The organism is Fulvimarina manganoxydans (assembly GCF_900176465.1).
GTDB classification, from domain to species: domain Bacteria; phylum Pseudomonadota; class Alphaproteobacteria; order Rhizobiales; family Rhizobiaceae; genus Fulvimarina; species Fulvimarina manganoxydans.
Genome location: NZ_FWXR01000004.1, coordinates 222,916 through 278,717, shown reverse-complemented (window position 1 = coordinate 278,717; position 55,802 = coordinate 222,916). Strand labels below are relative to the sequence as shown.

Sequence of the window (55,802 nt, the reverse complement as noted above, 5' to 3'; positions counted from 1 at the left end):
TCTCCTGCGGCTTGGTGCGCTCGATCAGCCGGATGGCCGATCCGAGATCGGTCAGGTCGAATTCAACCAAGTGAAAATTGGGATCGGCTTCGATGCCGAGTTCACGCACGCGCCAGAAATTCACCGAGGCCGCGCGTCGGAATGTTCCGTAGACCGTGTAGCCCTTTGAAAGAAGGAGTTCGGCGAGATAGGCGCCATCCTGGCCCGTCACTCCGGTTATGACTGCCGTCTTGGTCACTTGGCGTCCTCGTCTAATCGATTGGCGAGGGCTGGCGGCCCTGGATATCCTAACTCTTGCGTCCGTCGCTCCTTACGCGCCGGGCGTAGGCGGTGGCAACCACCGAGCCGACCCGGCATGACGGAAGCCAGGAAAGCGCTTCCTGCGAATGCGTTCAGTCGGCCGGTGCCTTGACGAGATCGAGGAGCTTTTCGCGGGACAGCGTGAAACCGCTTTCGACGAAGGCGCGGCGCAGACGGTCCAGCATCTGGCCGAGTTCGGGGCCCTTTGGAATGCCGGCGGCAATGAGATCGTCGCCGGTCACCGGCAAGGGCGGTGCTTCGAACCGCTCGGCGATTGAAAGCTGCGCACCGAGCCTCGCCGTTTCGGACAAGGTGTCTGGCTTGCCGCGTTGGGTCGCAAGCGCAAGACGAAGCCGATCTTTGATCGCCTGGCAGTCGCCGAAATAAAGCCGCGCTCGCAGCGAGCCGTCGCTCTCCTGCGCCTTGACGGGCTCCGCCTGAGCGAAGGCCACGAGCCGGTCGCGTTCGGTATTGGATAGGCGCAGACGACGGGCGAGTTCGGTGAGACGCGCCGCGTCCGGCGGAACGATCGCCATCAATCTGAGGAGGGGGTCAGGCTGCCAGCCAAGCTCCGCTTCGGCCAAGGTCAGCGGATGGATCGTGTCGATGCCCCAGCGCTCGCTCTCCGGCAGCACAGCCGTCAGGACGCCGCATTGACGCATCCATAAAAGCGCTCGGCTCGGATCTTTCGCCGAAAGAAGCTTGCGCAGCTCGTTCCAGACCCGTTCTGGCGACAGCCGCGACAGTCCTTCCTTCAACCGGGTCGAGGCGCGAAGGCCGTCTGCATCCGGCCGGCCACGGCCATACCAGGCAAAGAAGCGGAAGAAGCGCAGAATGCGCAGATAGTCTTCCCGGATCCGGTCCTCCGCCTCGCCAATAAAGCGCAGGGTCTGCGTCTCGATGTCGGCCGCCCCGCCGACGAGATCGATTACGTCCCCATCGGCGGTCGCGTAGAGAGCATTGATGGTGAAGTCGCGGCGTTTGGAGTCGGCCGTCCAGTCCTTTCCGAAGCGGACCTTGGCGTGGCGTCCGTCCGTCTCGATATCCTCGCGCAGGGTCGTCACCTCGAAGGGGCGTCCGTTGGCGACGACTGTTACCGTGCCATGCTCGACACCGGTCGGCACGGCTTTCAGCCTCGCCGCCTCGATCCGCCGGATGGTCTCCTCGGGCAGGCATGTCGTCGCGATGTCGATGTCTGTGACCGGCAGGCCGAGCAGCGCGTTGCGCACGGGTCCGCCGACGATGCGCGCTTCCTCGCCATCGGCCGACAGGATTGCCAGGATCGACTGAAGCGACGCATCGGCAAGCCAGTCCGGTTCGATCCGAAGATCGGTCATGCATAATACCTTTCATAGAGGGTGCGGATGATCCCCGCGGTCACGCCCCAGATGTAGCGATCGCCGAAGGGCATCGCATAGAAATGGCGCTCGACGCCGTCGAATGCCTTGGAATGGCGCTGGTGGTTGGCTTCGCTCATCAGGAAGGAGAGCGGCACTTCGAAGATGTCGTCGACCTCGTCCGGATTGGCCGTCAGCGAGAAGCCAGGCGCGACGGAGGCCAACACCGGCGTGATGCGAAAACCGGTGGTGGTGAGATAGCGCGGCAGCCGGCCGAGCGGTTCGACGAAGCGGTTTGCCAGCGCAATCTCCTCGCGGGCCTCGCGCAGCGCCGCCGCTTCAGGTGAAGCGTCCTCCGGGTCGATCGATCCGCCGGGAAAGGCGATCTGCCCGGAATGCTTTCTCAGCTTCTGCGTCCGGCGGGTCAGGATGACGCCCGCCCCGTCGGGTCGATCGACGAGAGGCACGAGAACGGCGGCCTCACGCACCTTGGCGCGCTCCATCAGCTGGACAATGTCAGGATTGAGAAGATGATCGCCATATTCGACCCCAACAGGATCAGCCATGGCGTCGCCGCGCGCTTCCAGGCGCAAGCGGAAATCCTCAACCGTGAAGCGGGCCGAACGCGTCTGTAGCGTTTCGGCCTCCATCACGCGGTCTCCCCGTCGGCGCCGGCCGCCGGCCCGTCGAAGACGGCACCGCCTGAGCGTAAGACGTACCGCCCGTTTTCGAACTCCAGCAAATCGGCCAGTTCCATGGCCAGACTGCGGGTCAGGCGCGCTTCGAGACGGCCGCGCACGATGAGCGAGGGACGAAACTCGGCCTCTGCTTCCTTTGGCAGAAGAATTGGATGCTCGGCATCGACCTCGACCACGTCGCCCAGATTGGTGCGAAAGACGAGGATAGGCACGCCGTCTCGTCTTGTCTGCTGCATCTCCACGGCGAGGAACGGTGTGTCCTCGATCGTGATTCGAAGCTTCTCCACCGGCGTGACGAGATAGGTCTTCCCATCCTCGTCTTTCCGCAGAACGGAGGCAAAGAGCCGCACGAGGGCTTCACGTTCGATCACCGTTCCGCGATAGAACCAGCGGCCGTCGCTGGCGATGCGCATGTCGATCACTCCGCAATCGGGCGGATTCCAGGCATCGACCGGGGCGCCGCCAGGCGCTGGTTTTGCGGCCCATTCGGCGATTCCGGCCAGATCGGGGGACGCCTCTAGCATCCCTTCGGCTGTCGTCTTTGACGTCTCTTGCTTCATCGCCTTGCCATATAGGCTCGATCGGGAACGGCTTCATCCAAGCGTGCCGTCTTATTTCGGCCAGCCTGAAGGCTCACGAAAGTGTTGCCCCGTCTTTCTTGCAAGGGCGGGGCACAAGGTTTTTCATGGTGGGCAGAGCGGTGGGCCCACGCGAGACATCGAACATATGCCCTCGCTGACTTTGCCAAGCCCCGCCAGACCGAAGGACGATTCATGACCGTTCATATCTCGACCGAAGCTCCCCTGAGTGAGGAGGAGATCATTCGTCAGGCCGAGGCCGCTCTTGCCGATATCGCGCGGGTGCGGGAAACGGTCGGGCGGGTGATCTTCGGCCAGGAGAGTGTCGTCGAGCAGAGCCTCATCGCGATTCTCGGCAGCGGCCATGGGCTCCTCGTCGGCGTGCCGGGCCTTGCCAAGACCAAGCTCGTCGAAACCCTGGGAACGGCCTTGGGGCTCGATTCGCGCCGCATCCAGTTCACGCCCGATCTCATGCCCTCGGACATCATCGGCACAGAGGTGATGGATCAGGATGAGAGCGGGCGCCGCTCCTTCCGCTATGTGCGCGGGCCGGTCTTCGCCCAGCTTCTGATGGCCGACGAGATCAACCGCGCTAGCCCGCGGACCCAGTCCGCCCTCCTCCAGTCCATGCAAGAGTATCACGTGACGGTCGCCGGTGAGCGTCACGACCTGCCGCGCCCCTTCCACGTGCTCGCGACCCAGAACCCGCTGGAGCAGGAAGGCACCTATCCCCTGCCCGAGGCCCAGCTCGACCGCTTTCTGATGCAGATCGACGTCTTTTATCCCGACATCGAGGCCGAGCGGCGCATCCTTCTGGAGACAGGTGGGCCGGCGGAAGCCAAGGCCGAAGCGGTCATCAGCGCCGAGCGGCTCATCGAAATTCAGAATCTCGTGCGCCGCATGCCGGTGGCGACCAGCGTCGTCGATGCGATCCTGCGTCTCGTGCGCTCGGCCCGGCCCGGCAACGGCCACGCGGAAGCCGATGCCCATATCGCCTGGGGTCCGGGGCCACGCGCGTCCCAGTCGCTGATGACCTGCGTGCGTGCCCGCGCGCTCTATGAGGGACGCCTTGCGCCGTCGATCGACGACGTCATGGCGCTGGCGGAGCCGATCCTGCAGCACCGCATGGCGCTGAATTTCGCTGCACGCGCCGAGGGCATGAGCGTGCGTGACGTGATCGCCGCGCTCAAGCGCGACGCGGCCTAATCAGAGAAGAACCATTTCATCGATGCCCATCGGATCGGCCGTCGACCTCACCTCATCCTCCGAAGCGCTGGTGCGCGGTCGCCAGCGCGCGGCGCTCATGCCCGACCTCCTGGTCGATGCCAAGCGCGTCGTCGCGACCGTGATCGCCGGCTGGCATGGACGCAAGCGTCGGGGCGTCGGGGAGAATTTCTGGCAATTCCGCCCCTTCGTTCAGGGCGAGCAGGTCTCCCGCATCGACTGGCGGCGCTCGGCTCGCGACGATCATGTCTATTTGCGTGACCGCGAATGGGAGGCGGCTCATACCGTATGGCTTTGGGCCGACCCCTCCCCCTCCATGCGCTTCGTGTCGAAGGCCGCGCAGGTCTCGAAGGAGTCGCGCGCGCTCGTTCTCGTCCTGGCGCTGGCCGAGATCCTCTCGCGCTCGGGCGAGCGGATCGGCTATCCCGGTGTCGTCGACCCCGTCTCGGCGCGCGATGCCTCCGAACGCATCGCCGCAGCGCTCGCAAGCCGCCGGCCCGATGATGGCTTCCCGCCGGACGACCGGCTGCGCCGCCATTCGGAGATCGTCATCCTGTCCGATTTTCTCGATCCGATCGAAGAGGTTCTTACGCGGGTCGATAAGATCGGCAAACGCGGCATTCGCGGCCATCTCGTCATGATCAACGATCCGGCCGAAGAGGTCTTCCCCTATACGGGCCGCACCGAGTTCCGCGATCCCGAAACCGGCCAGCGCCTCACCGCCGGCCGCGCCGAAGCTTTGCGCGACGATTATCGCCGCCTGATGACCGCGCGGCGCGAGGCGATGGCCGATCATTGCCGCCATCTCGGTTGGAGCTTCATTGCCCACCGCACGGACCGGCTGGCATCGGAAGTTCTCGTCGCGCTGCATGGGCAATTGTCCGGTTCGCCGCAGGGCTCGGGAGCCCGCCAATGATGGGGGGGCTCAGCCTGTCTTTCGGCGCACCACTGGTCCTGGCCGGCCTTCTGGCGCTCCCGGTCATCTGGTGGCTTTTGAAGCTCACCCCGCCGCGCCCGCAGACCGAGGCCTTTCCGCCCCTACGCATCTTGCAGCGCGTCCTGAAGAGCGAAGAGACGCCCTCGAAGTCACCCTGGTGGTTGACCCTCCTGCGTCTTCTTTTGGCGGCGCTCGTCATCTTCGCGCTCGCTGCCCCCACCCTCAATCCGCGCGAAAGCGTCGTGACGGGCTCGGGACCAGTCGCGCTTCTCGTCGACAATGGCTGGGCGAGCGCCGAAGGCTGGAATGAGCGCGTCGCGGCGGCGAGAGATCTTATTCGCCAGGCGGGCGAGGCTGGCCGACCCGTTGCTCTCGCCTTCACGGCTGAAGACACCGACAATGACGCAACGCCCGTCGAGGCGGCAACCGCACTGGAGCGTCTCGGCGCCGCGCGTCCGCGTCCGATCCCGGCCGATCGAACCGGCGCCGCCGAGCGGCTTGCGACGGGCCTTGCGGGCCGGCCGGTCGGCTCTCTCGTTTTCCTGTCCGACGGGCTCGATTCGGCTGGAACGCAAGCCGCCATCGAAAGGCTGCAGGCTCTCGCGCCCGAACAGACGCTCACCTATCGCCCGGATATCGGCGGCGTCGTCGCTCTGACCGCCGCTGATAATTCGACCGACGCACTCGTGGTCGATGCGGTTCGGCCGGCCGGCCTCACGACGGGTTTCCGCGCCGATCTCCTCGCGGTCGATCCCCAGGGACGCGAGATTGCTCGCACGGCGCTCGGCTTTGCGGCGGGCGAAGCTACGGCCAGTGCGCGCTTCGAGATCCCCGTCGAGCTGCGCAACGACATCGCCCGGCTTCAGCTCGACAATGCCGGCAACGCCGCCGAAGTCCGCCTCGTCGACGACTCCTTCCGGCGCCGGCGCGTCGCTCTCGTCTCCGGCGAGCCGGCCGATCTTGCCCAGCCGCTTCTGTCGCCACTCTATTATATCAGCCGGGCTCTCGAACCCTTCGCCGACATCGTTCGGGCCCAGAGCGCCGATCTGTCCGAGGCGATCCCCGCCCTTCTCGAACAACGCCCCTCCGTGGTCGTCCTCGCCGATATCGGCGTTCTGCCGGAAGAGGCGGAAGACGCGCTCCAGGCCTTTGTCGAAAATGGCGGCTATCTCGTGCGCTTTGCCGGTCCGCGCCTTGCCGCGACGACCGGCGAGGATCGCCTGGTTCCGGTACGCCTTCGCGGCGGCGAACGCCAGCTCGGCGGCGCCATGTCCTGGTCCGAACCACAAACTGTTGCGGCAATGGATGAAGACAGCCCGTTTGCCGGCATCGCGGTGCCGGACGACGTGACCGTGTCGCGACAGATCCTCGCCGAGCCCTCGGCCGACCTCGCCGATCGGACCTGGGCGAGCCTTGCCGACGGAACGCCCCTCGTCACCGCCGAGACGGTTGGGGCCGGCACGATCGTCCTCTTTCACGTAACCGCCGAAGCGACCTGGTCGAACCTTCCGATCTCAGGCGCTTTCGTCGAAATGCTGAGGCGGATCGTCTCTCAATCCCGCGCCGAAGCCGGCGCGCCGCAGACCGGCGAGACGGCCGCCGAGAGCCTCGCACCTTACCGGGTCCTCGACGCCGACGGACGGCTGACGGCTCCCGGCCCTGAAGTCGAACCGCTGGACCCGGCCGCAGATACAGCGATTACGCGCTCGCATCCGCCGGGGCTCTATGGCTCGGAGGACGGCTATCGAGCACTCAACCTCTTCGGTGCCGATGCCGAACTCGCCCCCTTGCCCGACATCGCCATCGGCGCAAACTCTGAATTGCGGGCCTATGAGAGCGGGGAATCGGTCGATCTTGCCCCATGGCTTTTCGCCCTTGCGCTCTTCCTCTTCGCGCTCGACGCTCTGGCGCTCCTCTTGATGAATGGTGGTCTCTCCCGCATTCGCGACACAGTCGCGACACGCAGCCGCTCGGCGATCCCAGGCCTTGTCTTCGTTCTCATTACGTCAGCCTTCGCCGTCACCTCCGCGCCGGGCAAAGCCGAGGCTCAGACCACCCTAAGCGAGCCCCCGAGGGTCGATGCCGCCACGACGATCGAAGACGTGGAACGGGCAGTGAAGGCTACCGAGACGACCCATCTCGCCTATGTAGAGACGGGTGACGAGGCGCTCGACGAGATTTCGGCCGCCGGCCTGTCCGGGCTTTCGCAATTCATTCAGGCCAAGACGGCGCTGGAGCCCGGCGAGCCCATGGGCGTCGACATCGAGAGCGACGAGCTCGCCTTCTATCCCCTTCTCTATTGGCCAATCGATGCATCGACACCGATGCCGTCGGAACAGGCGATCAGCCGCGTCGACGCCTATATGAAACAGGGTGGCACGGTGCTGTTCGACGTGGCGGGCGATGCCTTGACCGGTTTTGGGACGGGTCAGGTCTCGGCGGGCCAGCGGCGCCTTCGCGATATTCTCGGCGATCTCGACATTCCCCCTCTGGAGCCGGTGCCGAACGACCACGTCCTCACCAAAGCCTTCTACATCCTCGATAGCTTTCCCGGACGCCATTCGAACTCGGAGCTTTGGGTGGAATCCTTGGTGCCCGACGCGGAAGGAACGATGCGCCCGGCGCGCGGCGGCGACGGGGTCTCCTCGATTATGATCACCTCGAACGACTTCGCCAGCGCATGGGCGGTCGACGATGCGGGTCTTTTCCTGTTTCCGACCGACTCGAGCGATCCGATGCAGCGCGAATATGCCTACCGCGCCGGGGTCAATATCGTGATGTATGTCCTGACCGGTAACTACAAGGCCGACCAGGTCCATGTGCCGGCGCTGCTCGAAAGGCTCGGCCAATGACCTGGTCCATCGATTTCGCGCCCTTCTTCTCCTGGACTGTCATCAGCCTCATCGCGGTGCCCGCCGCGATCCTCGCGGCGGGTCTCGTCGTAGCCCGGCTTCGAGGCGCCTTCGTTCGCGTGCTTGCCCTGGCGGCGCTCATTCTCGCCCTTCTCAATCCCATCGTCTTGCGTGAAGAACGCGATCCTTTGAAAAGCGTCGTCGCGCTTGTCGTCGATCGCAGCCAAAGCCAGACCATCGGCGAGCGCGAGGCGGAGACGACTGCGGCCGTCGAAGCGCTACAGACCAGCCTGTCACGCTTTCCCGAATTCGAGGTTCGCACCGTCGAAGCCCGCTCAGGCGCATCGCCAGGCAGCGATGCGACGACGGCGCTCTTTTCAGCCATGTCCTCAGCCTTGAGCGATGTCCCGCCGGCCCGTGTCGGTGGCGCCATCATGGTGACCGACGGCGAGGTTCACGACATCCCGGCCGACGCCTCACGTCTCGGCTTCGAGGCGCCGGTTCACGGCCTGATCACGGGCCGCGAAGACGAATATGACCGGCGGATCGAGATCGTCTCGGCGCCCCGCTTCGGCCTCGTCGACGAGCCGCAGCGCATCGCCTATCGCGTTCTCGAGGATGGACCGGCGAGCGGGACGGGTGGCTTCAACGTCCAAGTGTTTCTCAATGGCGATCTCGTCACGCGCCAAAGCGCCCAGCCGGACACGGAGCAGACGGTCGATCTCGTCCTTCCACGCGCGGGCAAGAACATCGTCGAACTTCAGGTCGAGCGCGCCGACAACGAGATCACCGACGTCAACAATCGCTCGATCGCCATCGTCGATGGCATTCGGGAAAATTTGCGCGTGCTGCTCGTTTCGGGCGAGCCTCATGCGGGCGAGCGCACCTGGCGCAATCTTCTCAAATCGGACGCGGCGATCGATCTTGTCCATTTCACCATTCTGCGCCCACCCGAGAAGCAGGATGGCACGCCGATCAACGAACTCTCGCTGATCGCCTTCCCGACGCGCGAGCTTTTCGTCGAAAAGATCGACGACTTTGATCTGATCATCTTCGACCGTTATCAGGAACGCGGCGTCCTGCCGGCGCTCTATTTCGACTATATCGCGCAATATGTGCGCAATGGCGGCGCGATGCTGGTCGCGGCCGGTCCGGAATATGCGGGCCGGGAAAGCATCGCCCAGACGCCGCTCCAATCGGTCCTGCCGGCGCTCCCCACAGGAGAGGTCGATAGCGGCGCCTATTTCCCGCGCCTCTCCGAGATCGGTCAGAAACATCCGGTGACGCGCGACTTGCCCGGCTCCGCCACCGAGCCACCGGATTGGAGCCCCTGGTTCCGCGCGATCGATGTCGGACGGACCCAAGGTTCCACTGTCATGAACGGGCCAGACGACAAGCCGCTTCTGGTCCTCGACCGCGTCGGCGAAGGACGGATCGCCCTTCTTCTCTCCGATCAGGAATGGCTCTGGTCACGCGGCTTCGAAGGCGGCGGCCCCCATGTCCAGCTGTTCCGGCGCCTCGCCCATTGGCTGATGAAGGAGCCCGAACTCGAGGAAGAGGCGCTCGACGCCGAGGCTCGCGGCACCGACCTCGTCATCACCCGCCAGACGATCGGCGACGACCCTGGCCCCGCCACCATCATCACGCCCTCCGGCGAGGCGATCAATGTGGATATGCGCATGATCGAGCCAGGGCGCTGGGAAGGGCGGCTCGAGACCGAAGAACTCGGCCTTTTCCAGGCCGCCAATGGCGATTTGAGAGCGCTCGCCAATATGGGCCCGGTCAATCCCCGCGAATATCGCGAGGCGGTCTCCACGACTGAGAAGCTCGCGCCGATCGCCGAAGCGACCCGCGCTTCCGTTCGCCGCATTGCCGAGGACGGGGACGTCGAAGTGCCGCGCATCGTGCCCGTCTCTGGCCGGGCGAGCGCCGACGGGCGCGACTGGATCGGTCTTAAGACGACCGAGGAAACCGTCCTGCGCGGCGTCGACCGAACGCCGCTTTTCGGCGGGTTTCTGGGTCTCGCCGTCCTGCTCTTCGCCCTGTCGGCGACCTGGTATCGCGAGGGGCGGTAGCACTATTGGATGCGTGAATAAAAGGCGGCTACCGCCGGCAAACCGGACCGGTGAGAGTGAGCGTCGCCCTCGGCACGAGCTCCAGCGCCAGAAGCCGTGTCGGATCGACCGGACGCGGGAGTTGGATCCTGCCGGGAAGAACCGGGCGATAGCCAAGGCCCCAGTAATAGGGCTGGTCGCCGACAAGGAGGATGACGGTCTCGCCGGCCTCTGCCGCGCCTTGCGCGGCGCGGCGCATCAGGGCTTTGCCGATGCCTTTGCCTTTCAGGAACGGGCGCACGGCTAGCGGGCCGAGCATCAGGGCTGGCGCATCACCCACCCCAATCTTCGTCTGGCGGACGGAGCCGACGATCTCTCCGCCGAAATCGGCGACATAGGACAGGGCCGGATCATAGACCGCGAGCTCGCGCACGCGCTCTGCGGCCCGCGTATAGCGGCCCGGGCCGAACGCTTCGTCGGTGATGGTTTCTATGACGTCGAGGTCTGATGCCTCTTCCGGCCGATACCGGATGGCGGCGGGGTCGAACATGGCAGGTCTACTTTGGAGAGAGGGTCACGGGAGCGATCTCGGCCCCCGCGCCCATAGCGCGTCGGACCCGAGTCCGGTCGATCGGCGGCGCCTCAGGCGCTCAGCTGTCCTCGTCGTCGCAGAAGCACGAGCTTCATTCCCCATCACCATGCCGGCCGCTTCCAGCCGATCTTCCGCATGATCGTCAGCGATCAGGCTTCCCGACCTTCGCGCACGATTACGCAGCGAAGGATTAGCACTCGCCTTTTGCGGCGTCCACTGACCGGCGACACTGCGTCATGGCCATTGCGAGGAACAACCGGTCCACGCCGAGGGTTGTTTCCTCATAGGATCGAACGAAACGAATTTTCGCGGAGGACGAGCGTCATGGGCCTTCTGGTCGACGGCAAGTGGCAGGACAAATGGTATGACACGGATTCGACGGGCGGACGGTTCAAGCGCCAGGAATCCTCTTTTCGCAACTGGGTTACGGCCGATGGCTCGCCGGGGCCAGACGGCCAGCCGGCGGAGAAGGCGGAAGCGGGGCGTTACCACCTCTATGTCTCGCTCGCCTGCCCCTGGGCGCATCGTGTCCTCATCGCGCGTAAGCTGAAGCGATTGGAGGAGGTGATCTCCCTCTCGGTTGTCGACTGGCATATGGGCGAAAACGGCTGGGAGTTTTCCGATCGCGAGGGCACGATCCCGGATACGGTTCTCGGAAAGGACAAGCTCTATGAGGTCTATCTCCAAGCCGATCCGCATTTCACCGGCAGGGTAACGGTCCCCGTTCTATGGGACAAACAGCGCGGGACGATCGTCAACAACGAATCCTCGGAGCTCTTGCGCATTCTCGACAAGGGTTTTGCGGAGTTTGGCGAGCCAAGCGTCGATCTGACGCCGGACGGCCTTCTGGCAGAGATCGAGGAGGTCAATCATCGCGTCTATCACGACGTGAACAATGGCGTTTACAAATGCGGCTTCGCGACGACGCAGGAGGCCTATGAAGAGGCCTTCGGCAAGCTATTCGATACGCTCGACTGGCTGGAAGACCGCCTGTCGCGCCAGCGTTACCTGACCGCCTCGGCCGAGCCGACCGAGGCCGATTGGCGGCTCTTCACGACGCTGATCCGGTTCGACGCAGTCTATCACGGGCATTTCAAATGCAATGCCCGCCAGATCGCCGACTATCCAAATCTCTTCGGTCTCTTGCTCGAACTCTATCAGTGGCCGGGCGTCGCGGAGACAGTCAATTTCGACCACATCAAGCGGCACTATTACGAGAGCCATAAGACCATCAATCCGACTGGCATCGTCCCGCTCGGCCCCGTTCAGGACTTGAGCGTTCCGCATAACCGCCATCGACTAGAAGCGGCGGCGAAGGCGGCTTGACGCAAACCGCCACCGCTTAGAGACGCGCGGCGCCCTACCAAAGTGGGTCGGGTTCCGCCCGGCCCGCCCATTCGTCGAGTCGCCGTTTCGTTCCGCTGGTCAGCCCCTCGGGCAAGGCGTCGAGGGGAAAGAAGCCGGCCTCTGCGATTTCGCGGTCCGGCTTCTTGGATGCCGACTGGGACACTCGATCGCAGGCATAGAAGGCGACATGATCGCGTCGCGACATGGCGGCGTTGTGATGGAGCGAAACGAGGCGCAGAGGCGCCTGGGCGGACAGATTGCCCTCTTCCGCCAATTCTCGATGCGCCGCCGCCTCGATGGTCTCGCCGGGATCGACACCGCCGCCCGGCAAATGCCAGCCGCGCACATAAGTGTGTCGGACGAGGAAAAGATGCCCGCTCTCGTCGAAGGCTGCGACCCGAACGCCAAGGGTCATCGGCCGGAGCATCAGATGCGCCAGATGAAATGCGCGAACGAGGATTTTCTGCATACGCTCCGTTTCCTCCGAGCCCGTTTCGCATAGATGACCTGTTTCGACTTGAGGCCGAAGCCTCGCCTCGGAGCGACCGGATCGCTGAAGGCGCGGCTCACAAAGACTATCGAGGGACGCCAGGCGAAACCTCAGCGACGTCGTCGCTGAAGCCGCCGAAAAGCCCCCGCCGTCACAGGACTAGCGATGTTTCGTCTCGCCCATCTCTCCGACATTCATCTCGGTCCCCTGCCGGAATTGTCCTTTCGCGAACTCGCGACGAAGCGCGTCACCGGCTATGTCAATTGGCACCGAAATCGGCGGCGGTCGATGTTCGGCGATACCCTGACCGATCTCGTCGCCGACATGAAGATGCAAGCGCCCGACCATGTGGCGGTGACCGGCGATCTGGTCAATCTGGCGACCAAGAAGGAGACGGTCGCAGCCCGGCTTTGGCTGGAAGATCTCGGCGCGCCCCATGACGTCTCCGTCGTTCCCGGCAATCACGATGCCTATGTGCCCGGCGCGCTGAAGCGCTCCTATAAGGAATGGTACGACTATGTGGTGGGCGACAATCCCCTCCACGCGATCGGCAATTCCTTTCCCTATCTCAGAACCCGTGGCCCCGTGGCCCTGTTCGGCGTTTCGACGGCGGAGGCGACGGCGCCCTTCTTCGCGACGGGCACGTTCCGCCGAGGCCAGGCTCTCGCGCTCGCAAAGCTCCTCGACCAAGCGGGCAAGGCCGGGCAGTTCCGCGTCGTCCTCATCCATCACCCGCCGATCTCCGGCGCGACGTCGTGGCACAAGCGGCTGGTCGGCAAACAGTTCTTCTCAAAGGTCATTCGCGATGTGGGGGCCGAACTCGTTCTGCATGGCCATACCCATCTCGACACGCTCTATTGGCTCGATGGTCCGCAAGGCACGAAGGTGCCAGTTGTCGGCGTTCCCTCCGCAAGCCAGTCCCCCGGCGCGGACAAGCCGGCCGCGCGCTATAATCTGTTCGAGATCGACGGCGAGCCCGGCGCCTGGAGCCTCACCCAGCGTGAACGCGGGCTGCACGAGACCCTGTCCGGCATTGGCTGGGTCCGCGAACGCGATCTCCTGAATGACGGCCGTGCGGTGGATGCACGCCCGCGATCGGATGCGCGGCCGGCTCATGGACCGGTGACGCCGATGGACGAGATCGAAGAGGCGCAATAGGCGAGCGGGTACAGCTCGGAGAGCCTTGAAAGCCACTCAGCTCGGAGAGACGCGACGTTCAGAGTATGATGCCGAAAAGTTTCATGACTTTTCGGAAAAAATCATGCGAAAACAAAGACTTAGAGAGAAATCGCCATCCTGATCTATCGCATTTGGCTCTAGCCGAGGCGCAGACCATACCAGCTGGCGAGCGCGAAGAGCGCGCCGGCGCCAAGGACGATGCCGATCAAGAGCCAGACGAGACCAACGACGAATTCGTTGGAGCCGCCGGCGCGCGGGACCTCATTGGTCTTTTGCGCGGTCGGCCCATGCTCGATTTGGCGCAGAGGCTCGACGCCCCGTTCAGGCTGAGTGCGCAGGCGGGCTGGATCGCCGGCCCGTTCGCTGATGCCGTCCGTCACCGCATAGGCGCGATCCCGCTCGACGATCCGCTCTGCCACGTAGGTCGTCACATGATCGGCGACGGTGCGCGGTTCGGTCGACTCGACGAGGGTGACGCGACCCAGCCTCGTTTCACGAACGAAGCGATAGGTCCGCCGGTCGCGGGCCATCATCACATGAGCCGTGCCGTCGATCCAGAGGCGCGATGTGGGCCCACCACTCAAGGCGAAGTCGAAAAGATCGTCATGGGGGTCGAGTTCTTCGGCAACCGGTCGTAATTCTTCGGCCAGAATCTCCAGCCGCGCGCGGTCCGCTTCGCGAATGTCGATGACGACGTCGGACCGCTGCGCTGCAGCGATCTTCGCTGCCCTGACCGCATCGGCGAGCCGTCTCGTTCCCATCAGGGATGCGACCTTCTCGCTGTTTTCGGCCATGGGGCGACGCCTCGTTCGTTCAGTCTCGTCAACGGTTCTTTAACTTACCGGGGAAGCCGTTCGGTTCCAAGCGGAACCAACACCGACGCGACGCGATGGCGGCATTTCCATCACAGGCGTCCCGCCCCGATGCATCATGAAAACCGGCCGTGCCGGATCGGCACGGCCGGTCTCTTAAAATGACGCAATGCGAAAGCCTGCGATCACTGAGCGAGGATACGATTCGCCGCAGATGCGATGGCGACCAGCGAAGCGGTCACGATGTTCTTGTTGATCGCGACGCCGAAGAGGCGACCGCCAGGATGGGCAATCTCCATGTAGCAGATGGCGCGCGCATCCGAGCCCTGGCCGAGCGAGTGCTCAGAATAGTCGTGGACCGACAGGGGAATGCCGATATGGCGGGACAAAGCATCGACGAAACCGTCGACAGGTCCCGTTCCCTTGCCGGTTACGACGATCTCTTCGCCATTTTCGATCAACGTCGCCTCGACGATCCGCCCTTCCGCGATGTTCGGGTCGGGACGGGTGACGTGATTGACGAAGCGCAGACGCCCTTCGGGCTGTTCCACATAGCGCTCCATGAAGCGATCGAAGATGCGCTTGGATGAAAGCTCCTTGCCCTCTTCATCGGTGATCCGTTGAATGTCCTCACGGAACTCGATCTGCAGATTGCGCGGCAGATTGAGCCCGTAATCCTCCTGCAGGACATAGGCGATGCCGCCTTTGCCCGACTGGGAGTTGATGCGGATGATCGCCTCGTAGGAGCGGCCGACATCCTTGGGATCGATCGGCAGATAAGGCACTTCCCAAGTCGGCGCATTGGCTTGGCGGATCGACTTCATGCCCTTGTTGATGGCGTCCTGGTGGGAGCCGGAAAAGGCCGTGTAGACCAGTTCGCCCACATAAGGGTGGCGTTCGCCGATCGCCAGCTGGTTACAATATTCGTAGACGTCTCTGATCCGATTGATGTCCGAGACGTCGAGCTGCGGGTCGATGCCTTGCGTATACATGTTCAAGGCCAGGGTCACGAGATCGACATTGCCGGTGCGCTCGCCATTGCCAAACAGCGTACCTTCGACGCGGTCGGCTCCCGCCATCAGCCCCAATTCGGTCGCCGCGATCGCCGTTCCCCGGTCGTTATGGGGGTGCAGGGAGATGATCAGGTTTTCCCGATTGTCGAGCTGACGGCACATCCATTCGATCTGGTCGGCATGGACGTTGGGCGTCGACATTTCAACCGTTGCCGGCAGATTGAAGATCAGCTTGTTGTCGGCCGTCGGCTGAATGATCTCCGCGACCGCATTGCAAATCTCGGCGGCGAATTCGAGCTCGGTGCCGGTGAAGCTTTCCGGAGAATATTCGAACCGGTATCCGCCGCCGGCCTTGGCCGCCATGTCGGTGATCATCTTCGCGGCATCAACGGCGATCTGCTTGATGCCGGCCCGATCCTTGCCGAACACGACGCGGCGCTGCAATTCGCTGGTCGAATTGTAGAAGTGGACGATCGGGCGCTTGGACCCTTCCAGGGAATCGAAGGTGCGCTGGATCAGCTCCGGCCGGCACTGGACCAGAACCTGCAGTGACACGTCATCCGGCGCCCCGCCCTCCTCGATGCACCAGCGCGCGAAATCGAAATCGGTTTGCGAGGCCGACGGGAAGCCGATCTCGATTTCCTTGAAGTTCATCGCGAGCAGCAGGGCGAAGAAACGCGCCTTGCGATCATGGCCCATCGGATCGACCAGCGCCTGATTGCCGTCGCGCAGATCGACCGAACACCAGATCGGCGGCGCAGTGATTTCCTTCGACGGCCAAGTGCGGTCCGGCAGGTCGACCACGCCATAGGGGCGATATTTCTCGCCCGCATTGGTCATGGTGCGGCCGCGCCCGCCCGGAAAGGGCTTCTTCGCCTCGATCGTGGTGTCTTTCGCCGGGATCGGGATATTGTGGATGGCGGACATTGTCTTCTTCCTTCAATCGTCTCGTCGATCGGCGGGGCCGGCGGCAATGCCGCCCAAGGGCGTCATCCGCGATCGATCACGTCTTGTAAAGCGCGTTTGAAGGAGCAGGCCGGTCGGGCATCTCAAACCCGGAACCGGTCCATCGACCGCCGGGCGCCCCTTCTCGTTACCGGGCCCGACGGTCGCCGCTAAGGAGAAGAAGAAGGCCGAGAGCGCGCGACGCACGCCGACCCGTGTGGGCGGCGAAAAAGGCGTCGGAATAGGTCGCGGTCGGTTGCATGGCGCAAGAGATGCGACATCGGCGCAAAAAAGGCAAGGCCGGGCCCAGCGGCTTTTTCGCTCGCGCCGCAGGTCGCGCCGTCGGCATCGGCGCCAAAAGGGAGCTGCACCCTCGTCAATGCCGGCCGATAGTCAAACGCCGACCGGACATCATCCGATCGGCGTTGTCATCGTCAATTGCTCAGCCGGACTCCGCTCGCGGAAGCGAGCTGCTGGTCGGCATAGGACTGAGCGGTTCGCCGTTCCGCTTCGCTTGCGAGGCCAAAGACCTCTTCCTGAAGCGGGCGTATCCATTCGCGCTCGCTCTCGTCTGAACGGCGAAGCGCCATGGTGAGCATGGCGAGGCCGCGCACCGGTTCGGGCTCCAAAGCGATCGTACGGCCATCGAAGAGCAGATAGCCGAGCAGCGCCTGGGCGCCCACATGGCCCTTGGCCGCGGCCAGCTTCAACCACCGCGCCGCCTGGCGAGGATTTTCCCGTCCGCCTTCGCCATGCAGCATCATCCGGCCGAGCTCGAACTGGGCCTTCGGATCGCCAAAGAAGGACGCCGCGTGAAAATAGAACTGACGCGAACGCGGCAGATTGGGATCCACATGGCCGGGAATGCCGCGACGAAGATAGTCGGCCAGCGCGACGACGGCGCTCGCCACATAGGCTGCATTGGCGCTAGCGCCGCTCGGATCGTCCGGCTCTCGCACGATCTGCTCGAAAATCTTGAAGGCCTCGAAATCGTTCTCGGGAACGCCGTCGCCATCGGCATACATCCGGCCGAGCTTCCACAGCGCGCCGCGATGGCCCTTGTCGGCCGCATAGCGTAGCGTCTCGAAGGCTTGGCTCTTCTCGCCGCGCTTATAGGCCTTGAACCCTTCTGCGAAGAGCTCGATCGGGCTCGCATTGGGATCGGTCTTCGCCGCTGGGTCGAGCGCCAAGGCGTTGGCTCCCGGAACCGCAGCGAAGATCATTCCCGCAACGCAAGCAAGGAGAAAACGATTAGATGTCCGCATAGCAGTGCTTCTCGGCAGCGCCGCCCGGATGGGTGACGGCGCCAAGGCGGGCCGTTCCAACCTGCTGAGCATATTTCCACAGGGCTCCAGACTGATAGTCCGTCTCCCGAGGCGTCCATTCGGCGCGTCGCGCGGCCAGTTCGTCGTCGCTGAGCGCGACATCGAGCGTGCCGAGGGTCGCATCGATCGTGATGATGTCGCCGTCTTTCAGGAGACCGATCGGACCGGCGACCGCCGCCTCCGGGCCCACATGGCCGATGCAGAAGCCGCGTGTGGCGCCGGAGAATCGGCCGTCGGTGATGAGGGCCACCTTGTCGCCCATGCCTTGCCCGTAGATGGCGGCGGTGGTCGCCAGCATCTCGCGCATGCCCGGGCCGCCCTTTGGGCCTTCATAGCGGATGACGAGAACCTCGCCTTCCTTGTAGTCGCGCGCCGAAACGGCCTTGAAGCACTCTTCCTCGGAATCGAAGCAGCGGGCCGGGCCGGAGAATTTCAGCGTCTTCATGCCGGCGACCTTCACGATCGCGCCGTCCGGGGCGAGATTACCCTTCAGCCCGACGACACCCCCCGTCGCAGTGATCGGGTCGTTCGCCGCTCGCACCACGTCCTGATCGGGATTCCAGGCGACCTTGGCCATATTCTCGGCCAGCGTCCGGCCGGTCACCGTCATGCAGTCGCCATGCAGATAGCCATGCTCGAGCATGGTCTTCATCAGGAGCGGGATCCCACCTGCTTCGAACATATCCTTGGCGACATATTTTCCGCCCGGCTTCAGATCAGCGATATAGGGCGTCTTCTTGAAGATCTCGGCGACGTCGAACAGGTCGAATTCAATACCGCATTCATGGGCGATCGCCGGCAGATGCAGCGCGCCATTGGTCGAGCCGCCCGTCGCCGCGACGACGGCAGCCGCATTCTCCAAAGACTTCCGCGTGACAATGTCGCGCGGCCGGATGTTTCGCGCGATCAGCTCCATCACCATTTCGCCGGAGGCGTAGCAGAAGCGGTCGCGAATTTCGTAAGGGGCCGGCGCGCCGCAGGAGTAAGGCAGCGCGAGACCAATCGCCTCGGCGACGGTCGCCATGGTGTTGGCGGTGAACTGCGCGCCGCAGGAGCCAGCCGAGGGGCACGCCACCTGTTCGATCTCGTCGAGATCCTCGTCCGACATCTGCCCGACCGAATGCTGGCCGACCGCCTCGAACATGTCCTGCACGGTGACCTGACGGCCGCGGAATGTGCCGGGAAGAATCGAGCCGCCGTAAATGAAGACGGACGGCACATTGAGGCGAACCATCGCCATCATCATGCCCGGCAGCGACTTGTCGCATCCAGCGAGACCCACCAGCGCGTCATAGCAATGGCCGCGCATGGTCAGCTCGACCGAATCGGCGATGAGATCGCGCGAGACTAGCGAGGACTTCATGCCCTGATGGCCCATGGCGATGCCGTCCGTGACGGTGATGGTGCAAAATTCGCGCGGCGTGCCGTTGGCGGCCGCAACGCCCTTCTTGACCACCTGGGCCTGACGCATCAGCGCGATGTTACAAGGGGCCGCTTCGTTCCAGCAGGAGGCGACGCCGACCAGCGGCTGATGAATTTCCGCCTTGGAGAGGCCCATCGCATAGAGATAGGAGCGATGCGGCGCGCGCGCCGGCCCTTCCGTCACATGACGGCTCGGCAGTTTCGCCTTGTCGAACACGTTTGCGTCCATTGTCCCCTCGCCTGCTGTCCGCCCCATCCGCGCCTTTCCCCGAAGCGCGCACCCTCTGGGTCGCTTCGTTTTATGGCGGCAACGGGGCATCGAGGCATTTCGGCAAGGTTATGCGATGCGCGGCGGCAATAGTGTTGCTTCGAAAGCACGGCTTTTCATGGCCGCAAAAAAGTGCAGCGCCGCCACAGGGGCAGCGCTGCATGATCTTTTCAAAAAAAAACAGGCTGATCGGATCAGAAGCTGAACTTCAGCGACGCAGTGCCCGCATAGACCATGTCGTTGCCGACAGTCGCGTTGAAGTAGGAGCCTTCCGAGATCGACTGCGAACCATCGGTCCAGTAGCCGACCAGGCCGCCAAGGCGGAATTCCGCCCAGTCGTTCGGCTTCACCGAGACGCCGCCGGAGAGGGTGTAGAGGTCCGTATAGGTGGTTTCCGCACCGGTCGACACGCCGCGATCATAGCCGAGCGCTACGACACCCGAGATCGCGTCGGTGAAGGCGCGGCCGACACCGATCGAAGCCGTGTAACCGTCCCGCCAGTTGTAGGGCTGATAGGTCGAGGTATTACCGACCGGGCTGATCAGGCTGTTCACGACGACGTTGTTGGTGCTCCAATCCGTCCAGCGGAAGGAGGCGAGAAGCAGTGTTCCCTCGGCGATGCCCGTCTGGAACTTCACGTCCAGATATTGCGGGCTGGTCACGTCGGTGAGCGTCGAGGTGAAAGTCGTGTTGCGGATGAGATTGGCTGCCGCATTGCCAGCCTGAGCGACGCCGCCTGTGACCACCGCCGGCAGCGGGATCGTCGTCAGTTCGCCGTTCAGCGTGACATAGGCCGAGTCGGTCACCGTGACATTCGCGGTGCCAGTCAGGTTGTCGTGCTCCACCTCGGACCGGTACATGACCTGGGCTCGCAGCGCGATCTCGGGAATCTCATAGGCCGCGCCGATGCGCCAGCCAGCCTCATAACCACCCTCGATGTCGCTTTCGACCAGCGTCGGCAGAGTGGCCTGCAGGCCGAATCGGTTGAGCTGACCGGCAAGAGCAGCCCCTTGAGGCCCGGATGCGGCGAGCTGGCCGTTCAGGCTACGGAAGCCGAGTGAAGACGCTTGGAAGTTGAAGTCTTCGACGAACAGGCCGCCCAGGAAGCTGAAGCGCCCGTAGTCCGACGCATAGCTGACGCGGCAGGTTGCGCCGAATTCGTTGGAGTCGAAGCCGATGGTGCGCGTCCGGGACAGAGCCGAAGTGCCGGGATTGCTCGAGACGAGACGGTCGGAGAGCTCGCCGCTCTGCGTCGCGGAGTTCTGGAAGGGAAGCGCACCGCCCGGCGAGCCACGATAATCCGCCTCGGCCGCGAAGGATTCGGTGTAATGAACGGCGCAGGCCGCCATATCGTTACCAACCGAAAAGGCCAAAGACGGGATGTCGTAGGTCTGGCTGTATTCGCCAAAATCCCCGCTGACGCCGTTGATGCTCTCGAAGCTACGCTTGGGGTTCACATAGGTGAGACCGGTGCGCATGTTCACCGTTCCCGATTCATAGAGAATATCGGTGTCTGGCGTCCCGCGCTGAAAACCGCCCGCAAGCACCGAAGTGCTCGACACGGAAACGGCCAAAGCCGCGAGCCAACGCTTGTGTATTGTCATCGTTTCTCTACTCCCCCAAGAACCCCGTCCAGCGACCTCTCCGAACGCCGGCAACATTGACGCAAGCGTAAAGCACCGGCCGAAGAGCGCAATAGTTGTCAAACGCTTGGGTGGGAAACTGTCGCATCGCAGTCACAGACCATACGTGCATACGACAATTCTCTGGTCGCAGACTGGAGACCACCCGCAACAGCTAGGAAATTCAAGGATATAAAGACGATCAACAGATTGAACGCAGAGAATTCCGGCTGCTTCCAAGTCTCAAAAGCCCTGTTCGAACGGAATCGAGCGAATGGATCGATTGATCCAGATGGCGATGCGTTGCCGTTTCGACACGATAATCGTCATGCGCCGAAGGATTCGCGTGATGGCTCAGCCGCTTAGAGCATCAGGCGGTCAATCGACATCGCCACATGTTTTCGATCGCCTTGATCCCGAACCGGGTTGCCTAAGAACCCATACCCAGGTTTTCGTCCGGCGCTGCAAGAGAGCGGGGTGGACCCATGCTATTATCATCTGGAGTGGCATTTGGGGCGAGGGAGACCAAGACGCATACCGCAATCGTTTTTCGATTGCGCAAGGTGTTCGAGACATGGGTCTACGGCCTTAATGAGTCGAGGATGACGACCGGGCTCAACACTCCGACCGATCGTCGGCCTTTTCCATTTGATACAACAGGACCAACACAAGAGCCCGGTCGCATCCCTGCGACCGGGCTCTTGTTCATTCTATCCGTCCAGGCGGCCCTCAGGTTTAGCGGCCCGACGAACAGACTGGATCAGGCGAGGCGTTGCAGCGCAGCCTTGAGGCTTTCGACCTCGCGGCTATAGGCCTCGCGCTTCTCGCGTTCCTGGGCAACGACTTCGTCCGGCGCGTTTGCGACGAATTTCTCGTTTCCAAGCTTCTTGTCGATACGGGTGATTTCGCCCTCGGTCTTGCCGATCGCCTTGGTCAGGCGCGCGCGCTCGGCCTCGATGTCGATCATGCCAGCGAGCGGCAGGGCGAAGGTCGTCTCGCCCACGATCAACTGCGCGGCCTGAGCGGGGACTTCGTTTGCCTCCGTCACGCTCTTCAAACGCGCCAGGCGCTTCAGCTGGGGCCCGTGCCGCTCGAGCCGATCGCGCGTGAGCGGATCGGGTGTAATAACCACCAGATCAGCCTCGGCGCCGGCTGGCACGTTCATCTCGGAACGAACCGAGCGGATCTCGGAGACGAGATCGACGAGCCAGTTGATATCCGCAGCCGATTCGGCGTCGGAAAAATTGAGCGTCGGCCAGTCGGCATGGCAGAGAAGACCGCTGCGGCCACCCTCGCCCGCCGTCGTTCCATAGAGCTCTTCCGTCATGAAGGGCATGAAGGGATGCAGAAGAGCGAAGATGCGATCGAGCGTATAGCCCATCGTCAGGCGAACCTCGTCCGCGGCCTGCGCGTCCTCCCCGTTCAAAGTCGGCTTCGACAGTTCCACATACCAGTCGCAGAAGAGGTTCCAGACGAAGCGATAAAGCGTCGCTGCCGCGTCGTTGAAGCGGAAGGCTTCGAGCGCGGCTTTCGTCTCCTCGCTCGCGCGGGCGAGTTCGGTCACGATCCAGCGGTTGATCGGAACTGTCAGCGAGGCCGGCTCGAGATCGACACCGTGCTTGGCGCCGTTCATCTCGGCAAAGCGGGCCGCATTCCAGACCTTGGTGCCGAAATTGCGATAGCCGGCAATCCGCTGGGGATCGAGCTTCACGTCGCGGCCCTGGGCGGCCATGATCGCCATGGTGAAGCGCAAGGCGTCGGCGCCGAACTCGTCGATCAGATCGAGAGGGTCGATGACGTTGCCCTTCGACTTCGACATCTTGGCGCCGTGCTTGTCGCGAACGAGCGCATGAACATAGACCGTGCCGAAGGGCGCCTGGGGCATGAATTCCAGCCCCATCATCATCATCCGGGCGACCCAAAAGAAGATGATGTCGAAGCCGGTCACGAGCACCGAGGTCGGATAATAGGTGGCGAGCTCGGGCGTCTCGTCCGGCCAGCCGAGCGTCGAGAAGGGCCAGAGCGCGGAGGAGAACCAAGTGTCGAGAACGTCCTCGTCGCGCTTCAGGAAGCCTTCGCGCTTGGCCGGGTCCTCGGCCATGGCGCGGGCCTCGTCGTCGCTGATCGTGCCGTTCGTCACATAATGGGCGAGCGCGGCGGCGACCGCCTCCGCCTCGCTCTTCTCGACGAAGATCGATCCGTCCGGTCCGTACCAGGCCGGGATCCGATGGCCCCACCAGAGCTGGCGCGAGACGCACCAGGGCTCGATATTGTCCATCCACTGGAAATAGGTCTTCGACCAGGTTTCCGGCACGAAGCGGGTCTTTCCCTCTCGCACGGCCGCGATCGCAGGCGCAGCGAGCGTCTTGGCATCGGCGAACCACTGGTCGGTGAGCATTGGTTCGATGACGACGCCGGAGCGATCGCCGAAGGGCTGCATGATGGGCTTGTCTTCCACCATGATCATCAGGCCGTCCGCATCGATCGCGGCGACGACCTTCTCGCGCGCCTCGAACCGGTCGAGGCCGCGATAGTCCTCCGGCACGAGATTGATCTCGTCGACGGCGCCGGCATCGGGCGCCTTGCCGGAGGCGACGATCTCGGCGGCCCGTTTCGCGGCCTCGGCATAGGAAGCGCCGTCGCTGCGCAGGTGGCCGCGCGTATCCATCAGCCGATACATCGGCAGGTCGTTGCGGCGGGCGACCTGATAGTCATTGAAGTCGTGCGCGCCGGTGATCTTGACCGCGCCCGAGCCGAAATGCGGATCGGGATATTCGTCGGTGATGATCGGGATCAGCCGGCGATGCTCTTTCGGCCCAACCGGGATTTCGCAGAGCTTACCAACGATCGGCGCATAACGCTCGTCATCGGGATGAACGGCCACCGCACCATCGCCCAGCATGGTCTCGGGGCGTGTCGTGGCGATCGAGATATAGTCGCGCGTCTCGCGGAGCGTGACGTTTCCGTCTGCGTCCTTCTCGACGTATTCATAGGTCTCGCCGCCGGCCAGCGGATATTTGAAATGCCACATATGGCCGGGGGTCTCGCGGTTCTCGACTTCGAGATCGGAGATCGCCGTCTCGAATTTCGGGTCCCAATTGACCAGCCGCTTGTCCTTGTAGATCAATCCCTTGCGGTAAAGCTCGACGAAGACGTGGAGGACGGCCTTGGAGAGGCCCTCATCCATGGTGAAACGTTCGCGCGACCAGTCGCAGGAGGCGCCCAGTCGGCGAAGCTGGCCGAGGATCGACCCGCCCGATTCCGCCTTCCACTCCCAGACGCGCTCGATGAAGGCTTCACGGCCCAATTCCCGGCGCGTCACATTCTCGCCGCTCGCCGCCATCTGGCGCTCGACGACCATCTGCGTCGCGATGCCGGCATGGTCGAGACCCGGCTGCCAGAGGACGTTCTTGCCACGCATACGCTCGAAGCGCACCAGGATGTCCTGCAGCGTGTTGTTCAGCGCATGACCCATATGGAGGGAGCCAGTGACATTGGGCGGCGGTATGACGATCGAATAGGGATCGGCCCCGTCTTTCGCGCCGGCTCCGGCGGCAAAGGCGTTTGCCTCTTCCCACTGGGAAGCGATACGCGGCTCGATCGCCGCCGCGTCATAGGTCTTTTCGATCATCATCCGTCCAGTCGCACGAAGACGAGCGGTCCGGACCGGCGGCGTCCCGCCCGTCGCAAAAGAGCACGGGGCAAGCGGCGGAGCCCGAAAGGACCACTCGAAACAATCCAGGGCCCGGAGAAGCATTCGAAGGGTTGGCGAGACGGCGCCGAAACTGGCGTCCTCGCGCATCCCATTCGCCCCCACCGGACGTCAAAGGTCGGGACGGGTTAAAGCCGAAGAGGAAGAAGTGTCAACGCACCGCCATACGCCTTGACCTCGTGTCCCGGCTTTTTCGCAAAGCCTGGACACGAGGTGGGGTGGGGCTGAGGATTGGCCTCAGGCGCGGCGCGGGCCGCGAGCCACGCGCTCGATCTCTTCGCGGACCATCCGCTCCACGATGGAGGGAAGATTGTCCTCCAGCCAATCGGAGAGCATCGGCCGAAGCATATCGCGGACCGTATCGTCCATCCGGGCGAGTTGATCGGCGCGCACGGCCTCGGCGAGCTGATCGAAGGACGAGGAGATTCGTCCTTCCACTTCGCTCGAGACGAGCGAGAAGATACCGGCAGTCTGCTCTTCGCCTTCTACAGGCATATCAGGCGCGGTCGGCTGGCCTTGGGCCTCTTCGCCGCGACGGAGGTGCGCCGATCCAGCCACGCCCTTCGCAGGGCTCGCCTCGTCGGAGACCGTCTCGCCGGCCGAGGCTTCAAGCTGGACCTCGTCCGCACTCAGCGCCTCGGGCTCATCGGCGGCGGCCAGGATAGAGATCGCTTCGGACAAGCTCGAGCTCGGCGCAAGCTCTTCCACATCGGGCGTGGCCGGCCGGGCAAGACCCAAAACAGCAACGGTCGCCAACGGCGCGGCTTCCGCCTGCAGATGCTCGCCTGAGGACTGCTCGGCATCGGCCGCGCGCATCGATGCCTGCTCGGCAGGGGCCTTGAACGGTTCGAAAGCCGGGCGACTGCGGCGCTCGTGGAGACGAGCCGACTCGCTGACCTCGTCCTTGGTCTCCGACTCGGTCAGACCGGCATTGGCGAGAAGCTCCGAAGCGAAGGCCGCCTCGTCGAATTCGTCGTAAAAGGACGGCACCGAGCCGCCGAGATGCTCGAACTGGGTATCCATGGCCGCCTCCTCCGCCTGGAGATCGGCGGCCATTTCCGTCTCCCGATAGTCCCGTACGGCGTTTTCCAGCGAAGCTGCCCGCATCCGCGCGACCGAGAGCGTGGCGAGTTCCTCGACTTTCGAGGCGATGCGCTCGGCATCGGCCGTCTGTGTCGCGCCAGCGAAGGGCGTCTTGCCCTCATCATTCGACGCGGTGAGGCTCACGGGTTTGCCAGACGACCGTGCCGTGACCGGAGCCTCGGCGCCTGCGCCGTCGGCTTGCATGGATGGCGCGGCGTTGGCGGCCTTTGCGGCTGGCTGAACTGCACCGGCAGAGCGGTTCTCGTCCTCCGACCCTTTGTCGCGGCCCGGCTGCGAACCGGTGTCCGCGCGGTCCTCCCGGCCTTCGATGATGCGACGGATCGAAGCCAGGATATCGTCCATGGACGGTTCTTGAACCGGAAGAGCGCTGCCCATTTCAAAGCTCCTGCGTCACGCTGATTGACGACCGTTACCGGACGAATCGTGCCCGAAGCCTACGTGTCCGCGGAGCAAGAGGGAATCCTCCCCGCGCCGAAAGGCATCACTCTCCTCAACTTTTGCAATGCAATTTTGGGCTCGACGGCGATGGGGCTCGCAATAAAGCGAAAAGCCCGCGCGAAGCGGGCCTGACAATCGATCAATTGGCTCGGGCCTAGGAACCTGAATGGGCGCCCTTAACGGATGGCACCGGATCGGACCGCTTTCTGCCCGACAGGCCTGCGACGAAAAAACGCCGCCCGAACGATCGGCGACTCAAGCGATGCTCAGCGCCCGTCCGGCGTCCGCAGGCCGTACCACTTGTCTTCGACCTCAATATAATGGTCATTCGGATTGTAGGTCGGACCTGCCAATGCAAGGCGTCCCCCACTGAGGCGCCCCATGGCCGAAAGCAAGGCATAGCCCGCCACGACCTCATCGCGCTGCGATCCGACGAGGAGAATCTGCGCGGTGATGACGTCGCCCTGCGCATCGAGCACATCGAGGGTCGTGCGCTGCCCGACATTGCGCTCCTCGATGACGCCGTTCAAGGCAAGCTGGGCGGCGCGCACCTGCGCCGTATAGCCCTGAATATTCGCACGAGCAGCCTTCAGCTGAGCCCAGGCGGTCGCGACCGCGGCGCGGACCTGATCGCGCGTTCCATCCACCTCAATGCGCCGCTGACCCAACACTTCCTTTTGCTGGCGAATGCGTGAGGTGGCAGCACCGCCCTGATAGATCGGAATCGAGATCTGCGCCCCGACGGTCGCCGAGACCTGATTCTGCGTTGTGACCTGAGGCCCACTATCCCTGACACCCGGCAGATTGCCGCCATCACTGTCATTCAAGGAATAGGTATCATTCACCCGCCCCTGCAGGCTCACGGTCGGCAAGAGTGCGCCTTCGGCGACCTTCACCTGGAACGATGCGGCATCGACGGAGGCCAGCGTCGCCAGAATGGCCGGATGCTCGCGCTGGGAGACGTCATAGGCCTGCGCAACGGAATTGGGCAACGAAGCCGGCAACTTCCCAGGCTGAAGATTCTCGGGCGCGTCGCCGATCACGTTGAAATAGGTCGCCTCGCTCGCTGCGACCTGGGACAGCGCGCTGTTCAGAAGCGCCGTCGCCAAAGCCTGCTCGGCTTCTGCCTGGCTAACATCGGTGCGGGTGCCCTCACCCACTTCGAACCGCGCCCGGGCCGAGCGGACCTGCTCCTGAAGGAAGGAAAGATTCTGGCGGCGGAGCGCCGCGATCTGCCGATCGCGCAAGACGTTCATATAGGCCGTCGCGGCGTCGGAGAGAATATTCTGCTCGGTATTGGCGAGGTTGAATTGGCTCGCGCGGACCTGAGCCTCGGCGGCCGAAACGTTGTTCGGTGTCTGAAAACCGTCGAAGAGGGTTTGATCAAGCTGGATGCCGCCGCCGATCGACATCTGGCGCGCGTCCTGGGTGCTGATGTCGTCGCCGAAGGTCGTCTGGGACCGGGTCGCGGAGGCCGAGCTCGTGGCGCTCAGTCGAGGACGCAGGCCCGCACGGGCCTGGGTGACGTTTTCGTCGGTGGCGCGGAGCTGGGCACGCGAGGCGTTCAGATCCTGATTGTACTGATAGGCCTTTGCGAGAGCGCTGGCCAAGGTCTCGGCATGGGAGGGGAGCGAAAAGGCCAGCAACGAACTCGCCGCCAGCAAGGCTCGGAACCAATTCGATCTGGGCAAAGGCTTAACTCCAGGCTGTTCAGAGCCAACACTCACGGGAATGATCCCGACACCCGGCCCTGAACGAAAGGCATTGGCAATGCGTCGCGCGACATGAGCGGTCGCAGCGCTTGCTGCATTGACCAGCCAGAGAGGTTCGGAATCAAGCCGAGACTTCGTGACAACGCGCCTTTGCTGGGGAACAGGCGCAATTTTGCAACGCGATTCGCACCCGTCGCCCGGTTCCGGCAACGCGCAATCATTCGCCGCGTCGGCACAAGCACCGACCCCGGACGAGTCCCGACTGTCAGGAGGACGCGCGGCGTTTGGAAGTCAGAAGACGAATTCGGCTTTCTTCTGGAAGCCCGGCAGGGGCTTGATCGCGCAATTGAACCCGAAGCGATCGGAAACGATCCCCTCGTGATCCTTGATATAGATGCGCGCTTCGGCCGCAAGGCCGCGTCCGATCACCGCGACGAGGCGCCCGCCCGGCCGCAGCTGCTCCAGGAACGTCTCGGGAAGAACCTCGATCGCCCCCTCGAACAGGATGACGTCATAAGGCGCTTCGGTTTCGTAGCCCTTGTTGAGCGGGCCCGTCACGACGGTGCAGCTGACATAATCGAGCCGCGTCAGCGTGTCGTTGGCGGTCTCGGCAAGGCTCTCGTCCTCCTCCAGCGCGACGACCGAGCTGGCGAGATGGGAGAGGACAGCCGCGCCATAGCCGGTACCGCAGCCGACATCGAGAACCACGTCTTCAGGTGTGATCGAGGCGAGCTGGAGAAGCTTGGCGAAGGGCGAAGCCTCCATCAGGAAACGGCCGTTTCCGATCGGCAGATCCTCGTCGATATAGGCGAGCGGACGGCGGGAGGCCGGCACGAACTCTTCGCGCGGCACGGTCAGGAAAGCCCGGAGGATCGAATGGGACGTTACATCCGTGGTTCGGATCTGGTTGTCGACCAGCCGGGTCCGGGCCGTTTCGAAGTCCATCGCTGCCATCCTGTCTCGTCACATAAGCCGCTGAGCCACGTCCGCTTCCTTAGTCGCGGCTCGGAATACGCGCAAGCACCAGCGTTACCGCAACAAGGCCGCAGAGGCCGAGACAGCCTCAGCCAGCCCTTATTGCGGCGAGCGTGAAGGCGGCTGTGCATCCGCCCGATCGGCCGTCATGACAAAGATCAGCTCCTCCTTGGCGAGATGGAGCGCGAAACCCGCCGCACGGCTGACCGTCGAGACATCGTCGCTGATATAATCAAGAAGCCGGATCAGCTGGCTGATCTCCGCCCGATCGACCGATTCCGGCGGGCCGGGGATGAAAAAGGGCGACTTCATGCTGCGCGATCTCCGAAGGCGTTTTGTGATTTTTCGAATTCTCCTGCCTCATGCCAGCGACCCTCGGGCCGCAGCAGGACGTAAGCGCCCGCATCGGTGGAGATGTAATCGTTTGGGCGGTCCACCTCGAGATCGCCTTCGAGATAGCGCCGGCCCGTCATGTAGGAGACGCCATCGCCCGGCCGTGCCTTGAAGCCGAAACGTTGCCACAGCGGGTAGATCGAGGCCTCGGCCTGCCCATAGAAGCGATGGTAGCCCTTCTCGCGGGCGAAATCGATACCAGCGCGAACAATTCGAAAGGCGATCCGCGAGTTGCGGAATTTCGGCAGGACCGCGAGCCGCTCAACTTTCACGAAGTCCGAGAAATAGCGCAGGCGCAGACAAGCGGCCGGCTCCGTCCCGACATAGCCAATGAGATGCGTGCCCGAGAAATCGTTGCCGTCCATGTCCTCGCTATAAGGAACGCCCTGCTCGCCGAGATAGGTCGCGCTTCGAATGGCAAAAACCTGAAGCAGCTCGTCGAGGGAATGGACCACCTTGATGCCGATCGATCTGGTTCCCGCCGCGTTCGCCGGATCGTAGCTGTCATAGGATTTCGATGGCGCTTCCTCAGGCGCCGCCGCTGCAAGATCCTCGGTGCCATACCGTCGTTCGTAACGGAGGAGTTCGGGAACCGAATGGCCGAATTTGTAGGCGCCTTGTGTAAAGCCAAGTGTTTCGAAGAATTTGAGGGCCTTCTCATTAGCGGCCTTGCAATAAAGCGTCGCGGATCGATACTTGTTCGAGGACAGCCGTTCCATGAGATGAGCGATGCCGCCGGCGAGACGTGGCGTCACCCAGATGCCCCAAACATAGACGGAGACGGCACGCTGACTCTGGTGACAAACGAATCGGCAGTCGGGCGCGACCGTATCAAGTTCGCCGGTGAAGAGAGCGCGATCGCCGTCTTCGTTCAAAGGCAGGAGCGCAATGATGCCGGTCTCCGCCTCTCCCGAACCGTTCGAACGAACGATTTCCATGATCGTATCGGGATTGTGCCGATAGATCTCGATGACTTTTTCCGCCTCGGCGATACCCGGCACATCCATCGCGGCCCGGGCAACCAACTGCCGCAGCCGATCCTCGGTCGGGGCACGCGAGACGATGCCTCGGCCAACCTTTTGGAGCTCCATATATTCCAGATGGCGCGGCGCTTTGGGGCAATGTGTCGACGACGTCTGCAAGCTGTGAGTCATGATCACACCCATCGATTGCATTTAAATTTGCATGTATACTGCCGGGTGCGACCGCTCCGAGGGAGACTCAAATAATGCCTAGCCTGGTCCAGGAATTACACCGCTCCCCCGCGGCCATGAACTTCAACTGGGACGATGTGCGCGTCTTCGCCAAGGTCGCCGAGATCGGAAGTTTGAAGGCTGCAGCGCGGGCGCTGAACATGACGACGACCACGCTGCGCAAGCGGATCGCCAATTTCGAGGCGCAGATGGACGTCGTCCTGTTTACCCGGACCGCCAAAGGTGTCGAACTGACCCAGGAGGGCCGAAGCGTCTATGACATCGCCGTCGAAATGAGCGAGCAGTCGGCGGCGCTTGCCTATCTCTCCCAACGCCATGGCCATTCGGGCTCAGGGCTCGTCCGGCTTGCGGTGACCGAGGGTTTGGGTGCCTTCTGGTTGATGCCGCATCTCGTCGCCTTCCAGCGCGCCAACAAGCAGATTCGACTCGATGTACGGCACGACATGCGCGTGCCCGATCTTTCACGGCTCGAATGCGATGTCGCGGTGCAACTGCAGCGCCCGCGAGACGAAAGCTTGATCGTCAAGCGGCTCGGTCATCTTCATCTGATGGTTTACGGGTCCCGCCGCTATATCGAGGAAAACGGCCAGCCAACCCAGTTCGCCGACATGCCACGCTTCTCCTTCATTCATCACGTGGCTGAGCAGATTCCGAGCCAAGCCCTGAAGGAGCTCATCCGAACCGTTCCCGAGCTCAATTACGTCTCAACCATCGTGAACACCGCGACGGCGCAGGTCTTGGCGATGACAAACGATGCCGGCTTCGGCGTCATCCCGACTTATGCCTCCGCCCTTACCGATGAACTCGTCCCCGTCCGCACGGATTTTCAGATGCGCCGGGAAATCTGGCTCGTCTATCATCCCGAGGTCGCGCGTCTCGGCCGGGTGAGACGCCTGATCCAGGCCATCACCAAGGCCTTCGATCCGCAGCTTTACCCCTGGTTTCGGGAAGATTTCGTCGACCCAAAGGATTTCGGCGTCGTCCCGGCGGGCCTGATCGTCTGATTGAAAGGTGAAGAGCCACGAAATGAGAGCTTAGAGCGGATTGCCGATCGAGGGCGCATGAGGGTCTCTTCGAGCGGCGTATAGCGGGTGTTCCGCCGTCAGGCGTTCGCTTTCGTCGCACTCGTCATGCTCGGGCTGCATGCCTGCGACAGTCACACATTCGGGAATGTCTCTGATCTGGAAAGGCTCGCGACCGAAGGGGATAAGGGGGAAAGCTTAAGCGATATCCGCCTGTCACCGTTCGGCATCTCCGTCATCGAGGCTGCGGCTAACCCCTCATCGCTTCCTGTGCGTGACGGAGGGAGGCGCGTCTTCCCATGGGGGGGAAGTCGACGTGTCTAGGTTCGGCTCTTATTTACTCGTGATAAAATACCTGAACCCCATCGCGAACATGAAGTGCGCCGAGTAAGCCGCCCGCCCTTCATCGGTCCATCGACTGGACGAAAAAAACCGGCTCGGGCTTTCTCACCAGAGGTCTCTTCAACTGGTTCGCTCGACCAGGACTTGGATCAGATCCTCGACGGCCTGGCGAACCTTTCGATCCCCGATCGCCGTCGGGTTGGCCTCTGACACAGGCGGCTTCGGCGATGAGACCGGCAGCATGTCCGGATCGATACCTTCGAAGAAAAAGGCGGGAGAGACACCGAGCGCGCAGCTGATCTTATAAAGATTGCTCGCGCCGATTCGATTCGCGCCCCGCTCATATTTCTGGATCTGCTGAAAGGTGACATTCAATGTCGCACCCAGGCGCTCCTGGCTCATTCCCAGACGTTTGCGCCGAAGCTTCACCCGTGCCCCAACATGCACATCGATAGGATCGAACAACGTCAACCTCCGTTCGGCGACCCATTGCCGATCGCTTTTCAGCCAAACCGGCCCGTATTGCAACACGGACTTGAGATCAGTGAGATTCTCGCCTGATCGACGCCTTTGTCGCGAAATCGACATGCGAGGCTCCGAGCCCCTTGCGAAAGGCCAACGAACTCAGTACGTACCCGCATCAAGGGGCCTCGTGGCGGAGTGGTTACGCAGAGGACTGCAAATCCTTGCACGCCGGTTCGATTCCGGCCGAGGCCTCCAATTCCTACTCTGATAGCCCGTCACTTTCCCATTGGTCTGCGCAAGCTCATCGTCTGCCGAGACTTAACGGCGACTCGTCGCAAGATTGTGCAAGGTTCACCCTCCAACAAGCGCGATCAATCCGTCGATGATCGTCGCTCCGCCAATCGGCGCCACGAACAGGGCGAGCGTGAGGACCGCGACGAGCCGTAGCAGAACCCTCGCCTCGCGGGGAGAAAGCGGTCGAGGGCCCTTCTGGGGTCCGGGCCGCGACCATTCATTCTTTTCGTCGAGATACATGGGCCGATATCGGCACGTCTTCGGCCCCCACGTCAATGCGTCTAATCATACAGGATGATGATGTGGCGCATCGATTTTCCCTGTCCGCGCTATAGGGAAGCACCTCTCGGCCGATCCGATATCGCAGCGGCCGGGGCGAGCGGGCCCCGACTTATATCATCGACCCAGAATACCGCCACATCGGGCCGCTGCAACCTTCAAGCGCCACCCCGGCTGATCTTCGTGCCACCAGTCATAACCCAGGACATGGATCTTACAGGGCGATGTGCCGCTTGAGATAATGGGCCGCGTCAAGCGGTTGCCGGATTTGAGTGGGTGTGAAGGGCTTCTCGACGAAGCCGACCGGCGCGAGGGACAACGCCTGTCTCACGAGATCCTCGCTCATGCTGCCGCTGACGAAAAGTGTCGCCACCCCATGGTGCATGCGGAGATGACGAGCCGTTTCGAGCCCGCTGCAGCCTTTGGCCAGTCTCAGATCGACGATTGCCACATCGACCTTTGCTGCCGCGACGATCGAGAGCGCTTCCGCCATGTCGATCGCGATGCCGGCCACCGTGAACCCCGCATCTTCGACGATGCCTTCGAGATCGAGGGCAATCAGAGCTTCGTCTTCCACGATGACGACGGACATGGACATGGGCGCCAGCCTCCTTTGTTGCGAAAGTTGGCTGGCAAAAGATTGTTCCAACGATCCCGGATAAAAAGTGCCGTTTGGTCAGGACGAAACGAATGTCAGGCCGCCCTCAGGTCCGACGCGCTTCGGCGAGCCGGCTTGCCGCCGAATTGCTCTTAGGCGTCCAGAGCCCCCGCTCGATCGCCTCGGCGAGCCGATCGGCCATCTCGGCAAAGGCGTTCGGATTGTTCTCTTCCATGAAGCGGCGCACTGCGTCATCGAGCACGAAGGCGCGATAGACCGCGTCGAAATGGTGATTCTTCACCGCACCGGTCGTGGCGGAAAAGGCAAAGAGATAGTCGACCGTCGCGGCGATCTCGAAGGCGCCCTTATAGCCGTGGCGCATGACGCCGGCGATCCATTTCGGATTGACGACACGGGCGCGGACCACGCGGCCGATCTCCTCCTCGAGCGAGCGCACGACCGGGCGTTCGGGGCGCGAATGGTCGTTGTGATAGACGCTCGGTCGGTGCCCGGAGAGCCATTCGGCCGCCGCGGTCATGCCGCCCTCGAACTGGTAGTAGTCGTCCGAGTCCAGGAGATCATGTTCGCGATTGTCCTGGTTTTGGACGACGGCCTCGATGCGGGCAAGACGCGCTTCGAAGCCGGCGCGGTCGGGCGTTCCATCCTCCCCCGCCCCATAGGCATAGGCGCCCCAGGTCAGATAGCTTTCGGCGAGATCGGAGCGCTCGGTCCAGCCCTTCTCGTCGATCAGCGCTTGAAGGCCCGCTCCGTAGGCGCCGGGTTTCGAGCCATAGACCCGCGCCCCGGCCCGCTGTTCCGCATCCTTGGAATTCATGCCGGCGGTGATCTGCTCCTTCATCTCGGCGTTGACCCGTGAGGCGATCGGGTTGTCCGTCTCCTCCTCGTCAAGCGCCGCGATCGTCCTGACAGCGCGATCGAAAAGGGCGATCTGATCGGGAAAGGCGTCGCGGAAGAAGCCCGAAATTCGCAAGGTCACGTCGACCCGAGGGCGACCGAGCTCGGCCAGCGTCAGCACCCGAAAGCCGGTGACGCGCCGCGAGGCCCGGTCCCACTCCGGTGCCGCGCCGATCAGCGCAAGAGCCTGGGCGATATCGTCGCCGCCGGTTCGCATATTCGACGTGCCCCAGGCGGTGACGCCGATCGCCTTCGGCCAGTCGCCATGGTCCTGAAGATGGCGCGTGACGAGAAGCTCCGCCGACGCTTTGCCGAGCTCATAGGCCGCCTCTGTCGGGACGGTGCGCGTATCGACGGAAAAGAAATTGCGGCCTGTCGGCAGAACATCCGGCCGCCCCCGGGTCGGCGCGCCGGACGGCCCTGGCTCGACGAAGCGTCCCGACAACCCCGCCATCAGCCCGGCAATCTCTGCCTCTCCACAGGCTCTGACTTTCGGCTGAAGGCAGCTGTGGATATCGTGGAGAACCACGGTCGTTCGTGCCATGCCTTCCGGCTTCGCCTCGCCGGCCACGAGCCGCGAAGCCAGGAGTTCGATCCGCTCGACCGTGTCGCCTTGGCTGCGCCAGGGCTCGGTGGACAGATCCGCAAGCGCCTGTGGACACCTTCCCCGCCAGGGAGCCGCCATGTCGCAATCGAGCGGGTCAAAACGCTCGGAGCTGGTTGCGCCGTCGCCAGGTTCGGCGCGATCGTCATTCAAGAGGTCGTCCGCGATCGCTCGATGCAGCGAGCCCTCGCCCGGCGCCTCGCCGCGTTTCAGCCGGGACAGGGCGACGGTCAGGTCGGTCAGAAGCCGCCCTTCCGGCGCGCGGCCGAAAATGTGCAGCCCGTCGCGGATCTGCATTTCCTTCAGATCGCAAAGATAGGCGTCGAGTTTTTCAAGCGCCGTGTCTTCAGCCTCGTCGGTGCCTATGCCGGCATCAATGTCGAGACCGATGTCGCGGACGAGATCGAGAATGCGCGGCTTCAGAAGCGCCAAACGACGGGGATCACTGCCGGAAGCCTCGTAATACTCGTCCACCAGCGCTTCGAGGTCCTTCAGGTCGCCATAGGTTTCGGCGCGGGTCAGCGGTGGGGTCAGATGATCGACGATCACCGCGCTCGTCCGGCGCTTGGCCTGCGTCCCCTCGCCCGGATCATTGACTATAAAGGGGTAGAGATGCGGCATCGGCCCCATCAACGCTTCGGGAAAACAGGTCTCGCTCAACGCCAACGCCTTGCCCGGCAGCCATTCGAGATTGCCGTGCTTGCCCATATGAATGATGGCGTCCACATCCGCCGCCTCGCGCAGAAAGGCGTAGAGCGCGACGTAATTATGCGGCGGCACGAGATCGGGGGAGTGATAGGTCTCCTTGGGATCGATATTATAGCCGCGCGCTGGCTGGATGCCGACAAGCGTTTCGCCGAAGCGAGCGAGCGGCAGGGCAAACACCGAGCGGCCATCCTGATCGATGACGAACGGGTCCTCAGCCGGATCGCCCCAACGTTCTTCGATGGCCTGTCGAACTGTCTCGGGAAAAGCTGAGAAGAAGCGCCGATAGTCTTCGAGCGTCAGCGTTTCGCGGATCGTCCGCATGGCCGTCCCGGCATTGGTCGGGCCTTCCATCAGATGCTCGATCAGCGCGTTGCCATCCGCCGGCAGTGGGCCGACGCCATAGCCTGCAGCCGCCATTGCCCGCAGCACTTCGATGGTTCCAGCGGGCGTGTCGAGCCCGACACCATTGCCGAGCCGCCCGTCGCGGTTCGGATAGTTGGCCAGCAGGATGGCGATCCGCTTGTCGCGATTGGGCTTTCGCCGAAGCCGGGCCCAGCGCGCAGCAAGGGCTGCGACGAAATCCACGCGATCCTGGCGCGGCCGATGGGCGACGATATCGGTCTCGGTGAGATCGTCCCAAGCAGCTGCGCTCTTGAAGGCGACCGCCCTCGAAAGAACACGGCCATCGATCTCCGGTAAAGCGACGCTCATATCGAGATCGCGCGCCGACAGGCCTTGCGACGACGCGAGCCAAGCCTCCTCGGCGCCGCTGGCAAGGACAGCCTGGAGAACGACGGCTCCACGCTCTTCCAGAATTGTCGGCCGGCGTGTCCCGCCCGGCGAAGAGACCGCGAATCCGGTTAGATTGACGACGACGTCCGGCGAGTGATCGGTGAAAGCGCGTCGCAAATGGGCGATCGAGGCCTCGTCCTTGAGGCTCGCGACATAATGGGCCGAGACGTCCAGCCCCTTGTCGCGCATGGCGGCGCAAAGCGTCTCGATCGCCGCGGTCTGGCCACTTTGGATAAGGGCGCGATAGAAGACGATGGCCACATGGGGCCGAGGATCGGCCGACGCCTGAGCTTTGCCGTTGTCGCCGCCAATAGCGAACTCCAGCGCCCCCGCCTTGGGCAAAGGCTCGGCTCCGGCGGGCGCCTCGCCGCTTCCCAAGAGCGCTCGGCAGGCGAGAAGGAAGCGTGCCGCATTCTCCGGCCCACCCTCGACAAGATAGTGCCAAAGGCGATCGCGATCCGCCGGATCGACCATCTGATAGGGGTCGAGCCCGGGATCCGGCTTGTCGTCGCCCGGCAGGACGCAAAGCTTGGTGCCGTTCGCTTGCGCCGAGGCCAGCAGCGCATCGAGCCCATAAGGCCAATAGGCCCGGCCACCGAGAAGTCGGACGACGACGAGGCGCGCATGGCGAAGGGTCCGCTCGACATAGGTGTCGACCGACATCGGATGTTTCAGGCGCAGAAGATTGGCGAGACGCAGGCTCGGCGCCTCCTCACCGAGCCGATGGGCTGCGGCCGAGAGGCCGGCGATCTCCGTATCGGCGGCCGAGAGCACGACGAGATCGGCCGGGCTCTGGCCGAGATCGATTGCCTCACCGCCATCGTCGATCGTGCCCTTTTGCGCAAGGAGGAGATGCATGCGGCTCGGCGTCCTTCGGTCGATGCTTTGGCAGGCGGGCCTTATCGACCCTCAAGCGACGGGGCGCAACCGCGTCCGCCGGCACGCTTGCGTCACCCGAGCCGAAGGATCTTCGCCAAGGCCTCTTCCAGGCGATCCCACTCTGCGGCGGCACCGGGGAGACCGAAACGTAACCAGTCCGGCGAATGATCGAAGGGCCGTGTGAGGATATGGTGCCCGCAGAGCGCTTCGTGGAGGCGATAGGCATTGGCATGCCGGATCGTGACGAACAGGGCGGTTCGCCCCACAATTTCGAGCCCGGCCGTTTGCAGAAGGCTCTTCAGGCGATCCGCATTGGCGTTCAATTGCCTGGAAAGACGCTTTCGAAGTCCGCCATCTTCGAGAATGGCTGTCCCAATCGCCAAAGCCGGCCCTGAAACGGCCCAGGGCCCCAGCCGCTCGGACAGTCGGCCGGCAAGCTCGCAAGTCGTCAAGGCAAAGCCGAGCCGCAGGCCTGCGAGCCCATAGACCTTGCCGAAGGAGCGATGGATCAGGAGGCCCGGCATCCCGGCAGACGCCGCAAGGCTCCAATGCGGCTCGGCATCGACGAAGGCTTCATCTACGACAAGAAGCCCTCCACGGCCCGCCAAACGCTCTGCAAGACTCAGCAAATCCGCCGGTGCGATATGCCGACCATCGGGATTGTTCGGATTGACGACGACGACAGTGGCTGCGTCGCCCGGCAGTGCGTCCAGAGGCGAGATTCGGAGGACGTCATGGCCTGCCGCTGCGAAAGCGAGGCCATGCTCCGAATAAGTCGGCGAAAGGATCGCAATCTTGGAGGGCGGGAGGCAGAAGGGCAGGTTCGAGATGAGCGCCTGGCTTCCCGGCCCAGCCACGATGGCGGCTTCCTTGCCGGCGCCATAGGCTGATCGCGCGGCGGCGATCAGCCGATCCTCGGCCGCGCGCTCTGGCAGCCGGGTCCAGGCATCCGCCGGCACAGGCGGCAATGACGGCGGCAAGGGATTGATCCCTGTCGAGAGGTCGAGCCAGTCCGCTCTCACGCCGCCAAACCGCGCGATCGCCGCATCGAGCGCGCCGCCATGCCGCAAGACTAAATCATGTGTCTGCGTCATCGATCGTCTGCCCGGTCGATCAGATGCATGAAAGAGCCAAAGACCCGGCCACGTCTCAAACCCTGCGGCCCCATAGGCTCGCCCCGCGCATCCTCCGCAACGAAGAGGCGTTCCGCCGCACCTTCCTTGACGATTGTCGCATAATGAAATTCATGCGCTGTCATCGCGCCCGGAAAGAGGCCATCGGCGACAGGCCGAATGCGGCGATAGCCGAGATGCAGCTTGCGCTCGGCAAAGCTTGTCTCGAGCGGTAAAAGGCCAAGCATGGCGTGACGCTCGCCGCCCGCATCGATCAGCCCCTCGGCCAGGGTCATATAGCCTCCGCATTCGCCATGGATCGCCGCGCCCCGATCCGCGGCGCGCAGCATGCCGGCGCGAAAGTCGGAGGCCGCCGCAAGGCGCCCGCCGTGAAGTTCGGGATAGCCGCCCGGTAGATAGACCGCGTCGGCGCTCTCGTCTGGCGCCTCATTTTCGAGCGGCGAGAAGGTCGAGAGCTGAGCGCCCTGCCGCCGCCAGCCTTCAAGAAGATGGGGATAAGCGAAGGCGAAGGCCTCGTCGCTTGCGATGGCGATATGCTGGCCGAGCGGCGGCAGGGTCGCGACCGGCTTCGCCGTGCGAGTTTCGTGGCGGCGAGCGAATTCGGCGATCGCAGCCATATCCGCGTCCTGCTCCACCCAATTGGCAGCACGATCGACAAAGGCCTCGAGGTTTCGATGCTCTTGAGCCTGGACCAGCCCCAAATGGCGCTCGGGCAAGGCCAGATCGCCGCTTCGCCTCAAAGCCGCGAGAACTGGAATGCCGAGCGGCCGGAGTGCCTCGCGCAGAAGCGTTTCGTGGCGGTCCGAGCCGACGCGATTGAGAATGAGGCCCGCAAGCGACAGGCCGGGACGAAAGCCAGCAAAGCCGGAGACGAGCGCGGCGACCGAATGGCTCTGCTTGGCGCAATCGACGACGAGGACAACGCGCAGTTCCAGCATCTGAGCCAGATCAGCCGCCGAGCCTGTGCCATCGGCCGCGCCGTCGAAAAGACCCATCATCGCCTCGACGACGAAGAGATCGGCGTCAAGCGCCGCCTCGCCGGCAAGGCTTTCGATGAAGTCGGACCGCATGGCCCATGGATCGAGATTGACGCTCGATCGAGCGCCGGCAGCACGATGAAAGGCCGGGTCGATATAGTCAGGCCCCGACTTGGCGGAGGCGACTTTAAAGCCTCGCCGGACGAGCGCGGCGATCAGAGCGAGCGTCACCGTCGTCTTTCCGGCGCCCGAAGACGGGGCTGCGACGAGAAGTCCGGTCACGATGCTCTCCTGGCGGCCTTTGCCTGCGTTGCCCTATCCCCGAGACAGGCCGCATGCGCTATCAAGCGCCCATGAGCAAGGGACAGGACCGCATCGACACGAACCGCCGCGGGGACCAAGACGCGTCCGGCCTCAGGCGCGGCTGGACGACGGGCGCCTGCGCGACGGCCGCCACCAGGGCGGCGCTGACGGCCCTTCTGACTGGTCGTTTTCCCGATCCTGTCTCGATCCGCCTCCCACGCGGTGAAACGCCTGCCTTCGCCCTGTGCCGCCAGACGCTCAATGACGGCGGAGCCATGGCCTCGATCATCAAGGATGCCGGCGACGATCCGGATGTCACCCATCTGGCCGAAATCGTCGCCATGGTTCGGTCTGGCAAGGCGGGTGCGGGCCTCAGCTTTCATGCCGGCGAAGGCGTCGGCATGGTCACGCGCGATGGCCTGCCGATCCCGCCGGGCGAGCCGGCGATCAATCCGGTGCCCCGTCAGATGATTCGCGAGGTGGTGGAGGCGCTTGCGGGGGAACACGGCATCGCGGCGGATTTCGCCGTGACGATCGGTGTCGTCGATGGCGCCCGGCTGGCCGAGAAGACGTGGAACCCACGCCTCGGCATCGTGGGTGGCCTCTCGATCCTCGGCACGACCGGGATCGTCCATCCCTTTTCCTGCGCCTCCTGGATCCATGCGATCCATCGCGGCGTCGATGTCGCCCGCGCAGCCGGCGTCACCCATCTCGTCGGCCCCACCGGCTCGGCCAGCGAGACGGCGGCGCGTCGCCTTCTGCCCCATCTGCCGGACCTTTCCTTCATCGACATGGGCGATTTCGTCGGCGGGCTCGTTAAATATCTGAGAACCCATCCGGTCGATCGTCTGACCATCGCTGGCGGCTTTGCCAAGATGACGAAGCTCGCACAAGGGGCGATGGATCTCCATTCCGGCCGCAGCCAGGTGGACCTGCGCTTTCTGAGCGCTTTGGCTCATCGGGCGGGCGGCGATCACGCAGTCATGGCCCGGATCGAAGCGGCGAACACCGGCAAAGAGGCTCTCGATCTTTGCCAGGCGGCCGGCATCGATCTGGCCGCCCCTGTCGCCACCGAGGCCCAAATCCAAGCGAGCGCGCTTCTTCGCGGGGCGCCGGTCGCGATCGACGTCGTCGTCACCGATCGCGGCGGTAGGATCATAGCCCGAGCCGAATGATCATGCCGTCTGCCCCCGTTTGGGCCGCAGGATATGAACGTGATCGGCATCATAGAGCTTGGAGTCGATAAAGTCTTTCGCCCCTAGGGCCCGGCCCACGAAAATCAGCGCTGTGCGTGTCAGCTTGGCCGCTCGAACCTTTTGATGAATGTCCGACAAAGTACCGCGAATGAACGCTTCGTCCGGCCAGCCGACGCGATAGGCGACGATTGCCGGGCAGTCGGGCCCGTAAGCTGCGAGCGGCGTCAATTCGCGCTGAATATGGGGAATGTTGCGGATCGACAGATGAATGGCAAGCGTCGCGCCGCTCTGGCCGAGCGTCGACAGCTCCTCACCCTCCGGCATGGACGACGATTTCATGGCCGTGCGCGTCAGGACGACGCTTTGGCAAATCTTGGGGACCGTCAGCTCCGTCTTGAGGGCGGCGGCGGCGGCCGCGAAGGCCGGCACGCCCGGTGTCACGTCGTAGGGAATTTCCAGCGCATCCAGCCGGCGCATCTGTTCGGCCGTCGCCCCATAAAGGGACGGGTCGCCCGAATGGACCCGCGCGACGGAGAGACCCTTTTCATGGGCATCGACGATCTCGCCGATGATCTGATCGAGTGTCAAAGGCGCGGTGTCGACGACGCGCGCGCCTTCCGGCGCCGCTTTGACCACCTCTTCGGGCACGAGCGAGCCAGCATAGAGGCAGACGGGACACGCCTCGATCAGCCTCAGGCCGCGCACGGTGATGAGATCCGGCGCGCCAGGACCGGCGCCGATGAAATGGACGGTCATTCTGTCTCCAATGCCTTTTCGTCGCGCGGCTCGCTCGCGGAGATGCCGCTGCCGGACTTTCGCGCATAACCGCGCGGCGTATAGGCCCATTCGCGGCCATCGCCGGTTCGAACAACCCGGCTGTTGGAGGAGCCGACGATGACGACGGTCAGCATGTCCACATCGTCCACCTGAAGCTCCGCCAGCGGGACGATCCTGATATGCTCCGATTCGCGGCCGAGATTGGTTGCGAGGATCACCGGCGTCTCCGCCGGACGCCATTTCAGAAGTTCGTCGCGGGCATAAGCCAGCTGCGTGCGTCGGCGTCGCGAGACGGGATTGTAAAAGGCGATAACGAAATCGCCCTCCGCAGCGGCATTTACCCGGCGCTGGATATCCTCCCAGGGCGTCAGCAGGTCGGACAGCGAGATCGTACAGAAATCGTGGCCAAGCGGCGCGCCCGTCCGCGCGGCAGCGGCCTGAAGCGCGGATATGCCGGGCGCGACCTCGATCGCAATCCGCCGCGCGCCGTCCGACAGGTCCCCCCGATCCAGCAACTCGAAGACGAGCGTCGCCATGGCATAAATGCCCGCATCGCCCGAACAGACGAGCGCGACGTCGCGGCCCTCTCCAGCAAGTTCCATCGCGTGGCGCACGCGCGCTTCCTCGCGGCCGAGATCGAAATCATGGCGCGTCTTGCCTTTGGCGAGGGGGCCGAGAAGGTCGAGATAGAGCGAATAACCGACAAGATCGCTCGCCTCCGCGATCATCCGGCTGGCCTCGGGCGAGCGCCAATCCCCCTGGCCCGGACCGATGCCGACGACGAAAAGACGCCCCCGGCTGCGACCCACGCTGCGGGGGACGATCGGGCGGGGCGCCTCGGCCAGGGCGGCCGTCACGCGGTGGGATTTGCGCTTCGCAACGCGCAGCCTTCCCTCCGCCCCCACCGAGGCAAGCGCGGCGCCTTCGGCAACGCCATGGCAACCGACTTCCGCAAAGACGATTTCGGACGGATTTTCGAGACGCGAGGCCTCGGCCTCCAGCGCGTCGGCCGCGAAGAAACGCGCCGGGACGCCGTAACGCTCGGCCACCGCATGGATCGCCGCTTCGTCGGCCTTCATGTCGAGAGACGCTACGGCAGCGAGCGATAGCGGACTGACCCTCGCCTCGGAAAGAACGGCCTCAGCGAGAGCCAGAGCTTCTTCCGGGGGCGCACCGCGCTCGGCGCCTAGGCCGAGAAAGAATGTCTGCGGGCGGTAGAGGAGTTCACCGCTTCGGGGCTCCCTGGCCTCGGCAGATATGGTCAGTCGATGACTGGCCCCCTCGTCGTGCTCGAACCGGCCGGCCTTCAGGAAGGCGGCATCACCCTCGACCGCAACTGGCTCGCCCGACAGGAGCGCAGCCATCACGCTCTTCGCCTCCTCTGTATTCTCCAGGCGGTAGCCCTGCGGCGGCTCGTCCAATGCGATGCCGAAGGCGGTATCGCCCGCCGTCGTGATCGCAACATGACCCTTGGTGATATCGCCGATGCGGCGCGCGAGATCGTTGCCTCCGTGGTGACCGCCGAGAATCGGAACGACGCTCGCACCGTTTTCGGACATCACGACGACCGGCGGCTCGCTTCGTTTGTCAGACAGAACCGGCGCAAGGATGCGAATCGCGGCGCCAGCCGCCATGACCGCAACGATCGGCCGGCCTTGGTTGAACAAGGCACGAAGATGGTCGGCGACGCTCGCAAAAAGAACATCAGCGGCGCGGCAACGCGCCGAAGCGCCATGGATCTCGCCGTCGATCTCGCCGGCGATCGTCTTGGCGAGAGAATATGATCTGTCGGACAGGATGAGGATGGCCACCCTATCCTGATCCTGTCTCGCCCGGTGCTGATATCTCACGGCTCCGCCTTCACTCCATCACGCTCATGCGCCGCGATAAAGCAGGTCCGACCTGTTGGAAACCGCGAAAGCTCGATGGGAACGCCTGCGGCCTTTCGCCTTGTTCCGACCAAAGCCCAACGATAGGCCCTGACCCTACAACAAGGGGCATGAAACGGGTTGCGAAAGGCCGAGATTCGGCTTTCGGCAGGGAGTAGCAAGGCCGTGGAACCAGGACGGGACGAAGTGCGGGCGCCAACGGCCGGGGAACTGGGGGCTGAGCCATTGCCGAAGAAGCACGGCTTCGACCATCTCTTCGCCGCGACGGGCTATTCGGCCGGCGGTCTCGCTGTTTTGTGGCGACAGACGGCGTTTCGACATGAACTCGTCGGCGGTGGCCTCGCGCTGGCGCTTCACGTTCTGTTCGGCACGGCACCTTTGGCAATTCTCGGCCAGCTGATTCTTCTCTTCGTCCTGTTCGCGACAGAGGCGCTCAACACGGCGATCGAGCATGTCGTCGACCGCCTGTCGCCGGAAATCTCGATTTTCGCCAAGGAGACCAAGGATCTCGGTTCCGCTGCCGTCTTTTTCATCCTGTGCGCCAACGGTCTCTATTTCCTCGTCGCCGCGTTCCTCGCTTTCTGATTCCCGTTGGCATTCCAAACAAAAAGCCGCCGCACCCGGGAGATGCGACGGCTTCATTGACGATGCCAGAAGTCTGACTTTGGCGCTTAGCGTCAGCCTTTGATGACGGCCTCGATGCTTTGCGTGACTTCGTCGATCGGCTTCATGCCGTCGACCGTCCGCAGCGTGCCCTTGCAGTGATAATAGCCGACGAGCGGCGACGTATCCTTGTAATAGTTGCGCAGGCGCGTGCGCATCGTATCGGCGTTGTCGTCCGGGCGGCGCTTGAACTCCGTCGACCCACAGGTATCGCAGACACCTTCGGCTTTCGGGCGCTTATCCTCGTCGTGATAGACCGTTCCGCAATTGGCGCAGGAAAAACGTCCCGCAACACGGCGAACCAGCACGTCGTCATCGACGCGCATCTCGATTACACGGTCGAGCTTCAGTCCCTTGGCCGCGAGCATCGCCTCGACCGAATCGGCCTGGTTCAATGTCCGAGGATAGCCATCGAGGATGAACCCATTCTCGCAATCGGCCTGGTCGATCCGCTCCGAGACGATTTGGTTCACGATCTCGTCCGAAACGAGATCGCCCGCGTCCATGACCGCCTTCGCGCGTTTGCCGACTTCCGTCCCTTCGGCGACGGCCGCCCGCAGCATGTCACCGGTGGAAAGCTGCGGAATGCCGTGTTTCTCGATGAGGCGCTGAGCCTGAGTCCCCTTACCCGCGCCTGGCGGTCCCAACAAAATCAGTCTCATCTGGCTCCCCGTTTACCCCCTCTGAGCTTCGCTTTCTTGATGAGGCCTTCATATTGGTGCGCCAGGAGGTGCCCTTGAACCTGAGCGACCGTATCCATCGTCACACTCACCACGATCAACAGCGACGTACCGCCCAGATAGAACGGCACGCCTGCCGCCGAAATGAGAAATTCGGGCAATAGACAGACCAGGATCAGATAGATTGCGCCGACCACCGTGATGCGGGTCAGAACATAGTCGATATATTCGGCCGTGCGCTCGCCCGGACGAATTCCCGGAATGAAGCCGCCATGCTTCTTCAGATTGTCGGCCGTGTCCTTCGGATTGAAAACGACAGCCGTGTAAAAGAACGCAAAGAAGCCGATCAAGCTCGCATAGAACAGCATATAGAGCGGCTGACCATGGCCGAGCGCCGCAATCACCGCCGTCGCCCATTCGGGAAGATTCTCGGTGTTCGAGAAATTCGCGATGGTGATCGGCAGAAGCAGAAGCGAGGACGCGAAGATCGGCGGAATCACGCCAGCCGTGTTCAGCTTCAGCGGCAGATGCGAGGTGTCGCCCTGGAACATCCGGTTACCGACCTGGCGCTTCGGATACTGAATCAGAAGCCGGCGCTGCGCACGCTCGAAGAAGACGATCAGCGCGATCGTCACAACGGCGAGGACGATGACCAACAGGATGATCCCGGTCGACAGCGCGCCGGTGCGGCCGAGTTCCAGAAGATTGGCGAGTGCCGCCGGCAGGTTGGCGACGATACCGGCGAAGATGATCAGCGAGATTCCGTTGCCGATGCCGCGCGAGGTGATCTGCTCACCGAGCCACATCAGGAACATCGTGCCGCCGACCAGCGTGATCACGGCCGATATGCGGAAGAACCAGCCTGGATCAACGACGATGCCGCTTTGGGTCTCCAGACCGACAGCAATGCCATAGGCCTGAACCATCGCCAGGAGCACCGTTCCGTAGCGCGTATATTGGTTAATGACCTTCCGGCCCTGCTCGCCTTCCTTCTTCAGTGTCTCCAGCGAGGGAATCACCGACGTCATCAGCTGAATGATGATCGAGGCCGAGATGTAGGGCATGATTCCGAGGGCGAAGATCGCCATGCGTCCGACGGCACCGCCGGAAAACATGTTGAAGAGCCCGAGAATGCCGGTCGACTGCTGCTGGAAAGCCTGCGCCAGCGCGTCGGGATTGATGCCCGGCATCGGAATGTAGGTGCCCAGGCGATAGACGAGGAGAGCGCCCAGGGTGAACCAGATGCGCTTCTTCAGATCCTCGGCTTTACCAAAGGCGGCAAAGTTGAGATTGGCGGCAAGTTGTTCCGCGGCGGATGCCATATCGTGGAAATCTCCGGATTGTCCCGCATGCCCGTGGTGGCGCGAGATCGCGCGCCGAACACCCCGGACGGGGATGGCCCTTTCCGAGTGCCCGACACATAAGCGGCTCGCGCCCGCGAAGCAAGCAAAGCGAGACGTCTCATGCGTCGGAGCGAGGCGGCCTCGGCGAATAAGGCGCATGACGCCGGATCGCGAGAGCCATTAGCAGGGGAAGCGCTGACTCGCGCCCCTTCCTCCAAACAAAAACCCCGCCCCGCGCCAGGTCGGAGCGGGACGGGGTTCGATGAGAAACCGGCGCCGACGCCAGATCGGCGCAACGCCCGCATTCAACCTCAGGCGGTGGTGATCGAACCGCCGGCCTTTTCGATCTTCTCGACGGCCGACTTCGAAGCACCCGCGACATTCAGCTTGACCGCAGAGGTCAGCTCGCCATCGCCGAGAACGCGAACGCCGTCCTTCGGGCGGCGCAGAAGGCCTGAGGCCACCAGCGTGCCGATGTTGATCTCATTCGAGGCGTCCAGACGACCGGCGTCGATTGCCTGCTGGATGCGGCCAAGCGAGATCACATTGAAGGTCTTGGCGAAGATGTTGACGAAGCCGCGCTTTGGCAGGCGACGGAACAGAGGCATCTGACCGCCTTCGAACGCGTTGATCGCAACGCCCGAACGCGACTTCTGGCCCTTCACGCCCCGGCCACCGGTCTTGCCGGAGCCCGAGCCGATGCCACGACCAAGCCGCTTGCGCGAATGGGTGGCGCCTTCCTTGTCAGAAAGCTCGTTGAGTTTCATGTCCAAATCTCCACAAGGCTCCGGCGCTCAGCACTTTAATGCGATCGCCCGAAGCCCAAACGAATGATGACGGTCGCCGGCAGATGATCCGCCGACGCGCGATCAGGCATTCTCTACCACGCGAACGAGGTGAGAAACCTTGGCGATCATGCCACGAATCGCGGGCGTATCTTCCAGCGTCCGGCGGCGGTTCATCTTATTGAGCCCAAGACCGACAAGGGTCTGGCGCTGGTCGGCGGCGCGGCGCAGAGGGCTGCCGATCTGCTCGACGGTAACGGTGTTCTTATCGGCCATCGAAGTGTCCTTCCTTCAACCTGACGGGAGCGATCGAGGCCATCAGGCCTCGACGGCTTCCTCGGACGGCTGGGCGCTCGCGCCGTCGTGGCGTCGAGCCTGAAGCGTCGAGTACTTAATGCCGCGCTTGGCTGCAACGTCCTTCGGATGCGTCGCCTGCTTCAGCGCGTCGAAGGTGGCGCGAACCATGTTGTACGGGTTCGACGAGCCGAGAGACTTCGCGACGACGTCATGCATGCCAACGGCCTCGAAGACCGCGCGCATCGGGCCACCGGCGATGATACCAGTACCGGCTTCCGCCGCGCGCAGAAGAACCTTGCCGGCGCCGTGACGGCCGGAGACGTCGTGATGCAGCGTGCGAGCATCGCGCAGCGGGACGAAGATGAGGTCGCGCTTAGCGGCTTCTGTAGCCTTGCGGATCGCCTCTGGCACCTCACGGGCCTTGCCGTGGCCGAAGCCGACGCGACCCTTCAGATCGCCGACGACGACGAGAGCGGCGAAGCCGAAGCGACGGCCACCCTTGACCACTTTGGCGACGCGATTGATGTGAACGAGCTTATCGACGAAACCGTCGTCGTGATCGTCCCTGCGATCATTACGGTCATTACGAGGCGCCATATCCTAGTCCTTGTTCTTTTCCGGAGGCGTCCAGTGAGTTCCGGCCCGGCGCAATGGCCCTGCCCGGAACGGCTAAACCGGCGCTGGAGGCCAGCGCCGGTGACTTCGAAGCCCTGACGAGCTTAGAAGTTCAGGCCACCCTCGCGGGCGGCATCAGCCAGCGCCTTGACGCGGCCGTGATAGATGAAAGCGCCACGATCGAAGACAACATCGACCACACCCGCTTCCTTGGCACGCTCGGCCACGAGCTTGCCAACGGCGGAGGCTGCGGCGACATCGGCGCCGGTCTTCAGCTCGGTCCGCAGCGACGGATCGAGAGTCGAGGCGGCGGCCAAGGTACGGCCTGCCGCGTCGTCGATGATCTGGGCGTAGATGTTCTTCGACGAGCGATGCACGGACAGGCGCGGACGTCCGTTGGCGACCTTCTTGATCGACCGACGAATGCGCGAAGCCCGGCGGCGCAGAGAATCCTTCGTGCTAGCCATGGCCTTACTTCTTCTTGCCTTCCTTGCGAACGATCTTCTCGGCCGCGTATTTCACGCCCTTGCCCTTATAGGGCTCCGGCGGACGATACTCGCGGATTTCCGCCGCGACCTGACCGACACGCTGCTTGTCGATACCCGAGACGACGATCTCCGTCGGCTTGGGCACCTGGATCTGGATACCTTCGGGCGTCTGATAGACGACTTCATGGGAGAAGCCTAGCGACAGCTGCAGGTTCTTGCCCTGCATAGCTGCGCGATAGCCAACACCGTTGATCTCGAGCTTCTTCTCGAACCCGGTCTTCACACCGTCGAGAATGTTCAAGATCATCGTCCGCGACATGCCCCATTTGGAGCGCGCCTCTTTCGACTGATCGCGCGGGTCGACCTTGATCGACCCGTCTTCCATCTTCACTAGGACCTCGTCATTGACGACGAAGGCGAGCTCGCCCTTCGGTCCCTTGGCCTTGACCGTCTGCCCTTCGACCGTGGCAGTCACGCCTTCGGGCACGGCGACCGGCTTCTTACCAATACGAGACATTTGGAAACCTTAGTCCGTTTGCTCTGTGACGTTTCATGCAAAGGTCTTAGAAGACCTTGCAGAGAACCTCACCGCCGACGTTCTGCTCACGGGCGGCATGATCGGCCATCACACCCTTGGGGGTGGAAAGCACGGTGATGCCGAGGCCGTTCGCGACCTGGGGAATGGTCTTCGCCGAAACGTAGACCCGACGACCCGGCTTCGACACGCGAGCGATCTCGCGAATGACCGGGGTACCCTCGTAATACTTCAGCTCGATTTCGAACTCGGCTTTGCCGTTTCCGAAGTCGGTCTGCGTGTAGCCGCGGATGTAGCCCTCTTCCTTGAGGACGTCCAGAACGCGCGCGCGCAGCTTGGAAGCCGGCGTGGACACGCTCGACTTGTTGCGCATCAGGGCGTTGCGGATACGGGTCAGCATATCGCCGAGTGGATCAGACAACTGCATTTCGTCTTCTCCTTACCAGCTCGACTTCACGAGACCGGGGATCTGGCCGTTATTGCCAAGTTCCCGGAGCGCGATACGGCTCATCTTGAGCTTGCGGTAATAGGCGCGCGGACGGCCCGTTACTTCGCAGCGATTACGCAGACGCACCTTCGAGCCGTTGCGCGGCAGGTCGGCGAGCGCCAGCTGAGCGCGGAAGCGCTCTTCCATCGGAGCATCGGCGTTCTTGGTAATCGCCTTCAGCGCGGCACGCTTGGCGGCGTATTTATCCACCAATTCGCGCCGATGCTTGTTCTGCTCGATCTTGCCCTTCTTGGCCATGTCTTATCCTTTCTCGCCTGCCGTTACTGACGGAAGGGGAAGTTGAGCGCCTTCAGAAGTGCGCGGGCTTCCTCGTCGGTCTGCGCCGTCGTACAGACGATGATGTCCATTCCCCACATCTGATCGACCTTGTCGTAGTTGATCTCGGGGAAAACGATGTGCTCCTTGATGCCCATGGCGAAATTGCCGCGGCCATCGAAGCTCTTGGGGTTCAGACCGCGGAAGTCGCGCACGCGCGGCAGAGCGATCTGGACCAGCCGGTCGACGAACTCATACATGCGCTCGCGGCGAAGAGTGACCTTCGCACCGATCGGCATGCCTTCGCGGACCTTGAAGCCGGCGATCGACTTGGTGGCCCGAGTCACGACCGGCCGCTGACCGGTGATGCGACCGAGTTCCTCGGCAGCGACGCTGGGCTTCTTGGAGTCACCCGTCGCTTCGCCGACGCCCATATTCACGACGACCTTGTCGAGACGGGGGACCTGCATGGGGTTCGTATAGGAGAACTGGTCCTGCAGGGACTTGATGATCTCCTCGCGATAGACGCGCTTGAGGCGCGGCTCGTAGGCGGTGGCGGCCTCAGCCATTGATCTCTTCTCCCGAACGCTTGGCGACACGGACCTTGGTGCCGTCTTCGAGAACCTTGATGCCGATACGGGTCGCCTTGCCGTCCTTCGGGTCAGCGACCGCGAGATTCGACAGATGGATCGGCGCTTCCTTGTTGATGATGCCGGCTTCGGCCGACGCGGTCTGGCGCTGGTGACGCTTCACCATGTTTACGCCACGCACGAGGGCTTTGTTGTCCTTCGGCATCATCTGGATGACTTCGCCCGACCGGCCCTTGTCCTTGCCGGCGAGCACGACGACGGTGTCGCCCTTGCGGATCTTCTGCATCGTCCGCTCTCCTCTTAAAGAACTTCGGGCGCGAGCGATACGATCTTCATGTGGTTCTTACCGCGCAACTCGCGGGGAACCGGTCCGAAGATGCGGGTACCGATCGGCTCTTTCTTGTTGTCGATGAGGACGGCGGCGTTCGAATCGAACCGGATCACCGAGCCGTCATTGCGGCGGATGTCCTTGGCCGTACGAACGACGACGGCTTTCATCACGTCGCCTTTCTTGACGCGTCCGCGCGGGATAGCCTCCTTGACCGACACGACGATGATGTCGCCGACGGAGGCATATTTGCGCTTCGAACCGCCAAGAACCTTGATGCACATCACGCGACGGGCGCCGGAATTGTCGGCCACGTCCAGGTTTGTTTGCATCTGAATCATGTCAGGTCGCCTTCAAAGCTACTGCCGGGAACGCCCATGGCGGGCGCCACTCCCGGAAAAATTCAACTGGCTGCGGCCGCGTCGTTTGCGACGACGACCCAGTTCTTGTCCTTGGAGATCGGAGCCGATTCCTGAATCGCAACCCGATCGCCGACCTTGAACTGATTGTTTTCGTCGTGCGCCTTGTACTTTTTGGACCGGCGCACGGTCTTCTTGAACAGCGGGTGCGTGAAGCGACGCTCTACGAGCACGACCACGGTCTTGTCGTTCTTGTCGGAGACGACTGTTCCCTGCAGAATACGTTTCGGCATGTCAATCCTCAGGCCTTGGCCTCGGCCGCCTTTTGAGCGGAAATGGTCTTGATCCGGGCGATATCGCGGCGGACCTGACGAACGCGGGCTGTGTTCTCAAGCTGACCCGTGGCACGCTGGAAGCGCAGGTTGAACTGCTCCTTCTTCAGCTTGGCGAGCTCGTCGGTGAGTTCGTCCTGGGTCATGGTTCTGACGTCGGAAGCTTTCACGTCAAACTCTCCTTACTCGGCGATGCGCTGAATGAAGCGCGTACGGACGGGCAGCTTGGCGGCGCCGAGACGCAGCGCCTCGCGGGCGACCGTCTCGTCGACGCCGTCGATCTCGAACATGACGCGGCCCGGATGGACGCGCGCTGCCCAGTAATCGACGGAGCCCTTGCCCTTACCCATGCGGACTTCGGTCGGCTTCGAGGTGACCGGCAGGTCCGGGAAGATCCGGATCCATACGCGTCCTTGACGCTTCATGTAGCGAGTGATCGCGCGGCGGGCCGCCTCGATCTGACGGGCGGTGACCCGCTCCGGGTCGACCGCCTTCAGGCCGTAGGCGCCGAAGTTCAGCGCCGTTCCGCCCTTGGCGTTACCGTGAATGCGTCCCTTGAACGCCTTACGGTACTTCGTGCGCTTTGGCTGCAGCATCTTCTCTTACTCCGAATGACTTCGAGCGGCGCTTAAGCGTGCTCGCGGCGACGTCCGCCACCGCCATGGCTGTCACCCTCGACCTGACGGCGCTCAGCGGCCATCGGATCATGCTCGAGGATCTCGCCCTTGAAGATCCACACCTTGACGCCGCAGATGCCATAGGCGGTCACGGCCTCGGCCGTGCCATAGTCGACATCGGCGCGAAGGGTGTGAAGCGGCACCCGGCCCTCGCGGTACCACTCGGTGCGGGCGATTTCCGCACCACCGAGACGGCCGCCGCAATTGATGCGGATACCTTCGGCGCCAAGACGCATGGCAGACTGGACAGCACGCTTCATGGCACGACGGAACGCGACGCGGCGCTCGAGCTGCTGGGCAATCGACTGAGCGACGAGCGTCGCGTCGGTCTCAGGCTTGCGCACCTCGACGATGTTGATGTGCGTCTCCGCATTCGTCATCGAGCCGAGCTTCTTGCGAAGCTTCTCGATGTCGGCGCCCTTCTTGCCGATGACGATACCCGGACGGGCCGAGTGGATCGTGATGCGGCACTTCTTGTGAGGACGCTCGATGACGATCTTCGAGACTGCCGCCTGCTTCAGCTCCTGCATCAGGAACTTGCGGATCTTCAGATCCTCGTGAAGCAGCGAGCCATATTCCTTGCCATCAGCGAACCAGCGGGAATCCCAGGTCCGGTTGATGCCGAGCCGGAAGCCGGTTGGATTGATTTTCTGACCCATCAGGCGGCCTCCTCGGTTTCCGCCACTTCACGCACGACGATGGTCAGATGCGAGAAGGGCTTCTCGACGCGGCTTGCGCGGCCACGGCCACGAGCGTGGAACCGCTTCATGGTGATCGACTTGCCGACATAAGCCTCAGCCACGATCAGCGCGTCGACGTCGAGGTCGTGATTGTTCTCGGCATTCGCGATCGCGCTCTGGAGGGTCTTCTTGACCGTCTCAGAGATGCGCTTGCGAGAGAAGGTGAGGTCCGCGAGAGCGTGCTCGACCTTCTTGCCGCGAATCAAGGCCGCGACCAGGTTCAGTTTCTGCGGGCTGACGCGGATGGTACGGGCGACGGCCTTCGCCTCGTTGTCCTTCAGCTGCCGCTCGGCTTTCGCCTTGCCCATTGTTACTTCCTCTTCGCCTTCTTATCGGCGCCGTGGCCGTAATAGGTCCGCGTCGGCGCAAACTCGCCGAACTTGTGACCGACCATATCCTCGTTCACCGAGACCGGGATGTGCTTGTTGCCGTTGTAGACACCGAAGGTCAGCCCGACGAATTGCGGCAGGATGGTCGAACGGCGGGTCCAGATCTTGATGACGTCGTTGCGGCCGCTCGCGCGGGCCTTCTCGGCCTTCTTGAGCAGGAAGCCATCGACAAACGGACCCTTCCAGACGGAACGTGTCATGGGGGTTTCCTCTCTTACTTCTTGCGCTGATGGCGCGAGCGCATGATGAACTTGTCGGTCGACTTGTTCGAACGCGTCCGCTTACCCTTGGTGGGCTTGCCCCAAGGCGAAACCGGATGGCGGCCACCCGACGTACGGCCTTCACCACCACCATGGGGGTGATCGACCGGGTTCATGGCGACGCCGCGAACATGCGGACGCTTGCCGAGCCAGCGTGAGCGGCCCGCCTTGCCATTGTTGATATTGCCATGGTCCGGGTTCGACACCGCGCCGACCGTGGCAAAGCAGCTCGACGGAACGAGGCGCTGCTCGCCCGAACCGAGGCGCAGGATAGCCATCGTCGAGTCGCGGCCGACCAGCTGGGCGTAGGACCCGGCCGAACGTGCGATCTGACCGCCCTTCTCCGGCTTCATCTCCACATTGTGGATGATGGTGCCGACCGGCATCGCCGAGAGCGGCATCGCATTGCCCGGCTTCACGTCGACGCCGGACAGACCGGAGACGACGTTGTCACCAACGGCCAAGCGCTGCGGCGCGAGGATATAAGCGAGCTCACCATCGGAATATTTGATGAGCGCGATAAAGGCCGACCGGTTCGGATCGTATTCCAGGCGCTCCACCGTGCCGACCACGTCGAGCTTGCGACGCTTGAAGTCGATCATGCGATAGGTGCGCTTGTGACCGCCGCCCTGATAGCGAGCCGTCACGCGACCGGTGTTGTTGCGACCGCCCTTGGAGTGCAAGCCCTCGGTCAAATGCTTGACCGGCTTGCCCTTCCAGAGACCGGACCGATCGACGATGACCAGCTGGCGCTGGCTCGGCGTCGTCGGCTTGAAATTCTTCAGTGCCATTTCGTCTTTCCTCCGGTCCTAGCTCTTAAAGGCCGGTCGAGACGTCGATGGACTGGCCCTCGGCCAGCGTCACGATCGCCTTCTTCTTGTCGCTCTGATGCCCGATCCGGCCTCGGAAGCGCTTGACCTTGCCCTTGCGGACCAGCGTGTTGACCGCGGTGACCTTCACGTCGAAGAGCGCTTCGACGGCCGCCTTGATTTCAGGCTTGGTCGCGGTCTTCGGGACGTTGAAGACGACCTGGTTGGACTCCGACAGGAGCGTCGACTTCTCGGTGATCACCGGCGAGGTGATAACGTCGTAGTGGCGAAGATCGCTCATTTGAAACGCTCCTCGAGAGCTTCGACCGCAGCCTTCGACAGAACCAGCGTCGGGCGGCGGAGAATGTCATACACGTTGATGCCCTGGACCGGCAGCACATCGATCTTGGCGATGTTGCGCGAGGCACGAGCGAACGACGCGTCGAGCTCCGAACCGCCGATGATCAGCGCGTTGGCAATGCCGAGACCCTCGAAGGTCTTGACCATCGCCTTGGTCTTGGCCTCGGCCGCCTTCAGCTCGTCGAGGACGATCAGGTCACCCGACTTCGCCTTGGCCGACAGAGCATGCTTGAGCGCCAGAGCGCGAACCTTCTTGGGAAGGTCATGGGCATGGCTGCGCGAGACCGGGCCATGGGCCTTGCCACCGCCACGGAACTGCGGCGCGCGGGCCGAGCCGTGACGGGCACGACCGGTGCCCTTCTGGCGATAGAGCTTGGCGCCGGTGCGGGCGATCTCGGAGCGACCGAGAGTCTGATGGGTGCCCTGCTGGCGCTTGGCCAGCTGGTAGCGCACCATACGCTGGAGGATGTCCTCGCGCGGCTCCAGGCCGAAGATCTCTTCGGACAGGGTGACGGTGCCGGCATCGGCCCCGTCGAGGCTTTTCATCGTAATGTCCATCACTCAGCCCCCTCGGCAGCGGCCGTCTCTTCGACGCTCGCACCGTTGCCGGCGGCCGCACGCAAGGCGGCGGGCTTCGGCGCGTTTTCGGGAAGCGTCGCCTTGACGGCGTCGCGAATTTCGATCCAGCCGCCCTTGGAGCCCGGAACCGCGCCGCGCACCAGGATCAGACCCTTGTCGGCGTCCGTGCGGACGATCTCGAGGTTCTGCGTGGTGACGCGGACCTGGCCCATATGGCCGGCCATCTTCTTGTTCTTGAAGACCTTGCCCGGGTCCTGACGCTGACCGGTCGAACCGTGCGAGCGGTGCGACACGGAAACGCCGTGGGTGGCGCGAAGACCACCGAAATTGTGGCGCTTCATGGCGCCGGCAAAGCCCTTACCGATCGAAGTGCCGGTGACGTCCACCATCTGGCCGGCGACAAAATGATCGGCGGTGATCTCGGCACCGACATCGATCATATTGTCTTCGCTCACGCGGAACTCGACGAGCTTGCGCTTGGGCTCGACCTGAGC

55 protein-coding genes and 1 tRNA gene (2 of these 56 only partly in view) are annotated in these 55,802 nt (G+C 63.3%); 10 read left to right on the top strand and 46 right to left on the bottom strand.

Features of this window, described 5'->3' with window-relative positions:
* From gmd to B9A15_RS07430, 4 genes are all read right to left on the bottom strand, one after another.
* A protein-coding gene (gmd, locus tag B9A15_RS07445; RefSeq protein WP_084409404.1) for a GDP-mannose 4,6-dehydratase crosses the window boundary here: on the bottom strand, positions 1-238 show its beginning. 818 nt of this gene lie to the left of the window's left edge; 238 of the gene's 1,056 nt are visible here — the first part of the coding sequence; its start codon is at positions 236-238; its stop codon lies off the left edge, out of view.
* Between the two features lie 154 nt (positions 239-392).
* Positions 393-1,637: a CCA tRNA nucleotidyltransferase gene (locus B9A15_RS07440; protein WP_084409403.1), complete on the bottom strand. Its 1,245-nt coding sequence runs from the start codon at positions 1,635-1,637 to the stop codon at positions 393-395.
* The gene (locus B9A15_RS07435) at positions 1,634-2,287 is read right to left on the bottom strand and encodes a CoA pyrophosphatase (protein WP_244556834.1); all 654 of its coding nucleotides are present in this window, start codon (positions 2,285-2,287) and stop codon (positions 1,634-1,636) included. Before B9A15_RS07435 ends, B9A15_RS07440 begins: the two co-directional genes overlap by 4 nt.
* Positions 2,287-2,859: a DUF1285 domain-containing protein gene (locus B9A15_RS07430; protein WP_244556828.1), complete on the bottom strand. Its 573-nt coding sequence runs from the start codon at positions 2,857-2,859 to the stop codon at positions 2,287-2,289. Before B9A15_RS07430 ends, B9A15_RS07435 begins: the two co-directional genes overlap by 1 nt.
* 249 nt (positions 2,860-3,108) lie before the next feature.
* Between B9A15_RS07430 and B9A15_RS07425 the strand changes: the two genes are divergently transcribed.
* Genes B9A15_RS07425 through B9A15_RS07410 form a run of 4 tightly spaced genes read left to right on the top strand, consistent with a single transcriptional unit; the run spans position 3,109 to position 10,001 of the window.
* Positions 3,109-4,119 (top strand): AAA family ATPase, encoded by a 1,011-nt coding sequence (locus B9A15_RS07425; protein WP_084409401.1) that lies wholly within the window; start codon positions 3,109-3,111, stop codon positions 4,117-4,119.
* 22 nt (positions 4,120-4,141) lie between these two features.
* Entirely contained in the window at positions 4,142-5,053 is a 912-nt protein-coding gene (locus tag B9A15_RS07420) for a DUF58 domain-containing protein (RefSeq protein ID WP_084409400.1), read from the top strand.
* Entirely contained in the window at positions 5,050-7,926 is a 2,877-nt protein-coding gene (locus tag B9A15_RS07415) for a DUF4159 domain-containing protein (RefSeq protein ID WP_139798252.1), read from the top strand. Before B9A15_RS07420 ends, B9A15_RS07415 begins: the two co-directional genes overlap by 4 nt.
* On the top strand, positions 7,923-10,001 hold the full coding sequence (locus B9A15_RS07410; RefSeq protein ID WP_084409398.1) for a hypothetical protein: 2,079 nt from the start codon (positions 7,923-7,925) through the stop codon (positions 9,999-10,001). The genes B9A15_RS07415 and B9A15_RS07410 overlap by 4 nt, the downstream gene beginning before the upstream one ends.
* 28 nt (positions 10,002-10,029) lie before the next feature.
* Here B9A15_RS07410 and B9A15_RS07405 read toward each other — a convergent pair whose 3' ends face one another.
* Entirely contained in the window at positions 10,030-10,530 is a 501-nt protein-coding gene (locus B9A15_RS07405; protein ID WP_084409397.1) for a GNAT family N-acetyltransferase, read from the bottom strand.
* A 366-nt stretch (positions 10,531-10,896) separates the two neighbouring features.
* Here B9A15_RS07405 and B9A15_RS07400 point away from each other — a divergent pair, with 366 nt between their 5' ends.
* On the top strand, positions 10,897-11,898 hold the full coding sequence (locus B9A15_RS07400; RefSeq protein WP_084409396.1) for a glutathione S-transferase family protein: 1,002 nt from the start codon (positions 10,897-10,899) through the stop codon (positions 11,896-11,898).
* A 34-nt stretch (positions 11,899-11,932) separates the two neighbouring features.
* Here B9A15_RS07400 and B9A15_RS07395 read toward each other — a convergent pair whose 3' ends face one another.
* The gene (locus B9A15_RS07395; RefSeq protein ID WP_084409395.1) at positions 11,933-12,388 is read right to left on the bottom strand and encodes an NUDIX domain-containing protein; all 456 of its coding nucleotides are present in this window, start codon (positions 12,386-12,388) and stop codon (positions 11,933-11,935) included.
* A gap of 186 nt (positions 12,389-12,574) precedes the next feature.
* Here B9A15_RS07395 and B9A15_RS07390 point away from each other — a divergent pair, with 186 nt between their 5' ends.
* Entirely contained in the window at positions 12,575-13,567 is a 993-nt protein-coding gene (locus B9A15_RS07390; protein ID WP_084409394.1) for a metallophosphoesterase family protein, read from the top strand.
* A gap of 158 nt (positions 13,568-13,725) precedes the next feature.
* On the opposite strand, the gene B9A15_RS07385 is transcribed toward B9A15_RS07390, so the two are convergent.
* The 11 genes from B9A15_RS07385 to B9A15_RS07330 all read right to left on the bottom strand — a co-directional run bounded on the left by B9A15_RS07385 (position 13,726) and on the right by B9A15_RS07330 (position 30,483).
* The gene (locus tag B9A15_RS07385) at positions 13,726-14,382 is read right to left on the bottom strand and encodes a hypothetical protein (protein ID WP_084409393.1); all 657 of its coding nucleotides are present in this window, start codon (positions 14,380-14,382) and stop codon (positions 13,726-13,728) included.
* A gap of 203 nt (positions 14,383-14,585) precedes the next feature.
* Positions 14,586-16,253, bottom strand: coding sequence for a 2-isopropylmalate synthase (gene leuA, locus B9A15_RS07380; RefSeq protein WP_244556833.1), 1,668 nt, complete (start codon positions 16,251-16,253; stop codon positions 14,586-14,588).
* A 539-nt stretch (positions 16,254-16,792) separates the two neighbouring features.
* On the bottom strand, positions 16,793-17,623 hold the full coding sequence (locus tag B9A15_RS07370) for a tetratricopeptide repeat protein (RefSeq protein WP_084409390.1): 831 nt from the start codon (positions 17,621-17,623) through the stop codon (positions 16,793-16,795).
* Complete coding sequence (ilvD, locus tag B9A15_RS07365; protein ID WP_084409389.1) at positions 17,610-19,334, bottom strand: dihydroxy-acid dehydratase; 1,725 nt, start codon at positions 19,332-19,334, stop codon at positions 17,610-17,612. The genes B9A15_RS07370 and ilvD overlap by 14 nt, the downstream gene beginning before the upstream one ends.
* A 233-nt stretch (positions 19,335-19,567) precedes the next feature.
* Positions 19,568-20,977, bottom strand: a complete 1,410-nt coding sequence (locus B9A15_RS07360) for an outer membrane protein transport protein (protein WP_084409388.1) — start codon at positions 20,975-20,977, stop codon at positions 19,568-19,570.
* A gap of 778 nt (positions 20,978-21,755) precedes the next feature.
* Entirely contained in the window at positions 21,756-24,626 is a 2,871-nt protein-coding gene (locus B9A15_RS07355; RefSeq protein WP_084409387.1) for a valine--tRNA ligase, read from the bottom strand.
* A gap of 318 nt (positions 24,627-24,944) precedes the next feature.
* A complete protein-coding gene (locus tag B9A15_RS07350) occupies positions 24,945-26,153 on the bottom strand; it encodes a PopZ family protein (RefSeq protein WP_244556826.1) in 1,209 nt (402 codons plus the stop codon).
* Between the two features lie 362 nt (positions 26,154-26,515).
* The gene (locus tag B9A15_RS07345) at positions 26,516-27,895 is read right to left on the bottom strand and encodes a TolC family outer membrane protein (RefSeq protein WP_280173782.1); all 1,380 of its coding nucleotides are present in this window, start codon (positions 27,893-27,895) and stop codon (positions 26,516-26,518) included.
* A 357-nt stretch (positions 27,896-28,252) separates the two neighbouring features.
* Complete coding sequence (locus B9A15_RS07340; protein ID WP_084409385.1) at positions 28,253-28,906, bottom strand: protein-L-isoaspartate O-methyltransferase family protein; 654 nt, start codon at positions 28,904-28,906, stop codon at positions 28,253-28,255.
* Positions 28,907-29,035: 129 nt separating this feature from the next.
* Entirely contained in the window at positions 29,036-29,248 is a 213-nt protein-coding gene (locus B9A15_RS07335) for a hypothetical protein (protein WP_084409384.1), read from the bottom strand.
* Positions 29,245-30,483, bottom strand: a complete 1,239-nt coding sequence (locus B9A15_RS07330; protein ID WP_170923199.1) for a GNAT family N-acetyltransferase — start codon at positions 30,481-30,483, stop codon at positions 29,245-29,247. The genes B9A15_RS07335 and B9A15_RS07330 overlap by 4 nt, the downstream gene beginning before the upstream one ends.
* Positions 30,484-30,557: 74 nt before the next feature.
* Here B9A15_RS07330 and B9A15_RS07325 point away from each other — a divergent pair, with 74 nt between their 5' ends.
* Positions 30,558-31,547, top strand: coding sequence for a LysR family transcriptional regulator (locus tag B9A15_RS07325; RefSeq protein WP_084409382.1), 990 nt, complete (start codon positions 30,558-30,560; stop codon positions 31,545-31,547).
* Positions 31,548-32,027: 480 nt separating this feature from the next.
* Here B9A15_RS07325 and B9A15_RS07320 read toward each other — a convergent pair whose 3' ends face one another.
* Complete coding sequence (locus tag B9A15_RS07320; RefSeq protein WP_244556825.1) at positions 32,028-32,378, bottom strand: helix-turn-helix domain-containing protein; 351 nt, start codon at positions 32,376-32,378, stop codon at positions 32,028-32,030.
* 175 nt (positions 32,379-32,553) lie between these two features.
* Here B9A15_RS07320 and B9A15_RS07315 point away from each other — a divergent pair.
* A tRNA-Cys gene (locus tag B9A15_RS07315) sits at positions 32,554-32,627 on the top strand.
* 532 nt (positions 32,628-33,159) lie between these two features.
* Here B9A15_RS07315 and B9A15_RS07305 read toward each other — a convergent pair.
* The 4 genes from B9A15_RS07305 to B9A15_RS07290 all read right to left on the bottom strand — a co-directional run bounded on the left by B9A15_RS07305 (position 33,160) and on the right by B9A15_RS07290 (position 39,833).
* Complete coding sequence (locus tag B9A15_RS07305; RefSeq protein WP_084409379.1) at positions 33,160-33,543, bottom strand: response regulator; 384 nt, start codon at positions 33,541-33,543, stop codon at positions 33,160-33,162.
* 106 nt (positions 33,544-33,649) lie between these two features.
* Positions 33,650-37,420: a cobaltochelatase subunit CobN gene (gene cobN, locus B9A15_RS07300; protein ID WP_084409378.1), complete on the bottom strand. Its 3,771-nt coding sequence runs from the start codon at positions 37,418-37,420 to the stop codon at positions 33,650-33,652.
* Positions 37,421-37,512: 92 nt separating this feature from the next.
* The gene (gene cobD / locus B9A15_RS07295) at positions 37,513-38,535 is read right to left on the bottom strand and encodes a threonine-phosphate decarboxylase CobD (RefSeq protein ID WP_170923198.1); all 1,023 of its coding nucleotides are present in this window, start codon (positions 38,533-38,535) and stop codon (positions 37,513-37,515) included.
* Complete coding sequence (locus B9A15_RS07290; protein WP_084409377.1) at positions 38,532-39,833, bottom strand: cobyrinic acid a,c-diamide synthase CobB; 1,302 nt, start codon at positions 39,831-39,833, stop codon at positions 38,532-38,534. The genes cobD and B9A15_RS07290 overlap by 4 nt, the downstream gene beginning before the upstream one ends.
* A gap of 71 nt (positions 39,834-39,904) precedes the next feature.
* Between B9A15_RS07290 and B9A15_RS07285 the strand changes: the two genes are divergently transcribed.
* On the top strand, positions 39,905-41,029 hold the full coding sequence (locus B9A15_RS07285) for a cobalt-precorrin-5B (C(1))-methyltransferase (protein ID WP_170923197.1): 1,125 nt from the start codon (positions 39,905-39,907) through the stop codon (positions 41,027-41,029).
* On the opposite strand, the gene cobM is transcribed toward B9A15_RS07285, so the two are convergent.
* Both cobM and cobJ read right to left on the bottom strand, forming a co-directional pair.
* On the bottom strand, positions 41,030-41,806 hold the full coding sequence (cobM, locus tag B9A15_RS07280; protein ID WP_084409375.1) for a precorrin-4 C(11)-methyltransferase: 777 nt from the start codon (positions 41,804-41,806) through the stop codon (positions 41,030-41,032). It lies immediately after the preceding gene.
* On the bottom strand, positions 41,803-43,638 hold the full coding sequence (gene cobJ, locus B9A15_RS07275) for a precorrin-3B C(17)-methyltransferase (protein WP_244556824.1): 1,836 nt from the start codon (positions 43,636-43,638) through the stop codon (positions 41,803-41,805). Before cobJ ends, cobM begins: the two co-directional genes overlap by 4 nt.
* A 243-nt stretch (positions 43,639-43,881) precedes the next feature.
* On the opposite strand from cobJ, the gene B9A15_RS07270 reads away from it, so the two are divergent.
* Entirely contained in the window at positions 43,882-44,301 is a 420-nt protein-coding gene (locus B9A15_RS07270; protein WP_244556823.1) for a diacylglycerol kinase, read from the top strand.
* A 92-nt stretch (positions 44,302-44,393) separates the two neighbouring features.
* Here the strand turns inward: B9A15_RS07270 and B9A15_RS07265 are convergent, their stop codons facing one another.
* The 22 genes from B9A15_RS07265 to rplC form a co-directional block, all read right to left on the bottom strand.
* Positions 44,394-45,041: an adenylate kinase gene (locus B9A15_RS07265; protein ID WP_084409373.1), complete on the bottom strand. Its 648-nt coding sequence runs from the start codon at positions 45,039-45,041 to the stop codon at positions 44,394-44,396.
* Positions 45,038-46,381, bottom strand: coding sequence for a preprotein translocase subunit SecY (secY, locus tag B9A15_RS07260; RefSeq protein WP_084409372.1), 1,344 nt, complete (start codon positions 46,379-46,381; stop codon positions 45,038-45,040). Before secY ends, B9A15_RS07265 begins: the two co-directional genes overlap by 4 nt.
* A gap of 332 nt (positions 46,382-46,713) precedes the next feature.
* Positions 46,714-47,169, bottom strand: coding sequence for a 50S ribosomal protein L15 (rplO, locus tag B9A15_RS07255; RefSeq protein ID WP_084409371.1), 456 nt, complete (start codon positions 47,167-47,169; stop codon positions 46,714-46,716).
* Positions 47,170-47,271: 102 nt separating this feature from the next.
* Positions 47,272-47,463 carry a 50S ribosomal protein L30 gene (gene rpmD, locus B9A15_RS07250; protein WP_084409370.1) on the bottom strand — a complete coding sequence of 64 codons (192 nt, stop codon included), beginning with the start codon at positions 47,461-47,463 and terminating at the stop codon, positions 47,272-47,274.
* 42 nt (positions 47,464-47,505) lie between these two features.
* Positions 47,506-48,081 (bottom strand): 30S ribosomal protein S5, encoded by a 576-nt coding sequence (gene rpsE / locus B9A15_RS07245; protein WP_084409369.1) that lies wholly within the window; start codon positions 48,079-48,081, stop codon positions 47,506-47,508.
* Positions 48,082-48,203: 122 nt separating this feature from the next.
* Positions 48,204-48,566 carry a 50S ribosomal protein L18 gene (gene rplR, locus B9A15_RS07240; protein ID WP_084409368.1) on the bottom strand — a complete coding sequence of 121 codons (363 nt, stop codon included), beginning with the start codon at positions 48,564-48,566 and terminating at the stop codon, positions 48,204-48,206.
* A 4-nt stretch (positions 48,567-48,570) separates the two neighbouring features.
* Positions 48,571-49,104 carry a 50S ribosomal protein L6 gene (gene rplF / locus B9A15_RS07235; protein WP_084409367.1) on the bottom strand — a complete coding sequence of 178 codons (534 nt, stop codon included), beginning with the start codon at positions 49,102-49,104 and terminating at the stop codon, positions 48,571-48,573.
* Positions 49,105-49,150: 46 nt separating this feature from the next.
* Positions 49,151-49,549, bottom strand: coding sequence for a 30S ribosomal protein S8 (gene rpsH / locus B9A15_RS07230; protein ID WP_084409366.1), 399 nt, complete (start codon positions 49,547-49,549; stop codon positions 49,151-49,153).
* 12 nt (positions 49,550-49,561) lie between these two features.
* Positions 49,562-49,867 carry a 30S ribosomal protein S14 gene (gene rpsN, locus B9A15_RS07225; RefSeq protein WP_084409365.1) on the bottom strand — a complete coding sequence of 102 codons (306 nt, stop codon included), beginning with the start codon at positions 49,865-49,867 and terminating at the stop codon, positions 49,562-49,564.
* 23 nt (positions 49,868-49,890) lie between these two features.
* Positions 49,891-50,454: a 50S ribosomal protein L5 gene (gene rplE / locus B9A15_RS07220; protein WP_084409364.1), complete on the bottom strand. Its 564-nt coding sequence runs from the start codon at positions 50,452-50,454 to the stop codon at positions 49,891-49,893.
* Positions 50,447-50,761 (bottom strand): 50S ribosomal protein L24, encoded by a 315-nt coding sequence (gene rplX, locus B9A15_RS07215; RefSeq protein ID WP_084409363.1) that lies wholly within the window; start codon positions 50,759-50,761, stop codon positions 50,447-50,449. Before rplX ends, rplE begins: the two co-directional genes overlap by 8 nt.
* A 14-nt stretch (positions 50,762-50,775) precedes the next feature.
* Positions 50,776-51,144, bottom strand: a complete 369-nt coding sequence (gene rplN / locus B9A15_RS07210; RefSeq protein WP_084409362.1) for a 50S ribosomal protein L14 — start codon at positions 51,142-51,144, stop codon at positions 50,776-50,778.
* 62 nt (positions 51,145-51,206) lie between these two features.
* Positions 51,207-51,455, bottom strand: coding sequence for a 30S ribosomal protein S17 (rpsQ, locus tag B9A15_RS07205; protein WP_084409361.1), 249 nt, complete (start codon positions 51,453-51,455; stop codon positions 51,207-51,209).
* 8 nt (positions 51,456-51,463) lie between these two features.
* The gene (gene rpmC / locus B9A15_RS07200; RefSeq protein ID WP_084409360.1) at positions 51,464-51,664 is read right to left on the bottom strand and encodes a 50S ribosomal protein L29; all 201 of its coding nucleotides are present in this window, start codon (positions 51,662-51,664) and stop codon (positions 51,464-51,466) included.
* Positions 51,665-51,676: 12 nt separating this feature from the next.
* A complete protein-coding gene (gene rplP / locus B9A15_RS07195; RefSeq protein ID WP_084409359.1) occupies positions 51,677-52,090 on the bottom strand; it encodes a 50S ribosomal protein L16 in 414 nt (137 codons plus the stop codon).
* 32 nt (positions 52,091-52,122) lie between these two features.
* The gene (gene rpsC / locus B9A15_RS07190; RefSeq protein ID WP_084409358.1) at positions 52,123-52,830 is read right to left on the bottom strand and encodes a 30S ribosomal protein S3; all 708 of its coding nucleotides are present in this window, start codon (positions 52,828-52,830) and stop codon (positions 52,123-52,125) included.
* Positions 52,830-53,219 (bottom strand): 50S ribosomal protein L22, encoded by a 390-nt coding sequence (rplV, locus tag B9A15_RS07185; protein ID WP_084409357.1) that lies wholly within the window; start codon positions 53,217-53,219, stop codon positions 52,830-52,832. The genes rpsC and rplV overlap by 1 nt, the downstream gene beginning before the upstream one ends.
* 2 nt (positions 53,220-53,221) lie before the next feature.
* Positions 53,222-53,500 carry a 30S ribosomal protein S19 gene (rpsS, locus tag B9A15_RS07180; protein WP_084409356.1) on the bottom strand — a complete coding sequence of 93 codons (279 nt, stop codon included), beginning with the start codon at positions 53,498-53,500 and terminating at the stop codon, positions 53,222-53,224.
* 14 nt (positions 53,501-53,514) lie between these two features.
* Complete coding sequence (rplB, locus tag B9A15_RS07175) at positions 53,515-54,351, bottom strand: 50S ribosomal protein L2 (RefSeq protein WP_084409355.1); 837 nt, start codon at positions 54,349-54,351, stop codon at positions 53,515-53,517.
* Positions 54,352-54,376: 25 nt separating this feature from the next.
* Complete coding sequence (locus B9A15_RS07170; RefSeq protein WP_084409354.1) at positions 54,377-54,670, bottom strand: 50S ribosomal protein L23; 294 nt, start codon at positions 54,668-54,670, stop codon at positions 54,377-54,379.
* Positions 54,667-55,287: a 50S ribosomal protein L4 gene (gene rplD, locus B9A15_RS07165; protein ID WP_084409353.1), complete on the bottom strand. Its 621-nt coding sequence runs from the start codon at positions 55,285-55,287 to the stop codon at positions 54,667-54,669. The genes B9A15_RS07170 and rplD overlap by 4 nt, the downstream gene beginning before the upstream one ends.
* Positions 55,287-55,802, bottom strand: the 3' portion of a protein-coding gene (rplC, locus tag B9A15_RS07160) for a 50S ribosomal protein L3 (RefSeq protein ID WP_084409352.1). It continues 213 nt past the right edge of the window; the window shows 516 of its 729 coding nt (coding positions 214-729); its start codon lies off the right edge, out of view — the gene reads right to left on this strand; it ends in the stop codon at positions 55,287-55,289. Before rplC ends, rplD begins: the two co-directional genes overlap by 1 nt.

What these genes read in the sequence shown, in the direction of transcription:
- B9A15_RS07440 (WP_084409403.1), bottom strand. Translation starts at nt 1,637, where the DNA reads ATGACCGATCTTCGGATCGAACCGGACTGGCTTGCCGATGCGTCGCTT.
- B9A15_RS07435 (WP_244556834.1), bottom strand. Translation starts at nt 2,287, where the DNA reads ATGGAGGCCGAAACGCTACAGACGCGTTCGGCCCGCTTCACGGTTGAG.
- B9A15_RS07430 (WP_244556828.1), bottom strand. Translation starts at nt 2,859, where the DNA reads ATGCTAGAGGCGTCCCCCGATCTGGCCGGAATCGCCGAATGGGCCGCA.
- B9A15_RS07425 (WP_084409401.1), top strand. Translation starts at nt 3,109, where the DNA reads ATGACCGTTCATATCTCGACCGAAGCTCCCCTGAGTGAGGAGGAGATC.
- B9A15_RS07420 (WP_084409400.1), top strand. Translation starts at nt 4,142, where the DNA reads ATGCCCATCGGATCGGCCGTCGACCTCACCTCATCCTCCGAAGCGCTG.
- B9A15_RS07415 (WP_139798252.1), top strand. Translation starts at nt 5,050, where the DNA reads ATGATGGGGGGGCTCAGCCTGTCTTTCGGCGCACCACTGGTCCTGGCC.
- B9A15_RS07410 (WP_084409398.1), top strand. Translation starts at nt 7,923, where the DNA reads ATGACCTGGTCCATCGATTTCGCGCCCTTCTTCTCCTGGACTGTCATC.
- B9A15_RS07405 (WP_084409397.1), bottom strand. Translation starts at nt 10,530, where the DNA reads ATGTTCGACCCCGCCGCCATCCGGTATCGGCCGGAAGAGGCATCAGAC.
- B9A15_RS07400 (WP_084409396.1), top strand. Translation starts at nt 10,897, where the DNA reads ATGGGCCTTCTGGTCGACGGCAAGTGGCAGGACAAATGGTATGACACG.
- B9A15_RS07395 (WP_084409395.1), bottom strand. Translation starts at nt 12,388, where the DNA reads ATGCAGAAAATCCTCGTTCGCGCATTTCATCTGGCGCATCTGATGCTC.
- B9A15_RS07390 (WP_084409394.1), top strand. Translation starts at nt 12,575, where the DNA reads ATGTTTCGTCTCGCCCATCTCTCCGACATTCATCTCGGTCCCCTGCCG.
- B9A15_RS07385 (WP_084409393.1), bottom strand. Translation starts at nt 14,382, where the DNA reads ATGGCCGAAAACAGCGAGAAGGTCGCATCCCTGATGGGAACGAGACGG.
- leuA (WP_244556833.1), bottom strand. Translation starts at nt 16,253, where the DNA reads ATGACCAATGCGGGCGAGAAATATCGCCCCTATGGCGTGGTCGACCTG.
- B9A15_RS07370 (WP_084409390.1), bottom strand. Translation starts at nt 17,623, where the DNA reads ATGCGGACATCTAATCGTTTTCTCCTTGCTTGCGTTGCGGGAATGATC.
- ilvD (WP_084409389.1), bottom strand. Translation starts at nt 19,334, where the DNA reads ATGGACGCAAACGTGTTCGACAAGGCGAAACTGCCGAGCCGTCATGTG.
- B9A15_RS07360 (WP_084409388.1), bottom strand. Translation starts at nt 20,977, where the DNA reads ATGACAATACACAAGCGTTGGCTCGCGGCTTTGGCCGTTTCCGTGTCG.
- B9A15_RS07355 (WP_084409387.1), bottom strand. Translation starts at nt 24,626, where the DNA reads ATGATCGAAAAGACCTATGACGCGGCGGCGATCGAGCCGCGTATCGCT.
- B9A15_RS07350 (WP_244556826.1), bottom strand. Translation starts at nt 26,153, where the DNA reads ATGGACGATATCCTGGCTTCGATCCGTCGCATCATCGAAGGCCGGGAG.
- B9A15_RS07340 (WP_084409385.1), bottom strand. Translation starts at nt 28,906, where the DNA reads ATGGACTTCGAAACGGCCCGGACCCGGCTGGTCGACAACCAGATCCGA.
- B9A15_RS07335 (WP_084409384.1), bottom strand. Translation starts at nt 29,248, where the DNA reads ATGAAGTCGCCCTTTTTCATCCCCGGCCCGCCGGAATCGGTCGATCGG.
- B9A15_RS07330 (WP_170923199.1), bottom strand. Translation starts at nt 30,483, where the DNA reads ATGACTCACAGCTTGCAGACGTCGTCGACACATTGCCCCAAAGCGCCG.
- B9A15_RS07325 (WP_084409382.1), top strand. Translation starts at nt 30,558, where the DNA reads ATGCCTAGCCTGGTCCAGGAATTACACCGCTCCCCCGCGGCCATGAAC.
- B9A15_RS07305 (WP_084409379.1), bottom strand. Translation starts at nt 33,543, where the DNA reads ATGTCCATGTCCGTCGTCATCGTGGAAGACGAAGCTCTGATTGCCCTC.
- cobN (WP_084409378.1), bottom strand. Translation starts at nt 37,420, where the DNA reads ATGCATCTCCTCCTTGCGCAAAAGGGCACGATCGACGATGGCGGTGAG.
- cobD (WP_170923198.1), bottom strand. Translation starts at nt 38,535, where the DNA reads ATGACGCAGACACATGATTTAGTCTTGCGGCATGGCGGCGCGCTCGAT.
- B9A15_RS07285 (WP_170923197.1), top strand. Translation starts at nt 39,905, where the DNA reads ATGAGCAAGGGACAGGACCGCATCGACACGAACCGCCGCGGGGACCAA.
- cobM (WP_084409375.1), bottom strand. Translation starts at nt 41,806, where the DNA reads ATGACCGTCCATTTCATCGGCGCCGGTCCTGGCGCGCCGGATCTCATC.
- B9A15_RS07265 (WP_084409373.1), bottom strand. Translation starts at nt 45,041, where the DNA reads ATGAGACTGATTTTGTTGGGACCGCCAGGCGCGGGTAAGGGGACTCAG.
- secY (WP_084409372.1), bottom strand. Translation starts at nt 46,381, where the DNA reads ATGGCATCCGCCGCGGAACAACTTGCCGCCAATCTCAACTTTGCCGCC.
- rplO (WP_084409371.1), bottom strand. Translation starts at nt 47,169, where the DNA reads ATGAAACTCAACGAGCTTTCTGACAAGGAAGGCGCCACCCATTCGCGC.
- rpmD (WP_084409370.1), bottom strand. Translation starts at nt 47,463, where the DNA reads ATGGCCGATAAGAACACCGTTACCGTCGAGCAGATCGGCAGCCCTCTG.
- rpsE (WP_084409369.1), bottom strand. Translation starts at nt 48,081, where the DNA reads ATGGCGCCTCGTAATGACCGTAATGATCGCAGGGACGATCACGACGAC.
- rplR (WP_084409368.1), bottom strand. Translation starts at nt 48,566, where the DNA reads ATGGCTAGCACGAAGGATTCTCTGCGCCGCCGGGCTTCGCGCATTCGT.
- rplF (WP_084409367.1), bottom strand. Translation starts at nt 49,104, where the DNA reads ATGTCTCGTATTGGTAAGAAGCCGGTCGCCGTGCCCGAAGGCGTGACT.
- rpsH (WP_084409366.1), bottom strand. Translation starts at nt 49,549, where the DNA reads ATGCAGTTGTCTGATCCACTCGGCGATATGCTGACCCGTATCCGCAAC.
- rpsN (WP_084409365.1), bottom strand. Translation starts at nt 49,867, where the DNA reads ATGGCCAAGAAGGGCAAGATCGAGCAGAACAAGCATCGGCGCGAATTG.
- rplE (WP_084409364.1), bottom strand. Translation starts at nt 50,454, where the DNA reads ATGGCTGAGGCCGCCACCGCCTACGAGCCGCGCCTCAAGCGCGTCTAT.
- rplX (WP_084409363.1), bottom strand. Translation starts at nt 50,761, where the DNA reads ATGCAGAAGATCCGCAAGGGCGACACCGTCGTCGTGCTCGCCGGCAAG.
- rplN (WP_084409362.1), bottom strand. Translation starts at nt 51,144, where the DNA reads ATGATTCAGATGCAAACAAACCTGGACGTGGCCGACAATTCCGGCGCC.
- rpsQ (WP_084409361.1), bottom strand. Translation starts at nt 51,455, where the DNA reads ATGCCGAAACGTATTCTGCAGGGAACAGTCGTCTCCGACAAGAACGAC.
- rplP (WP_084409359.1), bottom strand. Translation starts at nt 52,090, where the DNA reads ATGCTGCAGCCAAAGCGCACGAAGTACCGTAAGGCGTTCAAGGGACGC.
- rpsC (WP_084409358.1), bottom strand. Translation starts at nt 52,830, where the DNA reads ATGGGTCAGAAAATCAATCCAACCGGCTTCCGGCTCGGCATCAACCGG.
- rplV (WP_084409357.1), bottom strand. Translation starts at nt 53,219, where the DNA reads ATGGGCAAGGCGAAAGCCGAGCGGCAGCTGAAGGACAACGAGGCGAAG.
- rpsS (WP_084409356.1), bottom strand. Translation starts at nt 53,500, where the DNA reads ATGACACGTTCCGTCTGGAAGGGTCCGTTTGTCGATGGCTTCCTGCTC.
- rplB (WP_084409355.1), bottom strand. Translation starts at nt 54,351, where the DNA reads ATGGCACTGAAGAATTTCAAGCCGACGACGCCGAGCCAGCGCCAGCTG.
- B9A15_RS07170 (WP_084409354.1), bottom strand. Translation starts at nt 54,670, where the DNA reads ATGAGCGATCTTCGCCACTACGACGTTATCACCTCGCCGGTGATCACC.
- rplD (WP_084409353.1), bottom strand. Translation starts at nt 55,287, where the DNA reads ATGGACATTACGATGAAAAGCCTCGACGGGGCCGATGCCGGCACCGTC.